General features: G+C 66.0%; 30 protein-coding genes and 2 pseudogenes. 20 read left to right on the top strand and 12 right to left on the bottom strand.

What is annotated here, in order from left to right:
- From prpB to BP26_RS0118730, 3 genes are all read right to left on the bottom strand, one after another.
- The coding region (gene prpB / locus BP26_RS0118740) for a methylisocitrate lyase (RefSeq protein WP_029922094.1) at positions 1-743 on the bottom strand (743 nt) is incomplete at its 3' end.
- Between the two features lie 406 nt (positions 744-1,149).
- Complete coding sequence (locus BP26_RS0118735; protein ID WP_029922093.1) at positions 1,150-2,478, bottom strand: type II toxin-antitoxin system HipA family toxin; 1,329 nt, start codon at positions 2,476-2,478, stop codon at positions 1,150-1,152.
- A gap of 3 nt (positions 2,479-2,481) precedes the next feature.
- Positions 2,482-2,727, bottom strand: coding sequence for a helix-turn-helix domain-containing protein (locus BP26_RS0118730; protein ID WP_036517376.1), 246 nt, complete (start codon positions 2,725-2,727; stop codon positions 2,482-2,484).
- A gap of 561 nt (positions 2,728-3,288) precedes the next feature.
- Between BP26_RS0118730 and BP26_RS0118725 the strand changes: the two genes are divergently transcribed.
- Entirely contained in the window at positions 3,289-9,315 is a 6,027-nt protein-coding gene (locus BP26_RS0118725; protein ID WP_051749160.1) for a non-ribosomal peptide synthetase, read from the top strand.
- A 5-nt stretch (positions 9,316-9,320) separates the two neighbouring features.
- Positions 9,321-10,802: an oligosaccharide flippase family protein gene (locus BP26_RS0118720; protein WP_029922090.1), complete on the top strand. Its 1,482-nt coding sequence runs from the start codon at positions 9,321-9,323 to the stop codon at positions 10,800-10,802.
- Positions 10,803-10,933: 131 nt separating this feature from the next.
- Here BP26_RS0118720 and BP26_RS0118715 read toward each other — a convergent pair whose 3' ends face one another.
- Positions 10,934-11,947, bottom strand: a complete 1,014-nt coding sequence (locus BP26_RS0118715; RefSeq protein ID WP_029922089.1) for a class 1 fructose-bisphosphatase — start codon at positions 11,945-11,947, stop codon at positions 10,934-10,936.
- A gap of 709 nt (positions 11,948-12,656) precedes the next feature.
- Here BP26_RS0118715 and rpoE point away from each other — a divergent pair.
- Positions 12,657-13,232, top strand: a complete 576-nt coding sequence (gene rpoE / locus BP26_RS0118710; protein WP_029922088.1) for an RNA polymerase sigma factor RpoE — start codon at positions 12,657-12,659, stop codon at positions 13,230-13,232.
- 65 nt (positions 13,233-13,297) lie between these two features.
- Here rpoE and BP26_RS0118705 read toward each other — a convergent pair whose 3' ends face one another.
- Complete coding sequence (locus BP26_RS0118705; RefSeq protein ID WP_029922087.1) at positions 13,298-14,122, bottom strand: helix-turn-helix transcriptional regulator; 825 nt, start codon at positions 14,120-14,122, stop codon at positions 13,298-13,300.
- 129 nt (positions 14,123-14,251) lie between these two features.
- Between BP26_RS0118705 and BP26_RS0118700 the strand changes: the two genes are divergently transcribed.
- Positions 14,252-15,139, top strand: a complete 888-nt coding sequence (locus tag BP26_RS0118700) for an SDR family oxidoreductase (RefSeq protein ID WP_029922086.1) — start codon at positions 14,252-14,254, stop codon at positions 15,137-15,139.
- 177 nt (positions 15,140-15,316) lie between these two features.
- Here BP26_RS0118700 and BP26_RS0118695 read toward each other — a convergent pair whose 3' ends face one another.
- Positions 15,317-15,727: an RNA-binding S4 domain-containing protein gene (locus tag BP26_RS0118695; RefSeq protein ID WP_029922085.1), complete on the bottom strand. Its 411-nt coding sequence runs from the start codon at positions 15,725-15,727 to the stop codon at positions 15,317-15,319.
- 369 nt (positions 15,728-16,096) lie between these two features.
- Here BP26_RS0118695 and BP26_RS0118690 point away from each other — a divergent pair, with 369 nt between their 5' ends.
- Complete coding sequence (locus BP26_RS0118690; RefSeq protein ID WP_029922084.1) at positions 16,097-16,906, top strand: ferritin-like domain-containing protein; 810 nt, start codon at positions 16,097-16,099, stop codon at positions 16,904-16,906.
- 39 nt (positions 16,907-16,945) lie between these two features.
- On the opposite strand, the gene glgA is transcribed toward BP26_RS0118690, so the two are convergent.
- Positions 16,946-18,430: a glycogen synthase GlgA gene (gene glgA, locus BP26_RS0118685; protein ID WP_029922083.1), complete on the bottom strand. Its 1,485-nt coding sequence runs from the start codon at positions 18,428-18,430 to the stop codon at positions 16,946-16,948.
- Positions 18,431-18,597: 167 nt separating this feature from the next.
- Here glgA and glgC point away from each other — a divergent pair, with 167 nt between their 5' ends.
- From glgC to treY, 8 genes are all read left to right on the top strand, one after another.
- Positions 18,598-19,857, top strand: coding sequence for a glucose-1-phosphate adenylyltransferase (gene glgC, locus BP26_RS0118680; protein WP_029922082.1), 1,260 nt, complete (start codon positions 18,598-18,600; stop codon positions 19,855-19,857).
- A gap of 122 nt (positions 19,858-19,979) precedes the next feature.
- Positions 19,980-21,995, top strand: coding sequence for an alpha-1,4-glucan--maltose-1-phosphate maltosyltransferase (locus BP26_RS0118675; RefSeq protein ID WP_051749159.1), 2,016 nt, complete (start codon positions 19,980-19,982; stop codon positions 21,993-21,995).
- The gene (treS, locus tag BP26_RS0118670) at positions 21,992-25,306 is read left to right on the top strand and encodes a maltose alpha-D-glucosyltransferase (RefSeq protein WP_051749158.1); all 3,315 of its coding nucleotides are present in this window, start codon (positions 21,992-21,994) and stop codon (positions 25,304-25,306) included. Before BP26_RS0118675 ends, treS begins: the two co-directional genes overlap by 4 nt.
- The gene (glgB, locus tag BP26_RS0118665) at positions 25,306-27,507 is read left to right on the top strand and encodes a 1,4-alpha-glucan branching protein GlgB (RefSeq protein ID WP_029922079.1); all 2,202 of its coding nucleotides are present in this window, start codon (positions 25,306-25,308) and stop codon (positions 27,505-27,507) included. The genes treS and glgB overlap by 1 nt, the downstream gene beginning before the upstream one ends.
- A 63-nt stretch (positions 27,508-27,570) precedes the next feature.
- Positions 27,571-29,766 carry a glycogen debranching protein GlgX gene (glgX, locus tag BP26_RS0118660; RefSeq protein ID WP_029922078.1) on the top strand — a complete coding sequence of 732 codons (2,196 nt, stop codon included), beginning with the start codon at positions 27,571-27,573 and terminating at the stop codon, positions 29,764-29,766.
- Positions 29,763-31,541: a malto-oligosyltrehalose trehalohydrolase gene (treZ, locus tag BP26_RS0118655; RefSeq protein WP_029922077.1), complete on the top strand. Its 1,779-nt coding sequence runs from the start codon at positions 29,763-29,765 to the stop codon at positions 31,539-31,541. The genes glgX and treZ overlap by 4 nt, the downstream gene beginning before the upstream one ends.
- Positions 31,538-33,637 carry a 4-alpha-glucanotransferase gene (gene malQ, locus BP26_RS0118650; RefSeq protein WP_029922076.1) on the top strand — a complete coding sequence of 700 codons (2,100 nt, stop codon included), beginning with the start codon at positions 31,538-31,540 and terminating at the stop codon, positions 33,635-33,637. The genes treZ and malQ overlap by 4 nt, the downstream gene beginning before the upstream one ends.
- Position 33,638: 1 nt before the next feature.
- Entirely contained in the window at positions 33,639-36,440 is a 2,802-nt protein-coding gene (gene treY, locus BP26_RS0118645; protein ID WP_084183228.1) for a malto-oligosyltrehalose synthase, read from the top strand.
- A gap of 18 nt (positions 36,441-36,458) precedes the next feature.
- Here the strand turns inward: treY and glgP are convergent, their stop codons facing one another.
- Positions 36,459-39,056 (bottom strand): alpha-glucan family phosphorylase, encoded by a 2,598-nt coding sequence (gene glgP, locus BP26_RS0118640; RefSeq protein ID WP_029922074.1) that lies wholly within the window; start codon positions 39,054-39,056, stop codon positions 36,459-36,461.
- 235 nt (positions 39,057-39,291) lie between these two features.
- Here glgP and BP26_RS29670 point away from each other — a divergent pair, with 235 nt between their 5' ends.
- The gene (locus tag BP26_RS29670; RefSeq protein WP_157572616.1) at positions 39,292-39,750 is read left to right on the top strand and encodes a histidine kinase dimerization/phospho-acceptor domain-containing protein; all 459 of its coding nucleotides are present in this window, start codon (positions 39,292-39,294) and stop codon (positions 39,748-39,750) included.
- Positions 39,751-39,841: 91 nt separating this feature from the next.
- On the opposite strand, the gene BP26_RS0118625 is transcribed toward BP26_RS29670, so the two are convergent.
- Positions 39,842-40,411 (bottom strand): hypothetical protein, encoded by a 570-nt coding sequence (locus BP26_RS0118625; RefSeq protein WP_157572615.1) that lies wholly within the window; start codon positions 40,409-40,411, stop codon positions 39,842-39,844.
- A gap of 233 nt (positions 40,412-40,644) precedes the next feature.
- Between BP26_RS0118625 and BP26_RS0118620 the strand changes: the two genes are divergently transcribed.
- Positions 40,645-41,493, top strand: a complete 849-nt coding sequence (locus BP26_RS0118620) for a YihY/virulence factor BrkB family protein (protein WP_036517373.1) — start codon at positions 40,645-40,647, stop codon at positions 41,491-41,493.
- A gap of 68 nt (positions 41,494-41,561) precedes the next feature.
- On the opposite strand, the gene BP26_RS0118615 is transcribed toward BP26_RS0118620, so the two are convergent.
- Entirely contained in the window at positions 41,562-42,017 is a 456-nt protein-coding gene (locus BP26_RS0118615) for a PA2169 family four-helix-bundle protein (protein WP_029922070.1), read from the bottom strand.
- Between the two features lie 362 nt (positions 42,018-42,379).
- Between BP26_RS0118615 and BP26_RS29665 the strand changes: the two genes are divergently transcribed.
- Complete coding sequence (locus BP26_RS29665; RefSeq protein WP_157572614.1) at positions 42,380-42,553, top strand: DUF3309 domain-containing protein; 174 nt, start codon at positions 42,380-42,382, stop codon at positions 42,551-42,553.
- 108 nt (positions 42,554-42,661) lie between these two features.
- Here BP26_RS29665 and BP26_RS0118605 read toward each other — a convergent pair whose 3' ends face one another.
- Both BP26_RS0118605 and BP26_RS0118600 read right to left on the bottom strand, forming a co-directional pair.
- Positions 42,662-43,237 (bottom strand): YbhB/YbcL family Raf kinase inhibitor-like protein, encoded by a 576-nt coding sequence (locus BP26_RS0118605; RefSeq protein ID WP_029922069.1) that lies wholly within the window; start codon positions 43,235-43,237, stop codon positions 42,662-42,664.
- A gap of 122 nt (positions 43,238-43,359) precedes the next feature.
- Positions 43,360-43,578: a hypothetical protein gene (locus BP26_RS0118600; RefSeq protein WP_029922068.1), complete on the bottom strand. Its 219-nt coding sequence runs from the start codon at positions 43,576-43,578 to the stop codon at positions 43,360-43,362.
- A gap of 290 nt (positions 43,579-43,868) precedes the next feature.
- Between BP26_RS0118600 and BP26_RS31175 the strand changes: the two are divergent.
- The 4 genes and pseudogenes from BP26_RS31175 to BP26_RS29660 all read left to right on the top strand — a co-directional run.
- Positions 43,869-44,105 (top strand): annotated as a pseudogene (locus tag BP26_RS31175) (DUF4142 domain-containing protein); the annotation flags it as partial.
- Positions 44,106-44,132: 27 nt separating this feature from the next.
- Positions 44,133-44,282, top strand: a pseudogene (locus tag BP26_RS31170) (short-chain dehydrogenase); the annotation flags it as partial.
- Between the two features lie 45 nt (positions 44,283-44,327).
- On the top strand, positions 44,328-44,570 hold the full coding sequence (locus BP26_RS0118590; RefSeq protein WP_029922066.1) for a DUF6496 domain-containing protein: 243 nt from the start codon (positions 44,328-44,330) through the stop codon (positions 44,568-44,570).
- Positions 44,571-44,651: 81 nt separating this feature from the next.
- Positions 44,652-44,937 (top strand): helix-turn-helix domain-containing protein (locus tag BP26_RS29660; RefSeq protein ID WP_029921470.1); only part of this gene is annotated, 286 nt, incomplete at its 3' end.

Genomic DNA, 44,937 nt, shown 5'->3' with positions numbered 1-44,937 from the left:
TTCAGCGCGGCGGCATTCATGGCGCGGTAGGCGCCGCAGCAGTAGAGCACGATGTCCACGTCCACCGAGCCCAGTTCCTGGGTGGTGAACAGCGGGGTGAAGCCGAATTCGGTGATGTTGGCCAGGATCGGCACTTTGACCGCATCCTTGAACTTGCGGTACATCGGCAGCTCGGTCATGGCCTCGGGGAAGATCATGTCCGCGCCGGCCTCGACATAGGCCACGGCGCGCTCGATGGCGGCGTCGATGCCTTCGATGGCCAGGGCGTCGGTGCGGGCCATGATGACGAAGCCCGGATCGGTGCGGGCGTCGACGGCGGACTTGATGCGGTCCACCATCTCCTCCTTGCTCACCACTTCCTTGCCCGGACGGTGGCCGCAGCGCTTGGTGCCGACCTGGTCCTCGATGTGCACGGCGCCGGCGCCGGCCTTGATCATCGAGCGGATGGTGCGGGCGATATTGAAGGCGCCGCCCCAGCCGGTGTCGATGTCCACCAGCAGCGGCAGGGTGGTGACATCGGTGATGCGGCGCACGTCGGTCAGCACGTCTTCCAGGGTGCTGATGCCCAGGTCCGGCATGCCCAGGGAGTTGGCGGCGACGCCGCCGCCGGACAGGTACAGGGCCTTGTAACCCACCGCTTCCGCCATGCGGGCGGTGTAGGCGTTGATCGCGCCGATCACCTGCAAGGGCTTCTCGGCGGCGACGGCGGCACGGAATTTCTGGCCTGCGGACATTGCATTCATCAAGAGCACATGGAATCAAGCTTGGGCGCTCCATGTTCAAATCACGTGCCAACGCTCAGTAGTGCGTCGGAAGGCCTCATCTTGGGCGGCTAAAATTTCCAACTGCTTGATAATGCGTTGTTTCTTATAAACATGCCCATTGCAAACCAGATGGGTGCAACCTCAGATTTTCATCCTCAATATTTCACCTTACTTAACGTATTGCCTCACGCAGCAGGATTTCTATCAACGATGCTTGTTGCACCGTGCGTGCCCCGCGATTCAACCGTACAGTAGTACCTTTCGTCGCGGTCATTCGTTCGGGTAGTGGGCTTTTAGCCTACGTTGATCGTCACGTAATCAAAGGGGCCAGGCTCGACATCCCTCCAGAATATCGAGTGGCCTCTTTGGGTCTTTTTTTGCGGGTTCAGACCGCTAACTTCGCGGCAGCTTGACGAATTCCGTCCAGAATAGGGCCCGCCACGGATGACGGGAATTTCCTGGGCAATTGAGACGTAACAATGTCGATGACCTTGGGTGTCTGAGCGACCAGACCTTCAATCAGCGAATCAATTTGTTTGGCCAACCCGCACCGTCTCGCCATCTCCACCCAATGCCTGGGCTGGATTGAACTCCAGTTGTAGTGGCGCCTGCCCTCACCTTGAACCGCCATAGCCATTTTTACCTTGTGAGGCGACAGCTGGCCGGCGCGATTTCCCAAAACCGGAAAGGCGGAAAGGACATCGTAGCGCGGGGTCAATCGGAACTGTCCACCGGCTTCAAGGAACAAGCTGAAATTCTTTGCGTGCCCGTCAATCGCACAAAGCATCCAGAACAGGATCTGTGTACGAAAGAAGTCCATTCGATCATGATCTGCACGCGCCGAGCCCAGCAGCAGATCCATGGCTTTCTGAATTCCAGGACCGCCGTCGGCTTCATATTTGTGATCGCGGTCGATGCCCGTTGCCTGGCACAAGTCCTCCTGTGGTAGCCGCACGAACCAGCGTTCATTTTTGGCAAGTCGCCGGTCGAACCGTTGCACCACCAGCACTTTGTGCGGCCCAAACTGATCCATCCAGCAATCGGCCGTATCGAGTCCATAGGCTCGAAGAATCTGCGCACACAACCACTCGTTTTCGACCGACGTGCGCAGATCAATACCTTGGTTACCTTCCCCAATCGGCAGTTTGAAGATGTGGGTCGTCGGCGTAGGGCCATGTGGACGCATCCACTTATCTGCGTAGCGCAATAGTGCGGTCTTTTCCTGTGCGCCGGACAACGAGATTCTAAAATCCTCGTCATGGTCGATGCGCCCCAATGTGGGAGCGGCCAAGGTATTGCTCAGTAGCTGTGCGATTTCCTTTTCGGTGAGCGCGTCGCCTTCAATTTTCCGGGTGCTCGGCGGCGCCTGATCTGCGGGCATCAATTGGACAGCGCCAATACAGTCCCGGCCGATTTCGGCGAGCAAATCGAACGCGCGAGCCGACTTTGTCTGGAAGCGCTGCCGGATACGGTCTCGAATCCTTTTGCTGTCGGGCAGCAGGTTCTCGAAGAACCGTTCGACGACTGCACCCTTATAAGTCGTGCCTAATGGGCCGACGGGCATTGAAAGCGAAATCGGGCGGGTTTCGGGAGAGACGAGCCATTCGTCGGCGTAACGAAATTCCTGGGCATTGTTCGCTGCGCTGAGCCAGGTTCCGACACGCTCTCCATTCATCCACACAGAGAGTGCCTGGGTCTTGGATGGCCGCGCCATGGCTTACCACTCCCGCTGAGTGGGGCCTGTCGACAATTTGTCGCGGATAACCAGCTGCAGGCCCAAAGCGGAAAGCGCCTTATAGAGCGTTTCGACGGTGGCGTTTGCACCGTGAACTTCGATCGCGGAGATCGTGCTCTGTTTCAGGCCGACCTTCGAGCCAACGACGCTTTGGGTCAGCTTGAGCTGCTTGCGGCAGTTTTTCAGGATCTGTCCCAGTTGTTCGGGGGTGCTGGCGACATAGTCCATGATTTATCTCCTGTAAGGGATAAATCCAATATAGCCCTTATTTTGGATAAAATCACTTTATCCCGTACAGGGAATAAATCAAGAAAATCCCATGAAATGGGTAAAGCCGACCTTGTCCTGTAGTCCTTCGCTCTACGGGATTGCCATACAGTTTGAACCTTTCCTCCTCGAAACCGGTTTTACACGTTTTCTGACACACAGGCGGTCGCAAAGCACCTTGCGGCGCTCGCTGGCGATCCATACCGTGGGGTCTACGAGGCATTCGCCGGACTATACGGGCGGTGCTCCCAGAACGACCTGGCCGGCCACGGCTGGGTTCTTGGTGGATTCCGGACTCTTGCGGCCCTGACCGGGCGGAACCGGCCCGGCAGGCGGTCCGGCGGGATGACCTGACAGGGGCGTGCCCAATATGTGTCTGTTACCAAACGTACAGAGTGCGTTGACTGTGGCTGTGCATGCTCAGTTCCCGGTTCCCCCCGCTCTTCCAGTGACGACACCAGGGCAACGGTTCAATGCGATCCACCATTCCGCAGACCAGCGGAAGCCGCGACCCTGCGCTCCATGAAGCGTGAAGCGGCGGCAAGAGGGGCACGTCCACAGGCGCGAACGCAGCATGCGGCTCTTCCCGGCAAGAAAGCGGCGGGGGCGGCGCGCGCGCATTCGAGCCTGACGCAACTCTTCCGGCAGCAGGCCGAGCGGTTTCACGACAAGACGCTGTTCCGCTACCTCGGCGGTGGCGAAGGCGACGGGCAATGCCTGAGTTACGGCGAACTGGATGACAGGGCACGGGCCCTGGCCGCGCACCTGCAGCACAGGGGCGCCATCGGTGAGCGCGTGCTGCTGCTCCACCCTCCCGGTCTGGACTACGTCATCGCCCTGGTGGCCTGCCTCTTTGCCGGCGCCGTGGCGGTGCCGGCGTACTCTCCACGGCACGGCCGCGGTTTCGGCCACCTGCAACGCATCGCCGAAGATGCGCAGGCCCGCTTCGCCTGCGGTCGGGCGCCTTCGGCGATGCAGGCTCTGGCGCAGCCCTGGTTGAGCGATCTGCAATGGATCGCCGACACGGCGTTGGAGCGGACCGACGCGGAGCGTTGGAAATCCGTCCCACAGGATCGTTCGAGTCTCGCCTTGCTGCAGTACACCTCGGGTTCGACCGGCGCCCCGAGGGGCGTATGCCTGACCCACGGTAACTTCCTCGACAACATCCAGGCGCTGTGCCAGCGCGCAGCCATCGATTCCGAAGACCGCATCGTCTCCTGGCTGCCGCCCTACCACGACATGGGCCTGGTCAGCGGCATCCTGCTGCCGCTGTCCCAGGCCGCGGAAGCGACCCTGCTTTCGCCGGCGGAATTCCTGCCGCGGCCGTGGCGCTGGCTGTCGGCCGTATCGCGTTATTCCGCCACCGTCAGCGGCGCTCCCAACTTCGCCTACGAAGCATGCGTGCGACGCATCTCCGCGGCGCAGCGCTCGGAACTGGATCTGCGCGCCTGGCGCATCGCGTTCTGCGGCGCCGAGCGCGTCCGCCCTGACACACTGGAGCGCTTCGCCGCCGTCTTCGGCGCCGCCGGTTTCCGCGGCCGTGCCTTCAAGCCCTGCTACGGGCTGGCCGAATCGACCGTGGGCGTGACCTCCACCGCCGACGCGGATGCGCCCGCCAGCGTCGACGTCGATGAACCAGCCCTGGCCCGCGGCCGCGCCGAAGATCCGCGGCAAGGCACCCGGAGCTGCCGGCTGAGCAGCTGCGGCGCGCCGCTGGACGGGCTGGAACTCCTGATTGTCGATCCGTCCAGCGGAACCCCGCTGGGTGAAGACGCCGTGGGGGAAATCTGGATCCGCGGAGCGTCCGTCGGCACCGGCTACTGGCGCCGGCCGGAGGCGACGCAACAGGCCTTCGGCGCATCGGTGTCCGGCAGCGGCGGCTGGCTGCGCAGCGGCGATCTCGGCTTCCTCCGCCGCGGCGAGTTGTTCGTCACGGGTCGTTTGCGCGACCTGATCGTGCTGCGCGGTGTGAACCACTATCCCGAGGACCTGGAGGCGACGATGGAGCGATGCCATCCCCGCCTGCGGCCCGCGGGCGGGGCGGCGTTCGCCATCGACGACGGCAACGAAGAGCGGCTTGTGATCGTTCACGAAGTCGACTCGGTACGCGACCTGCCCCTGGATGAAATCAGCGCGGCCATCCGCCACGCGCTCGCCGAGCTGCATCAGCTCCAGGCCGGACGCATCGTCCTGCTGGCGCCTGGAGCCGTTCCGCGAACCACCAGCGGCAAAGTGCAGCGCCATGCCTGCCGGGAGCTCTTCGCGACGGGACGACTCGCCGCGCTGGAGGCGGCACCGCGGCCGCGGCAGGAACCGGCCGCCGACGCCGCCCTGGTCGCCGAGTTGCAGTCCCTGATGGCCGGAATGCTCGACATGCCCCAGATGGCGGCATCCGACGACTTCTTCTGGCTTGGCGGTCATTCTCTCCTGGCGACCCAGCTGGCGTCGCGCATCGCCGAGCGCTTCGGCGTCGACCTGCCGTTGCGGGCGGTGTTCGAAACACCGACTCCGCAAGGCCTTGCACGGCAGGTCGCCGCGGCCAAGGCGACCGCCACGCTGCCGCCGCTGCGCCGCGTCGACCGCGGCGGGGAACTGAGGCTGTCCTACTCGCAGGAGCGGATGTGGTTGATGCACCGCTTCGAACCGCAAGGGGCGGCCTACAACGTCGCCGCCGCCGTGCTTCTGGAAGGCGAGCTCGATCCTTGCGCGCTGCGGCAGGCCTTCTCCGAAGTGCTGGCCGTGCACGAAGTACTGCGCACGCGCTACCCGGCGGTGGATGGCACGCCACGAATGCGGGTGGTGCCGCAGGAGCGGCTGCAGCTTCCGTGCCTGGACCTGTCCGGACAATCCGATCCCCGTGCAGCCGCGCTGGCCGGGGCATCGGCGATGACGTGCAAACCCTTCGACATCGAAAGCGAGCTGCTGCTCCGGGCGGCCCTGTTCCGCACCGGGCCGCGGGAACATCTCCTGGCGCTGTGCCTTCATCACCTGGTGACCGACGGCTGGTCCATGGGCCTGCTGGCGCATGACTTGCTGCGTTTCTACGAAACCTTTGCCCGCGGCGAAACGCCTGAGCGGCGTGCGGCGGAATTCAGCTTCATCGACTACGCCCAGTGGCAGCGCAGCGCCCTTGCCGACGATGCCCTCGCGCCCCAGCTCGCCTACTGGACGAAGCGCCTGGAGGGCGCCCAGCCGCTGGAACTGCGCACCGACCGGCCGCGCACGCCGCAGCGCACTTCGGCAGGCGCATTCGAACCCCTGGAAATCGAACCGGAGTTGATGGACGCGGTGGAGCGGCTCGCCAGTGCCCATGGCACCACCACCTTCATGGTGTTGCTGGCCGCCTTCGAGCTGCTGCTGCACCGGCATAGCGGCGCATCCGACCTGGTGGTGGCAGTGCCGGTGGCCAACCGTAACCGGCTGTCCGCCGAGCCGCTGATGGGATGCCTGGTCAACACGCTGGCGCTGCGCCTGACGCTGCAATCCGACTGGAGCTTTGCCCGCCTGCTCGCCGAAGTGCGGTCCGCCGCGCTGGAAGCCTACGAACACCAGGACCTGCCGTTCGAGCGCCTCACATCGAAACTGCAGCTTGAGCGCCGTCCCGGCGAGTCGCCGCTAGTGCGCGTGATGTTCGATTTCCAGAACGCGCCGATGCCCTTGCCCCGAGCGGCCGGGTTGCGCGTGCGGCCCGTGCCGATGGCCCGCGGCGCCGCGCAGTTCGACCTGAGCCTGCTGATGCTGGACACGGAACTGGGCCGCAGCGCCGGCATCGAGTACAGCACGGAGCTGTTCGATGCGGCCACCATCCAGCGCTTCGCCCGGCAGTTCCGGACCATTCTCGAAGCGGTGACCGCCGATGCGCGGCAGGCCCTCGACGCGGTAGCGATGATCGGTGCGGTTGAGCGTGAGGGTCTGCTCGCGCTGGGCCGGCCCTCGCGGCGCGCCGCCGCGCCGCAGCCGCTCACCCATGCGATCGCCGATCTTGCCGCCAGCCGGCCCGGCGCGCCGGCGGTCGAAGGTACGTCGGGTGTTATCACCTATGCACGACTGTGGCAGGAGGCGCTGGCATTGGCCGAGCGGCTGCAGGCGATGGGCGCAAGGCCCGGCGAGCGGGTCGCCGTATGCATGGAGCGCAAGCCGGAACTGGTTTGCGCGCTGCTGGCGGTGCTGCTGACGGGGGCGGCCTACGTGCCGATCGACCCCGGCTATCCCGCCGAGCGGATCGAATGGGTCGCGCGCGATGCCGCACCCTGCGCGGCGCTGACGGACCGGCAGTCACGCGGCAGGTTGCCGCCCGGCATCCCGCAGCTGTGCATCGACGAAGCAGACGCTTCGGTGCAGGGATCGTCCTGGCATCCCGTTCCCGCCGATGGCCGCCGCCCCGCTTACGTGATCTACACCTCCGGTTCCACCGGGCATCCCAAGGGCGTGGAAGTCTCCTGCGGCGCGCTGTGGAATTTCCTCGGTTCGATGCGGCGGGAGCCGGGAATCGCCTCCGGCGACCGCCTGTTGTCGGTGACCACCATCGCGTTCGACATCTCCGGCCTCGAACTGTGGCTGCCCCTGAGCGCCGGCGCCACCGTCTACGTCGCGCCCGCGGCGGTCGCCGCCGACGGCGCCGCCCTGCTGGGCCTGATGCAGCGCTGGCGCCCGACGCTGATGCAGGCCACACCCGCCACCTGGAGGCTGCTGCTCGAGCACGGCTGGATCGGCGACGCCTGGCTGCGGATCCTCTGCGGCGGCGAAGCCATGTCCCCCGAATTGTCGCGGCTGCTGCTGGCGCGCTGCGCCGAAGTCTGGAACATGTACGGCCCGACCGAAACCACGATCTGGTCCGCCCTGCATCGGGTCCAGCCAGGCGAGGCCACTGTCGTTCCGGTGGGGCGGCCCATCGACGCAACCCGCATCTACGTGCTGGATGGGCGGCGGCAACCGGTGCCGAGCGGCGTCACCGGCGAGATCTACATCGGTGGCGCCGGCGTCGCCGAAGGCTACTTCCGGCGCCCGGACCTCACTGCCGAGCGCTTCCTGCCGGACCCGTTCGAGCCCGGCGGCCGGATGTACCGCACCGGGGATGCCGGCTGTCTGCGCAGCGACGGTTCGTTCGAATGCCTGGGACGCCTGGATCACCAGATCAAGCTGCGCGGTTTCCGCATCGAACCGGCGGAAATCGAATCGGCGCTGCGCAGTCATCCCGCGGTAAGGGACGCGGTGGTGATGTTGCGCGAGGACCGTCCGGCCGAGCCTTGCCTGGCGGCCTATGTCGTGACGCAATCGCCGGACCTGCGGCTCGACGAGTTGCGGTCAGCGGTGCGGCAGCGCCTGCCGGCCTACATGGCACCCGCGGTGTACGTGCCGCTGGAGCGGTTTCCCACCACGCCCAACGGCAAGATCGACCGCAACAGCCTGCCGCCGCCAGCCGCCGCGCAGCGTGTCGCCGCCACCGGCAGCGGCCGCCCCGCCGACGCGGTGGAGAAGGCCCTGGCGGCCTTGTGGCAGGAGTTGCTCGAGCTGCCAAGCGTCGGCACCCGCGACAATTTCTTCGACCTCGGCGGCCATTCGCTGCTGGCGGCGCAGCTGTTCGCGCGCATCGATGCGCAATTCGGCACGGCGCTGCCGCTGTCGGTGCTGATCGAATCGCCCACCATCGAGTGCCTCGCCGCCGCTGTCCGCAGCAGGCGCCGGGCCACCGGGCCGGAGGTGGTGGCAGAAGTCCCGGCCGGCGCCGCCGTGCAACCCCGGATGCAGTTCAGTCACCTCGTACCAATTAGTACCGATGGCGAATTGCCGCCGCTGTTCTGCGTCCACGGCGCCGGCGGCAACGTGCTGAACTTCGTCAATGTCGCGCGGCGCATCGGCCAGAGCCGCCCCCTCTGGGGGCTGCAGGCGCGCGGCGTCGATGGCCGCACCCACCCGTACGCTCCCGTCGCGCAGATCGCACGCGATTACGTTGCGGAAGTGCAGCGCCTGCAACCGGTGGGGCCTTATCATTTGTGCGGCTACTGCGCCGGCGGCATCATCGCGTTCGAAATGGCGCAGCAGCTGCGGGCCGCCGGCCACCAGGTGGAATCCCCGATCCTGATCGACTGCGCCGCTCCCGGCGCTGCCGCACCCGACCCGGTTCGCAACCGCGGCCAGGGCCCTGGCGGAACAATGGAGCGGTTCGCGCTGCGCTTCGCCGGCAAGCTGCGACGCGAGTCCGTCCGCGCCTGGTGCTGGGCACACATAGGTTTCAGCCGCCTGCTGCGGTGGCCAGTGCCGCCGCGAATGAGGGAGTTCTGGGTCACCGCGGCGTTGCTGCGGTCGATCACCGCCTACAGCCCCGGTGTTTACCCGGGCCGCCTGATCGTGCTGCGCGCCGCGGACGCGGACCCGTCGGGAACTGACCAGGACCCGGCGCTCGGCTGGTCGGCGCTGGCCAGGGACGGCGTGGAAACCGCCGCGATGCCGGGCAACCATCTCACGCTGATGGAAGAACCGCACGTCACGGCGCTGGCCATCACCCTGGCCCGGTGCATGGACACGGCACACCTCGCCAAGGCGGGCTGACCATCATGGCGCCGGCATCCGATGGCGCTTCTCTGCCGCCGCCGGCGCATGGCGCCTCGCGCGTGGTGCTGCGCAACACCACGCTGGTGACGGCCGCGCAGTCTCTCGCCGCGCCCTTGTCCCTGCTGGTGAGCGCGGTTGCGGCGCACAAGCTGGGACCGGCCGACTTCGGCCATCTCTACCTCGCCGCGAGCTTCGCATCCACCGCCTTCATCCTGGTGGAATGGGGCCAGGGTTCGGAGCTGACCGCCCGCATCGCCCGGCAGCATTCGGCGGCGGGCGAACTGCTGGGCAGCAGCCTGGCCTGGCGCCTGGCCGTCGGAGCACTGGCCGCGCTGCTGTTGCCGCTGGCCTGTCGGCTGGCGGGCTACGACCGGGTGTTCGCGGGGATCCTGAGCCTGACCCTCGCCGGCTGCGCTTTCGCCAGTCTCGGCGCCGCCTGCCAGGACGCGATGCGCGGATACGAGCGCAGCGGGTTCAGCGCGGCCTGTGCGCTGGGCGCGCAACTGGGCGCGGTGCTGGTGCTGGTTCCGATCCTCCTCGCCGGCAGCGGGCTTTTCGTCTACCTGGCGGCGCAGGCCGTCATCGGCGGCCTCGGCGCACTGGTGCTGGTGCGCGCCATGGCACCGCTCGGGGTGCCGCAGCTGCGGCCGCGAACCCGCGCCATGGGGGAATTGCTCCGCGGCGGAACTCCGTTCGTGGTCTTCAACCTGGTGGTGGCGCTGCAAACCGGCATCGACGCGGCCATGCTGTCCAGGTTCGCTAGCGCCGAATCGATCGGATGGTATGCCACGGCACGCAAGCTGACCGGCGGCCTGCTGATACCCGCCAATGCGCTGATCGCCGCCCTGTTTCCCACGCTGTGCCGGCTCCACGCCGGCCAGCCTGCCGCCGCGGCCGCGACACTGTCGCGGGCCGTGCAATGGACCGTGCTCTGCGCGGTGCCCGTCGCCCTGGGCTGTGCGTTATACCCGGAACTGGGCGTGCAGGTGTTCGGCGGCGCCGCCTACGGCGGCGCCGCGGAAGACCTGCGCATGCTGGCTCCCTTCATGCTGCTGGTCTACGCGACCATGCCGCTGGGCACCGCCCTGATGGCGACCGGCCACAGGCGCGCCTGGACACTGTCGCAGCTCGGCTGCCTGGTGGTGAGCGCAGTGTTGGATCCCCTGCTGATTCCCTGGTTCCAGGCACGCACCGGCAACGGCGCGATGGGCGTTTGCGTGGGAACCGTCGCCAGCGAAACCCTGATGCTGGCAGCCGCGCTGACCACGCTGCGCAGCACCGCACTGAATGCGATCCTCCTTCGGGCGGTTGCCCGGGGCGCGGCAGGCGGCGCGGTCATGCTGGCGGCCTCGGTCTTGCTCTCGTCGCTGAATCCCTGGCTGGCGGCGCCGTGCGCAGTGGCCGCATACGCCTTGTCCCTCGCCGCGCTGGGCAAATTCGGTCGCGCAGGCGGTTCAGCGCCGCGAAAAGCGGGACGCGAATAGTGCGAGCTGCCGCCGGAAGCCGGAAGGACCCGCGCTGAGGCAAGCAGCGCCAACCTCAACCCGGGCCAGGACGGGTCAAAGCAATCAGGGCGATCTCCGATTGCTTTCCTACCCTTCGAAAAAACGAGCCGCTAGCCCTCGCGGTGATACCCGGTCACCCGCTCCACCTCATTGCGTGAGCCGAGTATCACCGGCACACGCTGGTGCAGCTTGCTGGGCTTCACCTCGACGATGCGCTGGCGGCCGGTGGTGGCGGCGCCGCCGGCCTGTTCGACGATGAAGGACATGGGGTTGGCTTCATACAGAAGGCGCAGCCTGCCGCCCTTGTCCATGGTCTTTGCGTCGATCGGGTACATGAAGACGCCGCCGCGCGTGACGATGCGATGGACGTCGGCCACCATGGAGCCGACCCAGCGCATGTTGAAGTCCTTGCCGCGGGGGCCTTCCTTGCCGGCGACCAGTTCGTCGATATAGCGCTTCACCGGCGCTTCCCAGAAGCGCGCGTTCGACATGTTGATGGCGAATTCCTTGGTGTCGGGCGGGATCTGCAGGTTCTTGCCGGTGAGGAGGAAGCTGCCGACTTCGCGATCGAGGGTGAAGGCGTGGGTGCCGTCGCCCACCGTCAGCACCAGGGTGGTCGAGGGCCCGTAGACGCAGTAACCCGCGGCGACCTGGGTGGTGCCGGGCTGCTGGAAGGCTTCGTCCTCGGTGCCGGTCATGCCCTCCGGACAGCGCAGGACCGAGAAGATGGTGCCGATGGACACGTTGACGTCGATATTGCTGCTGCCGTCGAGGGGGTCGAAAACCAGCAGGTAGCCGCCCTTGGGAAAATGGTGCGGGATGGCATGGGGGTGGTCCATTTCCTCGGAAGCGAGGCCGGCGAGGTGGCCGCCCCACTCGTTGGCTTCGAGCAGGATGTCGTTGGACAGCACGTCGAGCTTCTTCTGCGCCTCGCCCTGCACATTGCCGGTGCCGGCTTCGCCGAGCACTCCGCCCAGCGCGCCCTTGCCCACGGCGATGGAGATGGTCTTGCAGGCGCGTGCGACGACCTCGATCAGGAGGCGCAGGTCGGCGCCGATCTTCCCCTTGGCGCGCTGCTCTTCGATCAGGAAGCGGGTAAGGGAGACGCTATTGGGACCGTTCATGAGTGCTGGAATTGGGGGGAAAGTTGAAGGGAGTCGATGCAGTTTATCCGGCAAGGCGCCCGCATACCACGATGTTCTTGCGGGTAACCCGGCGACCACTCGGGTTCGGGCCTCACTGCGCGAACCTCCTATCGCGATATCCAGCGACATCGCATTCTCGCGGACGACCTCCAGACAATTGCTGGGCTGAGGGACAGTTCAACAGTCGGCTTTCCGAATTCCCGACTCCGGCAAGGTCGGCCCGGCACCGGGCTTTCTATCGAATGCAATCGCGGTCTGTCGCCGATTGTTCGCCGATGCGCGGGCCTCGATGGACGTCTCCGCCGTCAAATGCGGACTCCGGTTTTTACAATCGGGTATGTAGGTCTTACACGCTTCGGCGGATTCGCGGTCGGCAATTCTCTACCGATCAACAATAACGCATTGAAAATATAGAAATTTCTATTTCACGATGAAGATGGCACGCCGCTCGCTCGTATATCCGGGACAAGAGCATTCACAATCCACGGAGATACACATGAGCGCAGTAGCCCTGACCAAGCTGAATACCCGCACCGCTGGCCGTCGCACCCGTCAACGCGGGGCGCAGGCACCGGGCCGGCTGGGCAAGGTCACGGCGCTGGCCGCCCAGACCAGCGCGCTGCGGGCACCGGTGGTCGCGCATATCGTGCCGGCGCAGCCGGAGCCTGAGGTCGCCCGCGAAGCGCAGATCGATCACAGCGGCGACCAGGCGCTGGTGGTGCGCGCGCAGGAAGGCGAGCAGATTGCCTTCGAGCTGCTGGTGCGCAAATACCAGGGCCGCTTGATCCAGCTGGTGGCGCGCCTGGTGGGCGAAGGCGATGCGCCGGACGTGGCGCAGGAATCCTTCATCAAGGCCTATCGCGCGCTCGGCAGCTTCCGCGGCCAGAGTGCGTTCTACACCTGGCTGTACCGCATTGCCATCAACAGCGCCAAGAACCATCTCGTCTCGCGTTCACGCCGTCCGGCCACGCAGGATCTGGATGTGGCCGATGCCGAGAAGTACGGACACGAGGAGCACCTCAGCGATCTGGGCACGCCGGAAGCGAATCTGCTGGCCGACGAAATCAAGGAGACGGTTGCGCACGTGATGAAGAAGCTGCCGGGCGACCTGCGCCAGGCGATCACGCTGCGCGAGATGGAAGGACTCAGCTACGAGGAGATTGCGCAGGTGATGGAATGCCCGATCGGCACCGTGCGCTCCCGCATCTTCCGGGCGCGCGAGGCGATCGACGCGGCGGTAGGTCCGCTGCTGGCTCACAACTAGGGCCTGATTCCCCCGCCCCGCCGAACAGGAAAGCCGGCTCCGTGCCGGCTTTCCTGTTCACGGCATCAGGCACTCAGGTACGTTTCGATCAAGGAACGAATCCGCTCGGCATCCTCCGGCGTCGACGGGTTGTAGATCACCATTCCGAGATCCGGCCGGCCATCGACGGAGAAGGCCGAATATTCCATCCCGAGCCGGCCAACGGTCGGGTGCAGGATGTATTTGGTGCCTTCGCCGTAATTGCGGACATCATGGTCCTGCCACATCCGCCTGAACTCGGGACTCAGGCGGCTGAGGTCCTCGACCAGTGCGTCAACCTCCTTCGAGGACCCGGCGCGCACCGTGTCTGCGCGGAAGGCCGCCACCACGAATCGCGCTACGCTTTCCCAATCCTGTTGCGCAGCGCGGGCGCGCGGACTACAGAAAATCAGGCGCAGGATATTGCGCTGTTCGCGAGGGAGCTTGCCGTAGTCGGTCAACACCGCGGCGGCGGCGCGATTCCATGCGACGACATCCCAGGTCAGGGTTTTCACGATGGCCGGACTCAGCTCCAGCGAGTCCAGCACGCGTTGCAGTCGCGGCGTTACGCCCTCGGGCGCCTGATAGCGGACCTCGGGCGGCCGGCCCAGTCCAAGCCGGAACACGTGCTCGCGCTCCGCGTCCGTCAGCATCAGCGCATGGGCGATCCGTTCCAGCACCCCGGCCGAGGGCGCACCGCCGCGTCCCTGTTCGAGCCAGGTGTACCAGGTTGCACTCACCCCGGCGCGCTGCGCCACCTCCTCGCGCCGCAAGCCGGGCGTTCGCCTGCGGCTCAAGGGAAAGCCGAAGGCCATGGGATCGAGCTTGCCGCGCCGATCCTTCAGATACGTGCCCAAGCGGTTCTCGTCCATCACGCGACACCATCCTGTCGGCCCATCGTGTTAGCCCATCATATTAATTTTTATACCCGTATAATGACACTACTTTACCCGGATATTATAAAAGCCGAGAGTAGCCTCCATCCACTGCTGGAGGTTTCAATGAAAGTCTTTGTTACCGGTGCAACCGGTTTTATCGGCTCAGTGATCGTTCGGGAACTCATCGGCGCCGGTCATCAGGTGATCGGGCTGACACGGTCGGATGCGGGCGCCCAGTCTCTGAGGGCCGCCGGCGCCGAGGTGCATCGGGGGAATCTCGAAAACCCGGAGAGCCTGCGCAGCGGCGCGTCCGGATCGGACGGCGTGATCCACTGCGCCTTCGACCACGACTTCTCGAACTTCGTGGCGAATTGCGAAAAGGACGCGCGCGCCATCGAGGCGCTCGGCTCGGCCCTCGCCGGATCGGACCGCCCCCTGCTGATCACTTCCGGCACGGGAATGGGTAACGCGGAGTTCGGCCAACTGGCGAACGAAGACATCTTCAATCCCGACCATCCGAATCCCCGCAGGGCATCGGAACTGGCGGGGGTGGCGCTGTCGGCGGCTGGAATCAATGTGTCGGTGGTACGCCTGCCCCAGGTCCACAACACGGTCAAGCAGGGCCTCGTCAGCCCCCTGGTGGAGCTGGCCCGCGAGAAAGGCGTCTCCGCCTATGTCGGCGATGGACTCAATCGCTGGCCGGCGGGACATCTCCACGATGTCGCCCGCCTGTACCGGCTGGCGCTGGAGAAGCGCAAGCCCGGCAGCCGGTATCACGCGGTGGCCGAGGAAGGCGTGGCGGCGCGGGACATCGCGGAGGTCATTGGCCGGGGCTTGAAGGTGCCGGTCGTTGCCCTGTCTCCGGACGAAGCGGCAGCCCACTTCGGCTGGCTGGCCATGTTCGTCGGTCTGGACTTTCCGGCTTCCAGCGCGAAGACCCAGGAGCGATTGGGCTGGCACCCGACCGGGCCCGGATTGATCGCCGACCTGGAACGGATGCGCTATGCCTGAACGATGCGTACCCGCGGCCCCTGCCGGCCGCGGGTACGGCCGGAGCAAGCGGTGGATCAATCCGCCCCTACGAGGCTTCGATCATCTGGATACCCCGGTTACGGTGACGGACAATTCCATCTGCGCCAGGGCCCGAAGCGGGTGAAGACGAAGTCCTGCCCTGCTTTCAGGCCGGCGTCAGAATGCGTCGATGTCGCCGAGGGCCTGGATCAGGCGGCGGGCGCGCTTGTCGGGCTTGGTGGGCGGCCTGGCGTAGCCGGCGTTCGCCATCCGGCGCTGCTCCGCGGCGTTCTCGCGCGCGGTGCGGCTCTGTTCGGTTTCCCGATAGCACTGCTGCGCCTGCGGGGCGGAGCCGCGCTGGGTGCTCGGCGCGACGACTTCGATTTCGTAACGGTCCTGGCCGCGGGTGATTTCCAGGCGGTCGCCGATGCGCAGCAGCTTGGCCGGCTTTCCGGCGGCTGCGCCGCCGACCTTGACCTTGCCGCCCTCGATCGCCTGCTTGGCGAGGGCGCGCGTGCGGAAGAAACGGATGGCCCACAGCCAGACATCGAGGCGTACGGTTTCCTGCGTATTGCTTGCTTCGGTCATCGGTCTCCGCCTGCCTGCAGGATGGAATGATCGATGGTCCGGGCGGGGCGGCATCCGGAGCATCCATCTCAAAATATTACGGTCCACGGCGCGAATCAATCGCGTTCCGGTGACTTTACCGAAAGCCTTACCACCCGTTTCGACACGCCGGGGCTGCGGATCGACCGGTCCCGGCCGGATTGTCGTAGTCTGAGGCGGTGACAAGGCCTGGGGGCGCGGTCCTGCTCCGGTTGGATCGCGCCCCTGCTGCAAACCATCTTTACGCAACTTTGGCCCCCATGGGGACGTCAAAGCGGTGAACCGGCCTGGTCCGGCGTCCGTTCGCACCCGCGCGATCGGAGCCCTGCCCGTTCGAAAAAGGAAGCAGCCATGAGCCTCAAGCAGCATTGGACACTGGACAGCATTCCCTGGGGCGAACTGCGCCGGGAGTATGTGGCGGATAGTGAAGAGCTGTTCTACATGCTGGCTGGCGCTTCCTTCATCGAGACCACCTCGGACCTCTACACGCGCAACCTGGTGCGGCATTTCGCCGATAACCCGGAAGTGAGCGAGTGGCTGGAGCAAGGCTGGGAGCCGGAGGAGCTGCAGCACGGCGCCGCCCTGCGCGAATACGTGCGGCACGCCTGGCCGGAGTTCGACTGGGAGGCGCGGTATGCCGCGTTCTTCGCCGACTACAGCGCGCTGTGCAAACCGGAGATGCTGCTGCCGCTGCGCAGCCTGGAGCTGGCCTCGCGCTGTGTGGTGGAGATGGGGACGGCCAGCTACTACACCGCCCTGCACCACGCCAGCGGCGAGCCGGTGCTGGCGCAACTGACCCAGCACATCTTCGAGGACGAGGTAGGGCACTACAAGTATTTCTACAAATACTTCCGCCAGTACCGCGAGATCGAGAACACCAGCCGCACGCAGGTGCTGGGGGCGCTGTGGCATCGCCTGCGGGTGATCGAGGACGAGGATTCCTACATCGCGCTGTGCCACGTCCACGCCGCGCGGCATCCGGGCCAGCCCTACGACAAGGCGGTGTACAAGGAAATCACCGGGCGCTTGCGCAAGCTGGTCGGCAAGCACGTGCCGTACCGGATGTCGGTGAACATGCTGCTCAAGCCGCTGGACATGGCGCCGATGGCACGGCGGGTGGTGCAGCCGGTGATGGAGGGAATGGCGCGGCTGGTGGCCTGAAGGCGGCAGTAAACACCGGCCGGCACGGCGGGTATGGATTCAGCCCGGCGCAATCGGGCCGGGGTGGCGCGGCGCCTGCAGGGAGCGATACAGGCCGCGGTATTCGGCGGCGGAGCGCAGCCATGAGAAATCGGCCGCCATGCCGGCCCGCCGCAGACCGTCGCGTGTCGCCTCGTCGGCGATGAGTTCCAGGGCACGGCGCAGACCGTACAGCACGCCGCCGACGTCGGCGTCGCGGAAATGCACGCCGGTGGCGCGGCCGGCGGCGAGCGTGGCCGCATCGGCATCGACCACGGTATCGATCAGGCCACCGGTGCTGCGCACCACCGGGATGGTGCCGTAGCGCTGCGCATAGAGCTGGTTGAGGCCGCAGGGTTCGAAGCGCGAGGGGATCAGCAGCAGGTCGGCGGCGGCGAAAATCTTGTGGGCCAGCACTTCGTCGTGGAGCAGGCGGACGGCGACCCGGTCGGCGGCCGTGGTTCCGGCAAAGGCGGCGAAGGCTTCCTGCAGGGCAAGGTCGCCGGTGGCGAGCACCACGTATTGCGCATCCAGCCCGAGCAGTTCCTCCCTGGCCGCCAGGATCAGGTCGGCGCCCTTCTGGTCGGCGAGGCGGCCGATAAACGCCACCAGGGGCCGGGTGCTGACGGCCAGGCCGAGCTCTTCCTGCAGGGCCGACTTGTTGGCGCTCTTGCCAATGGTGGCGTCGCCGGCGGTGTAGTGCGCGGCGATGAAGGGATCGGTCTGCGGATCCCAGACGGCGGTATCGACGCCGTTGAGGATGCCCCGGAGAGAGGCGGAGCGGGCCCTGAGTTCACCATCCAGGCCGCAACCATACTCGGGCGTCCGGATTTCCCGCGCATAGGCGGGGCTGACGGTGGTGATGGCATCGCTGAACTGGATACCGGCCTTGAGGAAGGAGCACTGGCCCCAGAATTCCATGGCCTGCGGCGACCACCAGCGCTCCGGGAAGCCGAGGTGCTCGAAGGTCCGGCGGTCGAACAGGCCCTGGTAGGCGAGATTGTGGATGGTCATCACCACCGCGGGCCGCTGCGGCTGGATGCTGAGCCAGGCGGCGGCGGGCGCTGCCTGCCAGTCGTGGAGGTGGACCAGCGCCGGAGAGAAGCCATTACCGCGGTGCAGGGCGAAACGCGCCACGGCTTCGGCGAAGCAGCCGAAACGCAGGGCGTTGTCCGGATGCTCCTTGCCTGCGGCGTCGCGATAGGGATCGCCCGGGCGGTCGTACAGCTCCGGGCACTCGAACAGGTAGACCGGCAGACGCTGCTCGGGCCCCTCGACGCTGTTCAACATGCCCTCGGTGACGCCGATCTGGAAGCCGTGCAGATCGAACGCCGCGACGGTGCGGGTGAATTCCAGCCGGCGCGCCAGGCCGCGGTAGCCGGGCAGGGCGACGCGGGCATCGATGCCGATGCGCCGTTGCGCCAGCGGCAGGGAGCCGACCACGTCGGCGAGTCCACCGGTCTTGACCAGGGGAAAGCACTCGGCGGCGACATGCAGGACTTTCATCGAAGTGCCGCTGAGTTTTCTGGTGGAATCTTCTGGGCCTTGCATAGTCTTATCGATATTAATCAGCTTGCTTCATCAATCAGCTTGCTTCATTGTTTCCCCACGCCCGAGATGGGCGTGGAAGGCCGATATAGCGCTCGACAACATTGAAACCTAGGACGGACACGATGGCCGGCGCAAGAGATGCCCGCTTTGTCAGCCGCCTGACCCGCGATACCCTGGCACTGGTCATGGCCGGCGGTCGCGGTACCAGGCTGATGCAGCTTACCGCGACGCGCGCCAAGCCGGCCGTGCCCTTCGGCGGAAAATTCCGGATCATCGATTTTACCCTCTCGAATTGCATCAACAGCGGTATCCGGCGCGTCGGCGTGCTGATGCAGTACAAGAGCCATCCGCTGATCAGACACCTGCAGAGGGGCTGGGGTTTCCTCCGCGGCGAATTCGGCGAATTCGTCGAGTTGCTGCCGGCGGAGCAGCGCTCGGAGAATCCTTCCTGGTACGCCGGCACAGCGGACGCGGTGTTCCAGAACATCGACTTCATCAAGCTGCACCAGCCGGCCCATGTGCTGATCCTGGCCGGGGACCATATCTACAAGATGGATTATGGCCGCATGCTGGCCCACCATGCGCGCTGCGGCGCGAAAATCACGGTCGGCTGCCTCGAGGTGCCGCTGGACGAGGCCTCCAGCTTCGGCGTGATGGAAGTGGACAAGCACAGCCGCGTGGTGGGCTTCGAGGAGAAACCCGAGCGGCCGAAGGCCACGCCCGGCAAGCCCGGCATCGCGCTGGCCAGCATGGGCATCTATGTATTCGACGCGCTGTTCCTGCTCGAGTGGCTGTCGCGCGATGCGGGGATCAGCGAGTCCAGCCACGATTTCGGCAAGGACATCATTCCGGCGGCGATCAACGAGAACGTGGTGTATGCCTTCCCCTTCACCGACCTGTACGAGCCGCGCAAACAGGGGTATTGGCGCGATGTCGGCACCGTCGATACCTACTGGAAAGGCAATCTCGAACTGATCGACGTGGTACCGGAACTGAATCTCTACGACGAAGACTGGCCGATCTGGACGCACCAGGAGCAGTTGCCGCCGGCGAAGTTCGTGTTCGATGACCCCGGTCGGCGCGGCAGCGCCTCCGACTCCCTGGTGAGCGGCGGCTGCATCGTCTCCGGCGCCGAGGTGAAATGCAGCGTGCTGTTCTCCGGCGCCCGGGTCAACGAGGGCAGCACGGTCACCGAATCGCTGCTGCTGCCCGGCGTGTCCGTCGGCCGCAACTGCCGCATCCATAAGGCGATCATCGACGAGGGCTGCGTCATTCCGGACAACACCGTGATCGGCGGCAACCTGGACGAGGACCGCAGGCGCTTCCACGTCAGCCCGGGCGGCGTCACGCTGGTGACGCCGGAGATGCTGCTGGATCGTTGAGCCTGGATCGAACGGCAGACCGGATTTGCTGTCCATTACAAGCAGACGGACCGGTCACCGCCAGTAGCGGCGGCGGTGCAACGAACGCAAAACTCGGGAATCACATGGTGGCAAGGAACGGCATGCCGCAAGCTGACACAATCGCGGACAGCGCCGCCCGCGTCGAGCGCCCGGATGTGGGCGCGGCAATCGCGGCGCCCCGCATCGTCATCACGGCGGTTTCACCGCTGGTCGAGAACGGACGTTTTCCTTCCTGCGCGGTAGTTGGACAGCGGATCGATATCGAGGCCGATATTTTCCTGGACGGCCACGACAAGATCGCGGCCCGGGTGCTGGTGTTCCATGCCGGTGCAGAACTTCAGGCTCTGCCGATGCAGCCGTTGGGCAATGATCGCTGGCGCGCTCGGTTCGAGCCGACGCAGCCCGGCCGCTACCATCTGCGGATCGAGGCCCGGCTCGACCAGTGGAGCAGTTTTCGCAGCGTACTCGAAAAGAAGTTCACGGCGGGCAAGCCCATCGCGCAGGAACTGGTGGAAGGCCGCCAATTGATCGAAGCGGCGCGCGGCCGTGCCACCGGCAATGAATTGCAGGCTTTACAGGCGCTGGCAGCGGGCCTGGAAAATCCGGACGAATCGCTGCAGGTGGACTTGCTGGTGAGCGAGACCACCGCGGCGGTGATGGCGCGTGTCGATCTGCGCGCCTTCGAGACGCGCTCCGAAGTCGAGCTGCGGATCGAGGTGGAACGCAAGGCCGCCGGCTTTGGCGCCTGGTACGAGCTGTTCCCGCGCTCGACGATGCATGCCGAACAGCAGCATGGGACGTTCGACGACGTCATCGCCCGCCTGCCCTTCATCCAGGCCATGGGTTTCGACGTGTTGTACCTGCCGCCGATCCATCCCATCGGCACCACGCATCGCAAGGGCCCCAACAACAGCCTGCAAGCCGGGCCGCGCGATCCCGGCAGCCCGTATGCGATCGGCAGCCCGGAAGGCGGCCACGATGCGGTGCATCCGGAACTGGGCGGCATCGAGGGGTTTCGCCGCTTGCGCGCGGCGGTGGCCGAGCATGGAATGGAACTGGCGCTGGATTTCGCGGTGCAGTGTTCGCCGGATCATCCCTGGCTGAAGCAGCATCCGGAGTGGTTCTCCTGGCGGCCGGACGGCTCGATCCGGCATGCCGAGAACCCGCCCAAGAGCTACGAGGACATCGTCAACGTCGACTTCTATGCCGCCGGCGCGATGCCTTCGCTGTGGCTGGCGCTGCGCGACGTGGTGCGCGGCTGGATCGGTGAAGGGGTGAAGATCTTCCGCGTCGACAACCCCCACACCAAACCCCTGCCCTTCTGGGAATGGCTGATCGCGGATATCCGCGCCGGGCATCCGGACGTCATTTTCCTGGCGGAGGCATTCACCCGGCCGGCGATGATGTACCGCCTGGCCAAGATCGGCTTCGCGCAGAGCTATACCTATTTCACCTGGCGCAACACCAAGGCGGAGCTGACCGAGTACCTGACCGAGCTGGCGCAGGGCGAGCCGCGGCATTTCTACCGCCCGCACTTCTTCGTCAACACGCCGGACATCAATCCCTGGTTCCTGCAGACCTCCGGCCGCGGCGGCTTCCTCATCCGCGCCGCCCTGGCGGCGACATTGTCCGGGCTGTGGGGCCTTTATAGCGGCTTCGAACTCTGCGAAGCGGCGGCGCTACCGGGACGGGAGGAATACCTGGATTCGGAGAAATACGAGATCCGGCGGCGCGACTGGCAGGCGCCGGGCAACATCATCCGTGAAATCTCCCGGCTCAATCAGATCCGCCGCGACTATCCCGCGCTGCAGACGCATCTGGGCCTGAAATTCCACACCGCCTGGAACGACCAGGTGCTGTTCTACGGCAAGGGCACGCCGGGCGGCGACGATTTCATCCTGGCGGCGGTAAGCCTGGATCCGCATCACGCGCAGGAAGCGCAACTCGAAGTGCCGTTGTGGGAATTCGGCCTCGGTGACCACGACACCCTGGAGGTTGAAGAACTGATGACCGGCACTCCCCTCACCTGGCGCGGCAAGCTGCAGCATTGGTACTTCGATCCGGGCCGCCTGCCCTTCGCCATCTGGCGCGTACGCAAAGCGGAAGCAAACTCATGACCGGTCCACGCACCAAGACCTCCAAGGTCAAGTTCATCAACGATCCGCTCTGGTACAAGGACGCGGTGGTCTACCAGTTGCACCTGAAGTCCTACTACGACGCCAACGGCGACGGCGTCGGCGACTTCGCCGGCCTGATCGAGAAGCTGGATTACATCGCCGGCCTGGGCGTGAATACCATCTGGCTGCTGCCTTTCTATCCCTCGCCCCGGCGCGACGACGGCTACGACATCGCGGAGTATCGCGATGTGCATCCGGACTACGGCAAGCTGTCGGATGCGCGCAAGTTCATCGCCGAGGCGCACCGCCGCAGCCTGCGCGTCATCACCGAACTGGTCATCAACCATACCTCCGACCTGCATCCCTGGTTCCAGCGCGCGCGCCGGGCCAAGCCCGGCTCCAATGCGCACAATTTCTATGTGTGGTCGGACAACGAGGGCAAGTATGCCGGCACGCGCATCATCTTCGTCGACAGCGAGAAATCCAACTGGACCTGGGACCCGGTGGCGAATGCCTATTACTGGCACCGCTTCTATTCCCACCAGCCGGACCTGAACTTCGACAACCCGCAGGTGATGAAGGCGGTGCTGTCGGTGATGCGCTTCTGGCTGGACCTGGGCGTGGACGGGCTGCGGCTCGACGCCGTGCCCTACCTGGTGGAGCGCGAGGGCACCAACAACGAGAACCTGCCGGAGACGCACGCCATTCTCAAGCGCATCCGCGCCGAGATCGACGCGCATTACCCGGACCGCATGCTGCTGGCCGAGGCCAACCAGTGGCCGGAGGATACGCAGGAGTATTTCGGCCAGGGCGATGAATGCCACATGGCCTTCCATTTCCCGCTGATGCCGCGCATGTACATGGCGCTGGCGCAGGAAGACCGCTTCCCCATCACCGACATCCTGCGGCAGACGCCGGATATCCCCCCCAACTGTCAGTGGGCGATCTTCCTGCGCAACCACGACGAGCTGACGCTGGAGATGGTGACCGACAAGGAGCGCGACTACCTGTGGGACCGCTATGCGGCGGACCGGCGGGCCCGCATCAACCTCGGCATCCGCCGCCGCCTGGCGCCGCTGATGGAGCGCGACCGCCGGCGCGTGGAGCTGCTGAATTCATTGCTACTGTCGATGCCCGGCACGCCGGTGATCTATTACGGCGACGAGATCGGCATGGGCGACAACATCTTTCTCGGCGATCGCGACGGCGTGCGCACGCCGATGCAATGGTCGTTCGACCGCAACGGCGGCTTCTCGCGCGCCGATCCGGCCTCGCTGGTGCTGCCGCCGGTGATGGATCCGCTGTACGGCTACCAGGCGATCAACGTCGAGGCGCAGGCGCGCGATCCGCATTCGCTCCTCAACTGGATGCGGCGCATGCTCGGCATCCGCAAGCAGCAGCAGGCCTTCGGCCGCGGCACGCTGAAGCTGCTCTACCCGAGCAACCGCCGCGTGCTGGCCTACCTGCGTGAATACACCGCGCCGAACGAGGCGCCGCGCACCATCCTGTGCGTGGCCAATGTATCGCGCTCGGCGCAGGCGGTGGAGCTGGACCTGGCCAGTTTCGAGGGCCATGTGCCGGTGGAAATGATCGGCGGCTCGGCCTTCCCACCGATCGGCAAGCTGCCCTACCTGCTGACGCTGCCGCCCTACGGCTTCTACTGGTTCCAGCTCGCCGCCGAGGCGCAGATGCCGTCCTGGTACGCGGCGACCCCGGAGCCGATGCCGGATCACATCACCCTGGTGCTGCGCAACGGCATGGCCGACCTGCTGAAGGACCCCGCGCGCGGCCTGCTGCAGAGCGATACCCTGCCGACCTACCTGCCCAAGCGACGCTGGTTCTCGATCAAGAACGAAACGCTGCGCAGCGTGCGCATCACCCATGCCACTCCGCTCAGTCCGACCATTCCCATCCTGCTGACGGAAATCGAGGTCGAGACCGAGCGCGGCACCGACAGCTTCCAGCTGCCGCTGGGCTTTCTTTCCGAAGAGCAGAACGCCAGCGCACTGCAATACCAGCTGGCGCTGACCCGCCTGCGTCATGGCCGGCGCGTGGGACTGCTCACCGACGCCTTCACCATTCCCGCCTTCGCGCAGGAAGTGTTGAGGCTGCTGCGGCAGGACGGCCACATCCCGCTCGAAGACGGCGAGCTGCGCTTCAGCCCCACCTCCAGGCTGGCCCAGCTGGACCTGCCGGAGGACGCGGAGGTACGCCTGCTGGCGGCGGAACAGTCCAACAGTTCGCTGTCGATCGGCGAGCGCGTGATCCTCAAGCTGATCCGGCATATCAGCCCGGGCCTGCATCCGGAAGCGGAGATGGGGCGCGTGCTGACCGAGCGCGGTTTCGCCAACATCGCGCCGATGCTGGGCGAGGTGTCGCGGATCACGGCCGACGGCACGCCGCGGGTGCTGATGGTGGTGCAGGAATTCCTGCACAACCAGGGCGACGCCTGGTCGTGGACGCAGAACATGCTGGAGCGCGCCATCCAGGATACGGCGCTGCCGATGGAAGGCAGCGAAGCGGTCCAGAAAACCGACGCCTTCCTGGAGTTCGCCCAGTTCAGCGGCGTGCTCGGCAAGCGCATCGGCGAAATGCACACCGTCCTGGCCCAGCCTTCCGACGACCCGGCCTTCGCACCGCAGCGCGCCACCAACGCCGATTGCGCGAACTGGGCGGAAGCGACCCGCGCGCGCATCGACGAGGCGCTGCAATTGCTCGGCAAGCAGCAGCAGTGGCCCAGCGAAGAAGACCGGTTGCTGGCGCAGGAGCTGATCAAGCAGCGCAAGAGCCTGCACCGCATCGCGGCCAAGCTGGCCAAGGCCGGACTCGGCTCGCTGCTGATCCGGACCCATGGCGATCTGCACCTGGGACAGATCCTGGTCTCCAAGGAAGACGCCTACATCATCGACTTCGAAGGCGAGCCGGCCCGGCCGCTGGAAGAACGCCGGGCCAAGAACAGCCCGTTCCGCGATGTGGCCGGCATGCTGCGCTCGTTCGAATACGCGGCGTCGATGACCGCACGGTCGGTGGCCGGCCGCAGCGAGGAATCGATCCAGCGCATGCGCGCGGTGATCGAGCGCTTCCGCACCGCGTCGCGCGAATCCTTCCTGGCGCAGTACGGCAGCGCGGGGGCAGTGGCCTATGATGGAAACGGGGACAAGGCCGCGGGGGCGCTGATCGATCTTTTCACGCTGGAAAAAGCCGCTTATGAAGTGGCTTATGAAATCGCCAACCGCCCGCCCTGGCTGACGGTGCCATTGCGCGGCCTGGCGGAAATCACCCAGCGTCTGACCAAAACGGAAGAAGGTTAATGCCGGACAGTCATCGCAACGAGCTGCTGCTTCCGCCCGCCGCCGCCGAGGCCCTGGACCGGGCCGAGGTGGGCGATCCGTTCTCCCTGCTCGGCCCGCATCCGGGCGCGGCGGGTACCATCGTCCGCGTCTTCCTGCCGCAGGCGCAGCAGGTGGAAGTCCTGTCGCGCTCCGGCGCCGCCCTGGGCACGCTGAGCCCGGTGCAGACGCCGGGCCTGTTCGCCGGCCTGATCCCGGCGAACACCGCATATGTGCTGCGCATCCACTGGCCGGGCGCGGTACAGGAAACCGAAGACCCCTACAGCTTCGGCCTGCTGCTGGGCGAGATGGACCTGCACCTGATCGCCGAGGGCAATCATCGCCAGTTGGGGCAATGCCTCGGCGCGCAGGCGATGACCGTGGAAGGCGTGCGCGGTGTGCGCTTCGCCTGCTGGGCGCCGAATGCGCGGCGCGTGTCGGTGGTGGGCGGCTTCAACAACTGGGACATGCGCCGCCATCCGATGCGCAAGCGCCTGGAAGGCGGCATCTGGGAGCTGTTCATTCCCAGGCTCGATCCCGGGGCGCTGTACAAGTACGACATCCTCGGCGCGCACGGCCCGTTGCCGCAGAAGGCCGATCCAGTGGCCCTGCAGTCGGAGCGGCCGCCGCGGACAGCCTCCATCGTCGCCGATCCTGCGCCGTTCCAGTGGAACGACGCCGCGTGGCTCGAGCGCCGCCCCGGGCGGCAATCCACGCGGGCGCCGATTTCGATCTACGAGGTCCATGCCGGCTCCTGGCGACGCGGCGGCGAGCATGGCGACCGCATGCTGTCCTGGGAGGAGCTGGCGGACCAGCTGATCCCCTACGTGGTCGATCAGGGCTTCACCCATCTTGAACTGCTGCCGATCACCGCGCATCCCTTCGGCGGCTCCTGGGGCTACCAGCCGCTGGGGCTGTTCGCGCCGCATGCCGAATACGGCGAGCCCAAGGCTTTCGCGGCCTTCGTCGACCGCTGCCACCAGGCGGGTTTGGGGGTGCTGCTGGACTGGGTACCGGCGCACTTCCCCACAGATCCCCATGGGCTGATGCGCTTCGACGGCACCGCGCTATACGAGCACGAAGACCCGCGCGAAGGCTTTCACCAGGACTGGAACACGCTGATCTACAACATGGGACGCCGCGAGGTGCACGGCTTCCTGCTGGCCAGCGCCCTGCACTGGCTGGAGCACTACCACGTCGACGGGCTGCGCGTGGATGCCGTCGCCTCCATGCTGTACCGGGACTACTCGCGCCAGGCGGGCCAGTGGATTCCCAACAGATATGGCGGCCGCGAGAATCTGGAATCGATCGATTTCCTGCGCCATCTCAGCGACGTGGTGCACGAGCGCTGCCCGGGCACGCTGCTGATCGCCGAAGAATCCACCGCCTGGCCCGGTGTCACCCGCCCCACCAGCGAAGGCGGCCTGGGCTTCGACTTCAAGTGGAACATGGGGTGGATGCACGACACGTTGAGCTATATCGCCCACGACCCGATTCATCGCGCCCATCATCACAACGAACTGACTTTCGGCCTGGTCTATGCCTTCTCCGAGCACTTCGTGCTGCCGCTGTCGCACGACGAGGTGGTGCACGGCAAGCGTTCGCTGATCGGCAAGATGCCGGGCGATCGGTGGCAGCGCTTCGCCAACCTGCGCGCCTACTACGGCTTCATGTGGGCGCATCCCGGCAAGAAGCTGCTGTTCATGGGCGACGAGCTGGCGCAGGATCGGGAGTGGAATCACGACACGCAACTGGACTGGGGCGCCCTCGGCGATCCCTATCACGGCGGTGTGCAGCGGGCGGTGCGCGACCTGAATCATTTGTATTCGACCCTGCCCGCATTGCACGTGGCGGACTGCCGGGACACCGGCTTCCACTGGCTGGTGGGCGATGATGCCGTCAACAGCGTCTTCGCCTTCTACCGCTCGGGCGGAGAGGCGGACCCGCCGGTCATCGTGGTGAGCAATCTCACCCCGGTGCCGCGTTATGGCTACCGCATCGGCGCACCGCGGACCGGCGCCTGGCGCGAGGCGTTCAACAGCGACGCCGGTGTCTACGGCGGCGGCAATGTCGGCAATGAGGGCTTGGTGCGTACGCGACCGGCGCCGAGCCATGGACAGCCGTTCTCGCTGGAACTGACGCTGCCGCCGCTGGCCACGATCTACCTGATTGCGGAAGGCTGAACGGCAAAGTAGGACCCACGGCGCTGCGTGGCGCCGTGTTTTACCTCAAAGAAGGATCTTACGATGACAGATTCCACGGCCGACCGTCTGCAACCCTCGGCACCATATCCCCTGGGCGCGCACTGGGACGGACGCGGCACGCATTTCGCGGTGTTCTCCGAGCACGCCGAACGCATCGAGCTGTGCCTGTTCGAGGCTGGCGGCCGCCACGAGACGCGCCTGCCGATGCCGGACTGCACCGACGGCATATGGCATGGCTACCTGTCGGGTGCGCGGCCGGGCACGCTGTACGGGTACCGGGCATATGGTCCTTTCGATCCGGCCAACGGCCATCGCTTCAATCCCCACAAGCTGTTGCTGGACCCCTATGCGCGCCAGCTCTCCGGCGAGATCCGCTGGCATGACGCGCTCTACGGCTACCGGCTGGGCGCGCCCAGGGCGGACCTGGCCTTCGACCGCCGCAACAGCGCCGACTACATGCCCAAGGCGATGGTGGTGGATGACCACTTCGACTGGGGCAATGACCATGCGCCACGCGTACCCTGGTCCGACACGGTCATCTACGAGATGCACGTCAAGGGCTATTCGAAGCGCAACGAGGCTTTCGCGCCGCACGAACGCGGCACCTTCGGCGCGCTGGGGCACCCGCGCAGCATCGAGTACCTGAAGCGGCTCGGCGTGACGGCGGTGGAACTGCTGCCGATCCACGCCTTCGCCCGCGACCGCAACCTGCTGGAAAACGGCCTGACCAACTACTGGGGCTACAACACGCTCGGCTTCTTCGCACCCGACAACGCCTATCTTTCGGACGGCACCCTGGGCCAGCTCAAATGGGCGGTGCAGCAACTCCACGCCGCCGGCATCGAGGTGATTCTCGACGTGGTCTACAACCACACCTGCGAGGGCAGCGAGCTGGGGCCGACACTGTCGTTCCGCGGCCTCGACAATGTGAGCTACTACCGGCTGCTGCAGGAAGATCCGCGGCACTACCTCAACGATACCGGCACCGGCAATACCGTCAACACGGTGCATCCCCGGGTGATCCAGATGGTGATGGATTCGCTGCGCTACTGGGCCACCGAATTCCGTGTCGACGGCTTCCGCTTCGACCTCGGCGTATCGCTGGGACGCGAGCCGCATGGCTTCGACCCCGGCAGCGGCTTCTTCGACGCGCTGATGCAGGACCCGCTGCTCAGCACGCTGAAGCTGATCTCGGAGCCCTGGGACATCGGCCCCGGCGGCTACCAGATCGGCAACCATCCGCCGGGCTTCGCGGAGTGGAACGGCAAGTTCCGCGACGACGTGCGCAAGTACTGGAAGGGCGACGCCGGCATGCGCGGCGCTTTGGCGGCGCGGCTGCAGGCCTCGGCGGAGATGTTCGACCATCACCGGCGCAAGCCCTGGGCCAGCGTCAATTTCGTCACCGCCCACGACGGCTTCACCCTGCAGGACCTGGTCAGCTACGAGTCCAAGCACAACATGGCCAACGGCGAGGACGGCCGCGACGGCTCCGACCACAACGAGAGCCGCAACTGGGGCGTGGAAGGGCCGAGCGACGACGCGCAGATCACGGCACTGCGCGAACGGACCAAGCGCAACCTGCTGACCGCCTTGCTCCTGTCGCAGGGCACGCCCATGTTGCTGGCCGGCGATGAATTCGGCCAGACCCAGCAGGGCAACAACAATGTCTACTGCCAGGACAACGAGCTTGCCTGGCTGGACTGGTCGCTGCCCGGCACGCCCCGCGGGGCGGCGCTGCGCGACTTCACCGCGCGGCTGATCGAAATCCGACGCAGGCATCCGGTGTTCCAGGGGTTGAATTTCCAGCACGGCCGGGTCGAGGTCGCACCCGGATTGAACGACATCATCTGGTTTGACGAGCGCGGCACCGACCTGTCGCAGGAAGACTGGGACAATGCCAACGCGCGCCTGCTCGGCGTGCGGCGCGCGGTACGGCGCAAGGACGGCAAGCTCGAGATCGCCATCCTGCTGTTCAATTCTGACGATGCGCCGCATGAATTCAAGCTGCCTGAGCCGACGCTCGAATACCGCGTGCTGGTCGATACCGATGGCGCGCTGAAACAGGAGCCAGCGCCGGCGTATAAGCACTACAGCGTCGCGGCATTCAGCGCCGTGGCCCTGATCGCCGAAGTGGAAGCATCGGTTCTGGCCAGCCTGGCGAAAGAGCGCATACTGGAGGCCTCCAACGAACAGCCGGCGGAGGCTGCGCCGCAGGAAGCTGTGGAAAGCGAACCATGAATCCCGGCCACGCGGTGAAGCTGCCCTTCGGCGCCGAGTTGCTGGAAACCGGGCAAACACGCTTTTCCTTGTGGGCACCGGCCTTGCAGCAGGCATGGCTGGAGCTTGAAGGGTCCAAAGCGCTGCCGATGCAGCGCAATGAAGACGGCGTGTTCAGCGTGACCGCGGACTGCGGTGCGGGCAGCCGCTATCGCTACCGCGTCGGCGACGGACTCCGCGTGCCGGACCCGGCGTCGCGCGCCCAGTCCGGCGGCGTTCATGGCCACAGCGTGGTGGTCGATCCCCGCGACTATGCCTGGAAGCACGCGGACTGGAACGGCCGGCCCTGGCCGGGCAGCGTGATCTACGAATTGCACGTGGGCTGCTACGGCGGCAGCTTCGCCGAAGTGGCCAAGCGCCTGCCGCACCTGAAAGAACTTGGCGTGAGCGCGGTGGAGCTGATGCCGATCGCGGATTTCTCCGGCACGCGCAACTGGGGCTACGACGGCGTGCTGCCCTACGCGCCGAGCGCGGCCTACGGCACGCCCGCCGAACTCAAGGCGCTGATCGACACGGCGCATGGCCTGGGCCTGTGCGTTTATCTCGATGTGGTCTACAACCACTTCGGACCGGACGGCAATTTCCTGCACAGCTATGCGCCGCAGTTCTTCGACGAGCAGCGCGCCTCGCCCTGGGGCGCGGCGATCGATTTCAAGCGGCCGCAAGTGCGGGAGTTCTTCATCGCCAACGCGATTTACTGGCTGATGGAATACCGCTTCGACGGCCTGCGCCTGGATGCCGTGCATGCCATCGGCGACAGCGCTTTCCTGGATGAGCTGGCCAGGCGCGTGCGCGCCGCGGCCGAGCCGGGGCGGCATATCCATCTGGTGCTGGAGAACGAACACAACGATGCCGCGCGCCTGCAGGACGGCTACGACGCGCAGTGGAACGACGACGGCCACAACGTGCTGCATGTGCTGCTCACCGGCGAAACCGAGAGCTATTACCGCAACTACACCGAGGTGTCGGCGGCCAAGCTGGCCCGCTGCCTGGCCGAGGGCTTCGTCTACCAGGGCGAACCTTCTCCCAGCCACGGGGGCAGGCCGCGCGGCACGCCCAGCGCCCATCTCGCGCCGGAGCGGTTCGTGCTGTTCCTGCAGAATCACGATCAGATCGGCAACCGCGCCCTGGGCGAGCGCCTGGGCCTGCTGGCCAGGCCGCGGGCCCTGCGCGCCGCCATCGCCCTGCAGCTGCTGTCGCCGCAGACGCCGCTGCTGTTCATGGGCGAGGAATGGGGCGCCGACGAGCCCTTCCTGTTCTTCACCGATTTCCACGAGGAACTGGCCGACGCCGTCCGCGAAGGCCGACGCAAGGAATTCGCGGCGTTTCCGGCCTTCGCCGAACCGCAGCAGCGGGAAGCGATTCCCGATCCCAATGCGGAGTCGACCTTCCGCCGATCCTGCCTGCCCGCCGCGGCGAAGCCGGGCGCGCAAACCGAACAGCTCGGTTACTACCGCCGCCTGCTGAAGCTCCGCAACGAGGTGATCGGGCCGGCGCTGGCCGGCGCGCGCGGCATCGGTGCGGCGGCGGTGGGCCCCGCCGCCGTCGCGGCGAGCTGGCAACTCGGAGACGGAGCCCTGCTATGGCTGGGCATCAACCTCGGCGAGGAAGCGGCCATGACCGACGCTCCCCGGGGAATGCTGCTGTTCGAAAGCATGCATGGATGCGGTGCCGCCGCGGCACAGGGCATCCTGCAAGCCGATTCCTGCAGCGCCTGGCTGGAGACCCGGACATGAGTGATCCGGCGCTTGAAGAGCTGGCGCGCACTGCCGGCCTCGCCACGCAGTGGCGCGACTACCAGGGGCAGGAGCAACAGGTCGCACCGGATACCCTGCGGCGCATGCTCGCCGCACTGGAACTGCCGGCGAACGATGCGGCGCAGATCGCGGCCAGCCGCCGCAAGCTGGAACAGGAAAACAGCGGCAACGCGACGCCGCAACTGCTCATCGTGGACGCCGGCTCGCGGCAGCAGCTGCCGCTGGCCGACAGCGGCAAGCACGGCCCCGCCGCCCGCCTGGCCTCGGAAGACGGCACCGCGGTCGATCTGCGGCTGGAGGTGGATGGCCACGGCCACGCCTTCCTGCCGGCCATCGCCGCGCCCGGTTACTACACGCTGGAACTGGGCGCGCAAAAGCTGTCCCTGGCGGTGACGCCTGCACGCTGCTACGGCACCGGCGAGGTCGCCGGCACGGAACGCCTGTGGGGGCTGTCGGCACAACTCTATTCACTGCGACGCGCCGGCGACGGCGGCATCGGCAACTTCAGCGCCCTCGCCACCCTGGGTCGCGAGGCCGCGGCACGCGGCGCCGATGCCCTGGCAATCAGCCCGGTGCATGCGCTGTTCAGCGCCGACGTCGGCCATTTCAGCCCGTACTCGCCGTCGAGCCGGCTGTTCCTCAACGGACTGTACGCGGATCCGGCCAGGATGTTCGGCGCGGCCGCGGTGCGGGAGGTGGTGGAACGGCTCGGCCTGGGCGCGGAACAAACCCGCCTCGAACAGGAGCCCCTGGTCGACTGGCCTGCGGCCGCGCGCTGCAAGCAGGCCATCCTGCGCGCCATCTACGACAGCTCGACGGCCTGGCTCAACGATGCCGGGGATGCGCTGGGCCTCGATTATCAAGGCTTCGTCCAGGCCGGCGGCACCGCGCTGCGCGAACACGCCACCTTCGAGGCACTGCATGCGGCCGCCCTGCAACGCGATCCAGGGCAATGGCACTGGCGCAAATGGCCGGCCGCCTTGCGCGACCCGGGCAGCGCCGAGGTGGCGCGCTTCGCCCGCGATCAGGCGCTCGAGGTGGGCTATCACCTGTTCCTGCAATGGCTGGCGGACCGCGGCCTGGCGGACGCGCAGGCGCAGGCCCTCGGCGCGGGCATGCGCATCGGCCTGATCGCCGACCTCGCCATCGGCACCGACAGCGGCGGCAGCCACGTATGGAGCCGGCAGCAGGACGTGCTCAACGGCCTCAGCGTGGGCGCGCCGCCCGATCTGCTCAATACCCGCGGCCAGAACTGGGGACTCACCGCCTTCTCGCCGCCCGGCCTGAAGCGGCACGGCTATGCACCTTTCATCGAAACGCTGCGCGCCGGCCTGCGCCGTGCCGGCGGCCTGCGCATCGATCATGTGCTCGGACTGAGCCGGCTGTGGCTGGTGCCGGAAGGCGCCGAGGCCACCGCGGGCGTCTATCTGTCGTATCCCCTGCATGACCTCCTGCGGCTGGTGGCGCTGGAGTCCTGGCGCCACCGCGCGGTGATCGTCGGCGAGGACCTCGGCACCATTCCCGAAGGCTTCCGCGAACACCTGGTGCGCAGCGGCGTGCTCGGCATCCAGGTGCTGTGGTTCGAGCGCGACCATGGCTACTTCATCGAACCGGCGCGTTGGTCGCCGAACGCACTCGCCACCACCACCACCCATGATCTGCCGACGGTCGCGGGCTGGTGGAGCGAACACGATATCGACGGGCTGGCCGCGCGCAATCAGCTGCCTCCCGGCTCGAGCGAATCCGGCGAACGCGGGCAGCGTGCGCGCGACCGCCGCGCGCTGTGGAACGCTTTCGGCCATGCCGGTGTGACCGGCGAGGCGATGCCATCGCACGATCAGCCGCAGCCGGCGATCGACGCCGCGCTGGCCTTCATCGGCCGCACCCCCGCGCCGCTGGCACTGGCGCCGCTGGAGGACCTGATCGGCTCGGTCGAACAACCCAATGTGCCGGGCACGGTGAACGAGCATCCGAACTGGCGTCGGCGCCTGCCCGGCGATACCGAAACCCTGCTGCGGCCGGACGAAGTGGAACGCCGCATCGCCATCCTGCACGCCGCGCGGCGGCAAGGCTGACATGCGCGCTTCGCTGATCCCGCCGCGCGCCACCGCGCGGCTGCAATTCCATCGGGGCTTTCCCTTCGATGCCGCGCGCGAGCAGGTGGCCTACTTCGCCCGGCTCGGCGTCAGCCACCTGTATGCCTCGCCGATCCTCACTGCCCGCAGCGGCTCGGCGCATGGCTACGACGCGGTGGATTACGGCAGCGTCAATCCCGAACTGGGCGGAGAAGATGGCCTGCGCCGCCTGGTGGCGGAACTGCGCCGCCACGAGATGGGCCTGATCGTCGACATCGTGCCCAACCACATGGCGGTGGGCAACCACGACAACGCCTGGTGGATGGACGTGCTGCAATGGGGTCGCGACAGCCGCTACGCCAACTTCTTCGATATCGACTGGGACGTGCCCGATCCGGCGCTGCACGGCCGCGTGCTCGCGCCTTTCCTCGGCAAGCCTTATGGCGAAGCGCTGAAGGACGGCGAAATCACCCTGTGCCTGGATGCGGCGAGCGCGCGGCTGTATGCGGCCTACTACGATCATCATTTCCCGATCGCGCCGGAATATTACGCCGCGTTGCTGCACAGCGGCGGCGAGACGCTGGCGCCGTTCGTGCGAATGTTCCGCGAAGGCCTGCGCGGCGGACACGGCAACCGGGAGCAGGGTTTCGAGACGGCGCGCCGCGCCCTGGCGGAAGGGGCGCGGGAACCCGCCATCGCACAGGCGCTGCGGGACCTCATCGCGCGTCATTCGCCGCAATCTGCCGAAGGACGCGCACTGCTGCATCGGCTGCTGGAGCGCCAGCACTACCGCCTGGCCTGGTGGCGCAGCGCCACCGACGAGATCAACTGGCGGCGCTTCTTCGACGTCATCGACCTCGCCGGCCTGCGCGTGCAGGAAACAGCGGTGTTCGAAGCGGTGCACGGCACCGTATTCAGGCTTTACCAGGAAGGATTGATCGACGGCTTCCGCGTCGATCATGTCGACGGGCTGGCCGATCCACGCGGCTATTGCCAGAAACTGCGGCGGCGCCTGAAGAAGCTGGCGGCGGAACGGCCGGCGGATGCTCCCGGCGGCGCGCCCTACCTGATCGTCGAGAAGATACTCGCGCCGGGAGAACTGCTGGCCACGGACTGGCATACCGACGGCACCTCCGGCTATGTCTTCATGAACCAGGTCGGCGCCCTGCTGCACGATCCGCAGGGTGAAGCGCCGTTGCGCGCGCTGTGGAGCGAATACACCGGCAGCGGCTCGAATTTCGCCGACGAGGAACGCCGCGCGCGGCGCCGCATTCCGCAGGAACTGCTCGCCGCCGATTTCAATGCCTGCGCCCATGCCCTGCACAGCATCGCCCGCACCGATCCGGCGACGCGCGACTGGACCCTGGGCGCGGTAAAGCGGGTCCTGGCCGAATTGCTGGTGCACTTCCCGGTGTATCGCACCTACGCCGATGCGCGCGGGCGCAGCGAGACCGACGCCGGGATCATGCGGCAGGTCATCGCCGCAGCGAAGCGAACCTGCCGCCCCGGCGAAGCCCCGTTGCTCGACCTCGTCGACGGCTGGCTGGGCGGCGTGGCGCCGCGCACGGTGACGCGTCTGCCCGAGCAGCGCGCGCGGCTGCGCGCCATCGCGCGCTTCCAGCAGCTCACCTCGCCGGTCGCCGCCAAGTCGGTTGAAGACACTGCGTTCTACCGACATGGAACGCTGCTGTCGCGCAACGAGGTGGGCGCGGATCCAGGCCAGTTCGGCATGAGCGTCGAGCAGTTCCACGCCGCCTGCATCGAACGCACGGAGCGCTACCCGGCGGCGATGCTGGCCACCGCCACCCACGACCACAAGCGCGGTGAAGACCTGCGGGCGCGGCTGGCCGTGCTGAGCGAGCGCCCCGATCACTGGGCGCAAGCGGTCGCGCGCTGGAGCGCGGCGAACCGGGAACTGAAGCCGGACATCGGCGGCGTCAAAGGTCCGGATGCCACCGACGAATACATGCTCTACCAGATGCTGGTGGGCGCATGGCCCTTCATCGTGGACCTCGACGACCGCGCAGCGCTCGCCGCGCTGGACGAACGGCTGGCCGGCTGGCAGCAGAAGGCCGTCCGCGAGGCCAAGCGGCGTTCGGGCTGGGTGGAACCCAATCTTGCCTATGAGGAAGCCTGCCGGACCTTTCTGCGCAGGCTGCTCGATCCCTCGGTCGCGCCCGCTTTCCTGCGGGATCTGTCGGCATTCGTGGCGAGCATCGCCGCCGCCGGCGCGCTCAATGGCCTGAGCCAGACCCTGCTGCGCCTGACCACGCCCGGCGTGCCCGACCTGTACCAGGGCTGCGACTGGTGGGACCTCAGCCTGGTCGACCCCGACAACCGCCGGCCGGTGGATTTCGCCGCGCGTGCCGCCGCCCTTGCCGCCGCGCCGGCCGACGACGAATTGCTTCGACAGTGGCGGGACGGACGCATCAAGCAAGTCCTGATCGCCCGCCTGCTGGCCTATCGCGCACGCCAGCCCAGGCTGTTCGCCGAGGGGCGCTACCTGCCACTGGAAGTCGCGGGCGCCAAGGCGCAACACCTGCTCGCCTTTGTCCGCACGCTGGACGAAGGCCCCGCGCTGCTGGTGCTGGCACCGCGGCTGCCGACCGACCTGCTGGCTTCGGCGGACAGCCTGGCGATCACGGCGGAAGGCTGGGACGACACACGCGTGCTGCTTCCCGGCGATCTGCAGGCGGTGGTCTTCACCGACCTGCTGGGTCGCCAGCGGGTCCACGGCCGCAACATCCACCTCCGGCAACTGGCGGAGGCCTGGCCTCTGGCCGCCCTGACCCTCAACGATTGAGGGCTGCGTAGCCTCTGATCAATCAGAGCCCCCCTGCAGCCAGGTGCAGAGACCCAGCTCCAGCGGATGCGACATCGCCGCATGCACCGGCCGGATGCGGATGCGGTAGTGCTGCAAGCCTGACAGGGGCGTGAGTTGCAGCTGGTACGGCACGGCTTCACCGGCGCCGCCTTCGCGCGGGGCCGGGGCGAACGGCAGGGTCTGCTCGACGCGGAAAGCTTCTCCTTCCCCACGACCGAGCACGCATTCGACCACCACATCCTGGGTGCCCAGACCATTGAGCCGCGCCGCCACCTCCAGCACCAGGCGATCCCCATGCGACAGCTTGGGTGCCGGTTCCTGCGCCAGCTCCAACCCCACACCTTTCCAGCGGCTGCGCACCACCTTCTTCCACGCCGCCAGCTCTCGCGCCGCCGCGCCGCCGGCTTCGCCCAGCTTGCGTGTCTGCCGCACCGCCGGCGCGTAGGACTGGCGCAGGTAGTCCATCACCATGCGCGCCGAGTTGTAGCGCGGGATCAGGGACTTCATCGAGTTCTTGCTGATCTGCACCCATTCCGGCGCATAGCCCTTGCCATCGGCGCCGTAATACAGCGGCACCACCTGGTGCTCGACGATGTCGAGCAACTGCCGCGCCTCCTCCTCGTCGCGATGGAGCGCAGCGGCTTCGGCGGGCAGGTCACTCCAGTAGGCGGGATCCACCGGCTTGACGGCAAAGCCGTTGCTGCCGTCGTAGCCCTCGTCCCACCAGCCGTCCAGCACGGAGACGTTGACCACGCCGTTGATGCCGGCCTTCTCGCCGCTGGTACCGCTGGCTTCCAGCGGGTATTCGGGATTGTTGAGCCAGACGTCGCAGCCCTGCACCAGGTTGCGCGCCAGCAGCATGTCGTAGCCTTCCAGCACGATCAGGCGGCCGATGAATTCCGGCTTCATGCTGGTCTGGTAGAGGCGCTGGATGATGGCCTGGCCGGGCTCGTCCCGCGGATGCGCCTTGCCGGCGAAGATGATGATGGCCGGCCGCTCGGGATCGTTGAGGATGCGCGCCAGGCGGGCTTCGTCGGTGAGGATCAAGGTGGCGCGCTTGTAGGTGGCGAAGCGCCGGGCGAAGCCGATGATCAGCGTCCTGGAATCATTGTTCGAGACCTGCGCCGCGGCACGGGCGATGACGGCGGCGGGCACGCCATTGCGCCGCAACTGGCGCTGCATCCGCTCCTCCACGTCGAGCAGCAGATCGCGTTTGAGCTGCTGCCGGATCGAGACGAAGCGCTCGTAGGCGATGGAATCGATGCGCGACCAGTAATCGACATCCAGCAACTCGTTGCGCCAGCCGCGGAAGCTGTCGTGAAACAGCTGGCTCCAGGCACGGGCCAGGAAGGTGTGCAGGTGCACACCGTTGGTGACGTAGCCGATGGGGTTTTCTTCCGGCGCGAGGTCCGGCCACAGCTCCCGCTCCATGCGGCTCGCGACGCCACCGTGGATACGCGAAACACCGTTGTGGAAGCGGCTGGCATGCAGCGCCAGGGTGGTCATGTTGAACTGCTCGCCTGCGTCGCCCGCGCCGGAGCCCAGGGCCAGCACCTTGCTCTCCTCGCAACCGAGGGCAGGCAGCAGCTTCTGCAGGAACCAGCGCATCTGGCTGTGGCTGAAGCGGTCATGGCCTGCCGGTACCGGCGTGTGCGTGGTGAAGATGTTGCCGCCGGCGACCAGCTCCAGCGCCGTGTCGAAATCGATGCCCGCCGCCACCTGTTCGCGGATGCGCTCCAGTGCCATGAACGCGGCGTGCCCTTCGTTCATGTGGAAGGCATTCGGCGCATGGCCGAGAACGCGCAAGGCGCGCACGCCGCCGATGCCGAGCACCATCTCCTGCTGGATGCGCGTATCGGAATCGCCGCCGTAGAGCTGGCGGGTGATGCCGCGATCCGCCTCGGCGTTTTCCGGCACATCGCTGTCCAGCAGGTAGAGCCGGACGTGGCCGATCCACGCGCGCCAGATCCTGAGCTGCACCGTGCGCTCCGCCACTTCGACGGCGACGCGCAGTTCCGCGTTGTGGGCGTCGCGGCACAGCTGGATCGGCAGGTCGTCGAAGTCGGAAACATGGGCGCGCACCTGCTGCCGTCCGGCGCCATCGATGGTTTGCTCGAAGTAGCCCTGCCGGTACAGCAGCCCCACCGCCACGAACGGCATGCCGACGTCGCTGGCGGCTTTGCAATGGTCGCCGGCCAGGATGCCGAGGCCGCCGGAATAGATCGGCAGCGACTCGTGCAAGCCGAATTCCGCGCAGAAATAGGCGATGAGGTCCGAACCGCGATCGAGCAGGCCGTCGATTTCCGGCCGCGGCCCCAGGGTCATGTAGGAGTCGAACGAGGACAGGGCCCGGTTGTAGTCCTCCATGAAGTCGCGGCCTTCGGCGACGCTGTCGAGCCGCGCCTGCGGCACCCGGCGCAGGAACAGCTTGGGATTGTTGCCGCATTCGAGCCACAGCTTCCGGTCGAGGCGCCAGAACAGGCCGCGGACCTCCCGGTCCCAGGAGTAGACCAGGTTGTTCGCCAGTTCTTCGAGCCGGCGCAGCTTGTCCGGGATACGTGGACGCAGCTCCAGGCTGAATGTGCGTTGGTTCATGCCAATTCCGTTCGCGATTAATTCCGTTCGCGATTGATGCAGGGATTTAAATTTGACAACCAAAGCGCCGCAAGGAAAGCACCGCAAGGTTGTCCTACCGGGGACAGTGTACCGCCGTTCGAATTTTTCCGGTCCCGCAGCGCCTGATTTGGGATAAGATTTTTTCAGCACCCCAATGTGCACCGAGCGCGCGCCAGGCACAGGAAGATTCGTGCACCGGCAGGGAGCGCATGGCGTGGAACCCGAGGCCGAAATCCAGCGGCTGCGGCAGGCCCTTGAGGAGCGGGACGACTTCCTTGCCATTGTCGCCCATGAGTTGCGCAACCCCCTGCATACCCTGAGCCTGCAGCTGGCAGCCGCCTGCAAGCAGGCAGAGTCGGCACGCAGCAGCGGTGATGGAGCGGATCAAGGCGGCCCAGGCGACCCTGCTGCGCTATCTTCGCCGACGCGGTGTCACTATCCCGATGACACTGGAAACCCGAGACATCGTCGGCACCGTGGCACCTATCCCTTACGGGGTCTCGGCGCTGGTCGACAATCTGGTGTTGAGGCGACCCGACATATCAAGGTCTTCATGAACAGCAGCCTGACCGAATCCAGCATCCGCAACTACTTTGCCGGTTATGATGCCTTCATCAGGAAGCCCTACAGTTCCGACGAGTTTCTGACGACGGTCCACCAGCTGTTGGACTAGGCGCTCAGCGCAAGCCCGGCTTCGCACTTCCCGCCAACTCCACCTTGCGGGCCGCGCACCAGGCGCACGCCCCGCAAGGTGAATGCCTGGATCAGTTGCTGCTGGTCTTCGGCGCCGGCGAGGTGTAGCTCAGGATGGTGTCGATCGAGCCCCCCTTGCCCTGGTTGTTGACCGAGCGGGTGAACGAACCGCCCAGCGGCAGCGTCACGGTTTTCGGGTCGAGGGTGGTTTCCTTGCCGTAGCCCTTGCCCTTGTACTCGTAGTTGGCGCTCACCTGGCCCTTTTGCGGCACGGTGTAGTCGCTGGCGATGCTGGTCACCTGCTTGGTCGAGTTCGGATTGATATCGAGCTGGCTGGAGACCTTGGCCTGGCCGCCGGCATCACCCTTGCCGTCATTCTGCGTGTAAGTGGTGAGCTTGCCGATGGCCGGCAGGTTGATCGTCTTGGTGGTGCCATCGGCCTGCTTGCCGAAGCTCGGCACGGTCAGCGAACTCTCCAGGGACAGCGGCGGCAGCGGGAGCTGCGGCACGCTGCCGGCGGTTGCCGCACGATTGGCACTCGCCGCCTTGAGGCCGGCAAGCAGGGGGTGCGCCGTGGTTCCCGCCGCCATGGCGGGAGCGGAACAAAGACCAATAGCGGTAGCAAGCAGTAGCTTTTTCATGGGTTCTCGTCCTTGAGCTGAATTGAAATGGCGCGCCGCATCGAGTGTGGGCGGCCTTGTCCTGATATAAGTCAGACTCCCCGCCGTCTTGCGAAGTTCAAACACCACGCCCGGCGGCGGCCTCTGCATTCAGGCCTTGCGGAGCTTCCAAAGCCAGCTGCGGGACCCTTTGGGCGGCGCCAGGGTCCAAGGCGGGACGATCCATTGACCGCAACCACCGACCGCAATCGCCGATGGCCAAAACAACTTCGGGCTTCATCCGGATCCTGCGCCTGTCGATCAACGGCTGGATCGACGACCGGGCATCCAGCATGGGCGCCGCGCTGGCCTACTACACGGTGTTCTCGATGGCGCCGCTGCTGTTGATCGTCATCGCGATCGGCGGCTTCGTCTTCGGCGAGGACGCCGCGCGAGGAGCCGTGCTGAACGAAATCGGAGGCCTGATCGGGCACAACGGGGCGGAAGCGGTCCAGGCCATACTGGCCGGCTCACGCGATCAGAGCGGTAGCCTGGTATCGATGATGCTCGGCACCGGCATCCTGATCGTCGGCGCCACCACGGTCTTCAACGAACTGAAGAGCGACCTGGACCGCATCTGGAAAGTGCCGCTGGCGCCAGGCGGCGTCTGGACCCTGGTGCGCACGCGCCTGCTGTCCTTCGGCCTGGTCATCGGCCTGGGTTTCCTGCTGCTGGTATCGCTGGTGGTCAGCGCCGGCATCTCCGCTTTCGGACATCTGGTCGGAGAGTCCTTCCCGGGAGAGGAGACCTTGCTGCAAAGCCTCAACTACGTGGTATCCCTGGGGGTCATCACCCTGGTTTTTGCCATGCTCTACAAATTGCTGCCCAGCCCCGCGGTGCAATGGGCCGATGTGTGGGTCGGCGCCGCGATGACCTCAGCGTTGTTCAGCTTCGGCAAGTTCCTCATCGGCCTGTACATCGGCAAGGCCGCCTTCAGTTCTTCCTTCGGCGCGGCCGGTGCCTTTGCCGTGCTGCTGGTGTGGACGTACTACGCGGCGCAGATCTTCCTGTTCGGGGCGGAGTTCACCTATTACCGCGCCAAGCTGGCCCGCGAAAGGAGTTGAGGCCTCCACGTCCAACCTGAAAGCCGCCAGGCGGAGAGTCCGCCCGGCGGCAAAAGCCCCGCGACAAATCAGACGCCGGCCTTGTACTGATTGCGCAGATCGCGGATGCGATCGTGATTGCGCAAGGCGCCATCGTGCTGTTTCTGCACCAGCGCCTTGACCTGCGGCGGCAGGTCGGCCTTGATCGCCTTGATATAAACCGCCTTGGCGTGATCCTGTCCACGCTCCACTTCTTCCAGGACGGCGATATTGCTGTCCTCGACGGTGGACTTGACCTTGACCCAGCCGCGATGGGCCGCGCCGGCGATGCTGCCGCCATCTTCGGGCTTGCCGCCAAGGGCCGTCACCTGGGCTTGCAGTTCCGCCGCGGCGGACTTGCAGTCGCGGGCGCATTCACGGAACAGCAGCTGCAGCTTCGGGTCCTTGGCGATGCCGGCCGCTTCGGTGAAGCCCTTCTCCCCGTCTTCCGAGGTGGTGATCAGGTCATTGAGGACCTTCACGGCATCCTTGTTCTGGTTTTGCATAACAGTATCTCCAATGTGATGAATGCAACACAGCGGCTTCCTGCCGCTTCAATTAGGAGGCATGCCGCGAGGCACAAGTTCAAACGGGAATCCCGCGCGGCCATACGGGCGCTTTTGCGGGGGGCGCGTCACAAAAGAAGGCCGCGGCGCGTGGGATTTATGCGCCGCGACCTGATCGAACGCTTCGACGCCGCCCAAACTACAGACAGCTCCACGACCGATGCAGGGATGCGTGATCGCCTGCATTGATTTGAACCCCATGGCGCGCAGGAGTTCAAGCGGGTGTTTGCCTTTGAACCAAGCGCGGCATCCACAACTCCAAGCTGCAGGCGCCAATTCATGGCTCCATGAGGAGAAGGCAAATGGATTTGCTGATTGTGCTGATTCTGGTTCTGCTGTTGTTCGGTGGCGGTGGCGGAATCTATTGGGGCATGGGAGGAGGATGGGGCATCGGCCCGATCGGTCTGATCCTCCTGGTGATCGTCGCCGCCTACCTGCTCAACGGGTATCGGGGACGCCGCGGCCCCCGCCTATAGGTTTCACTTGCCGAGTAGAGCAGCCACCGGCTACTCTACTCCTGGAATCCGGGATACAGCGGAATCCGCGCGGGCTCGCCCTGCGACCGACGTCTTCAGCCAGTCGCGCTAATCGCGTTCGTAGATTCCCGTCAGGCACCCCTTCGCCATGACGTGGCCATGGATGGCTTCGAGCAACTCCGTTCGGCCCGGCGCGTGCCCGAAGTGGATCCGTTCGTTCAACGCATAGACCTGGAACACGTAGCGGTGAGGGCCGTGCCCGGGCGGCGGGTCCGGCGGCATCCATGCCGCCTTGAGGGCGGAGTTCTTTCCCAGGAACAGGCTGTCGTCGATGGCACCATGGGCATCGAGCGCCGCTTCGGGCATTTCGGTATCACGGCCGGAGAACCCCGACACGATGGCGTGCACCAGCGGATGGGGTGTGGGACTGTCGGCATCCTCCACCAGGAGCACCGCGGCTTCAGCACCCGCCGGTACGCCCCACCACTGCAGGGGCGGCGAAATGCCCGCGCCATCGGCGGTGAATCGCTCGGGCAACCGGCCGCCATCGGCGAAAGCAGGACTCGACACGCGCACCAGTTCCGGTACGGGAGACAGTCCCGGACTGTAGAACGCGAGTTGCTCTATGCCGGGCCGCGCCTCACGCAGGGCGCGCCCTAGAAACGTGGGGAATTTCTCCAGCATGGCAGCTACCTCCGTTCAATCGGATTCATGGCGAAGCAGGACGCGGATCGACGCACACCGGCTCACCTATAAGTAGGGCAATGCCGTACCCAGCAAGTTCACTCGCGTTCCGGCAAGCGCTCCTATCCGATGCCACCCCGCGCTTCACCGCCGCCCAGCACACTCAGCTTGGCCACGATTTCACGGATATCGGCGGAAGCATCCATCACGCCATGCCAGTCTTCCTTGCGCACGCACATGAGCAGGTACTCCTTCATCAGCTGCAGGTCCTGCTTCAGTTGAGCAACGCGCATTTCAATGGTTTCCCTGATCGGGCGGACTGTTTTCGGTTCGGCTTCCATATCGCTGCATCTCCTTGGATCAAATGACCTCGCGGTTCTTGTGCCAAGGTGCAGGCAATCGAATCCACTTTATTTGTTTTTTATTAATCAGACGCTTATGAATCACGCCAACACGATGGAACAAGCTGCGGCGGGAAATCGCAGGGCCTGCCGTGTAAATCCTGCTGGCAATCATGTAATCCCGGCCGAGGCAGTCAACACCAACTACCGGCGCTTGAGGGCATTGAACTGCTGTTGTACATGCGGGGTCTGTTTTATACGTAGCAAACGATCACCATAGGAGCTTCACTATGAAAGGATTCATCTGCGGCGCGCTGCTTTGCAGCTTGGCCGGCATCCCCTTTTACGCAACAGTCCAATCCACACCGACACATGCTACCGGCACCGGAGCCGACAGCCCCAGCGCGACGCAGGCCACGCTGGCCACTTCAGATCAGAAGTTCTTCAAAAAGGCCACCATCGGAGGCATGAGTGAAGTCGCCGCCGGCCAGCTGGCTTCCCAGCAAGGTACCGACCCCGGCGTGAAGGCCTTCGACCAGCCGATCGACAGGATTTCCAGCTTCGGCCATGGCACCGACATGAAACGCCCGGCCCAGCCGGAGGAAATATCACCGGCCTACGTCTTCCTGGCCGCGCCGGTCTGCTCGAGTTACCTCACCGGCGTGATCCTGCCGATCATGGGCGGTGTGACCGGGAGCGCATAAGCGCATATCCCACCGCGAAAGGCCCCGATCAGGAGGAGATGACCGATGCCCGCATATGGCAAGACTGCAGCGAACAAGGTTAAAAAGGCCATGCACGAACGCAAGAAAGGCGCGCTGAAAAGCGGGCGTTCGGGCAAGAAGGTGACGAGCCGCAAACAGGCGATTGCGATCGGCCTGTCGGAAGCGCGCAAGCAGGGGGCGAAAGTCCCCGAGAAAGCCGCCGCCAAGAAGTCGGTCCGCAAATCAGCAGCAAGGAAATCGACCCGGAAACGAGCGGCCCGCAAGTAGGCCTAGTGTCCTGAGTTAGAAGTTCGCTGAATTAATTGTAATTTCCGATGTCCTATCCTTGCATTCGAATGCGGGGACATCATGGGACGAGGAAGGCCAAAGCCGGAGCTGAAGCTCACGGCGGCGGAAGGTGACCAACTGGCGGAATGGACGCGGCGACACAAGACGTCGCAGGCGCTGGCGTTGCGTGCGCGCATCGTGCTGGCCTGTGCGCAAGGCCAATCCAATCTGGACGTGGCCAGCCGACTGCATATTTCTAAGGCAACCGTGAGCAAATGGCGCGTGCGTTTCGTTGCGCATCGCCTGGATGGTTTGCTCGACGAGCCGCGCGCGGGCGCGCCACGGCAGATTGGCGACGACCAGGTCG

This window comes from Nevskia soli DSM 19509 (genome assembly GCF_000711955.1).
GTDB classification, from domain to species: domain Bacteria; phylum Pseudomonadota; class Gammaproteobacteria; order Nevskiales; family Nevskiaceae; genus Nevskia; species Nevskia soli.
Note: the sequence above shows the minus strand (reverse complement) of the source record. Positions and strands in the feature narration are given on the sequence as shown.

Coding starts and splice junctions, on each gene's coding strand:
- BP26_RS0118735 (WP_029922093.1), bottom strand. CDS start 2,478: ATGGCGCGGCCATCCAAGACCCAGGCACTCTCTGTGTGGATGAATGGA.
- BP26_RS0118730 (WP_036517376.1), bottom strand. CDS start 2,727: ATGGACTATGTCGCCAGCACCCCCGAACAACTGGGACAGATCCTGAAA.
- BP26_RS0118725 (WP_051749160.1), top strand. CDS start 3,289: ATGAAGCGTGAAGCGGCGGCAAGAGGGGCACGTCCACAGGCGCGAACG.
- BP26_RS0118720 (WP_029922090.1), top strand. CDS start 9,321: ATGGCGCCGGCATCCGATGGCGCTTCTCTGCCGCCGCCGGCGCATGGC.
- BP26_RS0118715 (WP_029922089.1), bottom strand. CDS start 11,947: ATGAACGGTCCCAATAGCGTCTCCCTTACCCGCTTCCTGATCGAAGAG.
- BP26_RS0118705 (WP_029922087.1), bottom strand. CDS start 14,122: ATGGACGAGAACCGCTTGGGCACGTATCTGAAGGATCGGCGCGGCAAG.
- BP26_RS0118700 (WP_029922086.1), top strand. CDS start 14,252: ATGAAAGTCTTTGTTACCGGTGCAACCGGTTTTATCGGCTCAGTGATC.
- BP26_RS0118695 (WP_029922085.1), bottom strand. CDS start 15,727: ATGACCGAAGCAAGCAATACGCAGGAAACCGTACGCCTCGATGTCTGG.
- BP26_RS0118690 (WP_029922084.1), top strand. CDS start 16,097: ATGAGCCTCAAGCAGCATTGGACACTGGACAGCATTCCCTGGGGCGAA.
- glgA (WP_029922083.1), bottom strand. CDS start 18,430: ATGAAAGTCCTGCATGTCGCCGCCGAGTGCTTTCCCCTGGTCAAGACC.
- glgC (WP_029922082.1), top strand. CDS start 18,598: ATGGCCGGCGCAAGAGATGCCCGCTTTGTCAGCCGCCTGACCCGCGAT.
- BP26_RS0118675 (WP_051749159.1), top strand. CDS start 19,980: ATGCCGCAAGCTGACACAATCGCGGACAGCGCCGCCCGCGTCGAGCGC.
- treS (WP_051749158.1), top strand. CDS start 21,992: ATGACCGGTCCACGCACCAAGACCTCCAAGGTCAAGTTCATCAACGAT.
- glgB (WP_029922079.1), top strand. CDS start 25,306: ATGCCGGACAGTCATCGCAACGAGCTGCTGCTTCCGCCCGCCGCCGCC.
- glgX (WP_029922078.1), top strand. CDS start 27,571: ATGACAGATTCCACGGCCGACCGTCTGCAACCCTCGGCACCATATCCC.
- treZ (WP_029922077.1), top strand. CDS start 29,763: ATGAATCCCGGCCACGCGGTGAAGCTGCCCTTCGGCGCCGAGTTGCTG.
- malQ (WP_029922076.1), top strand. CDS start 31,538: ATGAGTGATCCGGCGCTTGAAGAGCTGGCGCGCACTGCCGGCCTCGCC.
- treY (WP_084183228.1), top strand. CDS start 33,639: ATGCGCGCTTCGCTGATCCCGCCGCGCGCCACCGCGCGGCTGCAATTC.
- glgP (WP_029922074.1), bottom strand. CDS start 39,056: ATGAACCAACGCACATTCAGCCTGGAGCTGCGTCCACGTATCCCGGAC.
- BP26_RS0118625 (WP_157572615.1), bottom strand. CDS start 40,411: ATGAAAAAGCTACTGCTTGCTACCGCTATTGGTCTTTGTTCCGCTCCC.
- BP26_RS0118620 (WP_036517373.1), top strand. CDS start 40,645: ATGGCCAAAACAACTTCGGGCTTCATCCGGATCCTGCGCCTGTCGATC.
- BP26_RS0118615 (WP_029922070.1), bottom strand. CDS start 42,017: ATGCAAAACCAGAACAAGGATGCCGTGAAGGTCCTCAATGACCTGATC.
- BP26_RS29665 (WP_157572614.1), top strand. CDS start 42,380: ATGGATTTGCTGATTGTGCTGATTCTGGTTCTGCTGTTGTTCGGTGGC.
- BP26_RS0118605 (WP_029922069.1), bottom strand. CDS start 43,237: ATGCTGGAGAAATTCCCCACGTTTCTAGGGCGCGCCCTGCGTGAGGCG.
- BP26_RS0118600 (WP_029922068.1), bottom strand. CDS start 43,578: ATGGAAGCCGAACCGAAAACAGTCCGCCCGATCAGGGAAACCATTGAA.
- BP26_RS0118590 (WP_029922066.1), top strand. CDS start 44,328: ATGCCCGCATATGGCAAGACTGCAGCGAACAAGGTTAAAAAGGCCATG.